The following is a 56392-nucleotide window of genomic DNA, read 5'->3' on the forward strand; positions in this document are numbered from 1 at the left end:
GGGTTCCCGTGTGAAAGTAGGTCATCGTCAGGCTCTTACAGCCCAGTCTGCCCCCGCTTGTTTATTCAAGCGGGGGCTTTCTGCTTTCTGGGAAGCAAATTTTCTTCGGAAATCAACGTCCGATACCGCTCGAATTAAAGGTTGGATACGCGCCCATCGTGATCCCGCCGCGCCGCGCCAGATGCCACCAAGTCTGCGAGCACCTCCTCCAGCAGCGCAGAAAGGCCCCGATCGCCAAAAAAGCGGCTCTGTATCATCCCAAAGTACGGCGTGTCCCTGCACCACTGCTGCCAGTTTTCCGCAGACAGCGCCTGCACTTCCAACAGCTTGAACTTCATCAATACCTTGAGTGCATGCCAGGCATGCTTGTGCGGCTGGCTCGCAAGCCCGTTCAGCCTGCGGCGTGCTGTCGCCAGCGCGTTGGCAACATCGGAAAAGATGCGTCCATGACCGGGGATCACGGTGCGTGGCGCCAGCGACTCGATCACGTCCAGCGTCGCCGCAACATCGTCGAATGATGGTTCGCCGACCAGTTCAGGAAACACCACGCCGAATCCGTTTTCCCACAAAGCATCGGCTGAAATCAGCGTGCCAGATGCCGGCTCGAACAGAATGATCGAATGAGGGTCGTGTCCGGGCGCACCATGCACCTGCCAGGCACGGTCGCCGAGCCATTGGTCGGAACCGGGTTGCAGGACGTGGTCGAATCGAAAACGCGGGCATTGCTGCCCTGTCACACGGAAGCTCAGCCTGTCTTCATCCCACTGTGCGACATGATCCGCTTCTCCTGCAGGGATGTAAGTTTGCAGCGCGGGGTAGTGTCGTTGGAGCGCGGCGTTGCCACCGCAGTGGTCACTGTGCAGGTGCGTGTTCACCACCCTGTCCAGGGGACGCCCTTCCAAGGCCTGCGTGACGAGCGCGATCGTTTGCGAAGCGTGGGACACATAGCCGGTATCGACCAGCACGCAGTGTTCACTGCCCTTGAACAGAACGCCGTTCGCCGACAACCAGCCGCGCTCGAACATGACGAGCTCGCCTGGCAAGGTCGCAGCCACGTCTGGCGGCGGCACCCCGGTATTCACACGGTGGCGCCAGGACGCAGCTTGCGCCGCAGGATCTTCCCGACGTTGGTCTTGGGCAAGGCGTCGCGGAACTCGATGTGCGAAGGGCGCTTGTAGCCGGTGAGCTTGTCGCTGCAATAACGCATGACGGCCTCTTCGGTCAGGGAGACGTCGCGGCGCACCACGAACACCTTGATGGCTTCGCCCTTGCGTTCATCGGGCACACCGACGGCAGCGCATTCCACCACGCCGGGACACAGCGAGATCACGTTCTCCAACTCATTGGGGAACACGTTGAAGCCGCTGACGAGAATCATGTCTTTCTTGCGGTCGACGATGCGGCTGTAGCCGTCTTCCTGCATCACGGCGATATCGCCGGTGCGCATGAAACCATCGGCCGTGAAGGCTGCTGCCGTCTCTTCCGGCTGCCGGTAGTAGTCGGTCATCACGTTGGGGCCCTTGATGCACAACTCACCGGCCTCTCCATCGGGCAGCGTGCGGCCATCGTCGTCCTTGATCGCGATTTCGATGCCGGGCAACGGCAAGCCGATGGTGCCCGTGAACGCCGTGTTGAGCACCGGGTTGTTGGTGCCGATCGCACAGGTCTCACTCATTCCCCAGCCCTCGATCATGGGTGAGCCGGTGGCCTCGAACCAGCGCCTGGCCGTGCCTTCCGAGGCCGCCATGCCGCCAGCCTGGGACACGCAAAGGTGAGAAAAATCGATCGTCTTGAAATCCGGATGCACGAGCAGCGCGTTGAACAGCGTATTCACCGCCGGCAGTATGTGGAAGGGACGCTTCCTGAGCACCTTGATGAACTTGCCGATGTCCCGTGGATTGGGGATCAGCGTCATGTGCGAACCCTGCCGGATGGCCAGCAGGCACAGCGTGAGCGCGAAGATGTGATACAGCGGGAGCGCGGCAATACCGTTGACATTGCTGCTGTCGCCCGCCTTGGTCAGCGCCGGGGTGAACCAAGCGTCGGCCTGCAGGGTGGCCGCGACGATGTTGCGGTGCGTGAGGGTCGCGCCCTTGGAGAGCCCCGTGGTGCCCCCCGTGTACTGCAGGAAAGCGATCGAATCGAGCGTGGCGCGTTCGGTGTCCAGCGTGCGGCCGGCGCCGGCGGCCAGCGCATCGGGCAGCGTCGTGACGGTGCGCCCTTCGGAGCGCGGCAGCTTGAAGGCCGGCACCATCTTGGCGAGGTGGCGAACTGCCAGCGTGATCCAGGTGCCGTAGACACCGCCGAGCAGATCGCCCATCGCGGTCACCACGACATGCTGGATGTCGGTGCTGTCGATCACCGTCTCGAGCGTCGAGGCGAAGTTCTCCAGGATCACGATGGCGGTCGCGCCGGAATCCTTGAGCTGGTGCTCCAGTTCGCGGGCCGTGTAGAGCGGATTGACGTTCACGCACGCATAGCCTGCGCGCAGCACGGCACACATCGTGACGGCGAACTGAGGCACGTTGGGCAGCATGATGGCCACACGTGCGTCGGTGTCCAGTCCGAGCGACTGCAGCCAGGCGCCCAGGGCCCGGGACTGCCGGTCGAGTTCGCCATAGGACATCCACCGCTCCATGCACACCGAGAACGGCCGGTCGGCATGACGGGCAAAGGACTCGTCGAACAGATGGCCGAGCGAGCGGTACTGCGATGTGTCGACGTCGTGCGGGACGCCGGCCGGATAGCTCTTCAACACGGAGGCTTGCATGCGGTTTCCTTTACGCGCATTGTGCGAAGCCCCTCGTGCGGCACACCAGCGGGCTTGTCCTAGGAAAGGTGCTCCAGTGTCGCCTGCGCGATAGGCATGCGCGAACGAGGGCGAGGACGATGCGCGCGATGCGTGCCCACAACGCTTTCTGAGGATAAGCACCCAAAAGTACTCACTTTCCCATCAGGTGAAAACGAACACTTGTGGCGCTAGGGATAACCCTTATATTCGACACATCATGCATCCCGCCAAGGCTTTTCTCCGTGCTGCCCTGGGCATCGGTTCCGTTTTCAAGGCGCCGATGGTCGATGCGCAGCCGCGTGCTGCAACGCCGTCTCCGCTGCTGGTGCCGATCCGATCCATCGGTCCTCGTGAGCGCTCGCGCATCGCTCGCCACCTGCTCGACCTGAGCGCGCACGACCGTTACCTGCGCTTTGGCTATGCCGCCTCGGACGAACAGGTGCAGCGCTACGTCGACAGCCTCGATTTCGCACGCGACGAAATGTTCGGCATCTACAACCGCCGGCTCGACCTGATCGCCATGGCGCACGTCGCGTTCGCGCCGCCCGACCAGTACAGCGACTGCGCCGAATTCGGCGTGTCGGTGTCCGAGCGTGCGCGCGGCCGTGGGTACGGCGCGCGGCTGTTCGAGCGCGCCGTCGTGGTGGCGCGCAACGAAGGTGTCGGCATGCTCTTCATCCACGCACTCAGCGAGAACGCAGCCATGCTGAAGATCGCGCGCCGTGCGGGCGCCACCGTCGTGCGCAGTGGGTCTGAATCCGAGGCCCACCTGCAGTTGCCGATGGCCACGCTCGACAGCCGAATGAGCGAGATCGCGCTGGAGCATTACGCCCAGGTCGACTTCCAACTCAAGGCGCGCGCCAAGCAGTTCTGGTCGCTGCTCGCGAGCCTGCAGGAAGTGCGCAGCGGCATGCGTGCTGCGCGTCGCAAGTCGGCTTCCTGACCCTGCGCGGGAAGTCGGTCCGCGCAATCCGTTATCCTTGTCGTTCTTCAACTTCGCCCTCCCGCAGTGGCCGACCCTCACCCTGACCGCCTGCCCGTTGAACGGGAAGACAAACGCAGCTTCTTGCAAAAACTCGCCGAGTTCATCCATCCCGGACCGGATTCGCGCGACGAGCTGATCGAAACCCTCGCCGACGCCGAAGACAACGACGTCATCGGCCCCGAATCGCGCGTCATGCTCGAAGGGGTCTTGCGGATGGCCGACATGAGCGCCGGCGACGTGATGGTGGCCGCGCCACGCGTCGACGCGATCAACATCGACTGGCCCTACGACACGCTCCTGCATGCGGTGATCGACACGGCGCATTCGCGTTTTCCGGTGTACGAGGGCGAGAAGGAAAACATCATCGGCATCCTCCTGGCCAAGGATCTGCTGAAGCTGCAGCGTGCACCTGAACTCAACATTCGGGCGTTGCTGCGGCCGGCCACCTTCGTGCCCGAGAGCAAGGGCTTGAACGACCTGCTGCGCGACTTTCGCGGCAACCGAAACCATCTGGCGGTCGTGATCGACGAATTCGGCCGAGTGGCCGGACTGATCACCATCGAGGACGTGCTCGAGCAGATCGTTGGCGAAATCGAAGACGAATTCGACATCGGCGAAGACGAGGGCGACATCTTCGGGCTGGCCGACCACACCTACCGTGTGTCGGGCGACACGCCGATCGAGCGCGTGGCCGAAGCCTTTGGCATCACCTTCGACGCCGACGCGCTGAGCGAGGATTTCGACACCATTGGCGGCCTGATCGCGCACGAGATGGGCCATGTGCCGAAAAAGGGCGAGCACCACGCATTGGGCGGCTTCGACTTCGTCGTGCTGCACACCAAGGGTGGCGCCGTGCGCTGGTTCCGCGTATCGCCCGCACGCGGCAGCGACGCCGCCGATTGACACCTGCCATGGGAGCCGCCGGCGGCGCTGGGCCGCGCTCAGGGGTAACGCTTCGCCTGCTCGGCTTCGGCCTGGCGGGTCTGGCACAGGCATTGTCCATGGCCGCTCCCTGGAACGGACAGGCACTCTGGTGGCTCCAGATGCTGTCGCTTGCGGCGCTGGTCTGGCAGCTCGATGCCTTGCGCGGCAGCGCCGTGCGCCCCGTGCCATGGCGCGGGGCCTTCCTCTATGGCTGGTTGTTTTCGACCGCCTGGCTGAGCGGCACCTTCTGGTGGCTGTTCATCTCGATGCACACCTATGGCGGGCTGCCCGCTGCGCTGGCGGCGATGGCCGTGCTTGCCCTGGCGGCGGCGCTCGCGCTCTACTACGCGCTGGCCTGCGGACTGTTCGTGGTGCTGGCTGCGCGCGGTGTCGCTACCGCGGCCGTGGTCTTCGCCGCGCTCTGGACGCTGGGCGAACTCCTGCGTGGGAGCTGGTTCACAGGCTTCCCGTGGGGCGCCGGCGGTTATGCCCACGTCGACGGCCCGCTGAACGCCTACATCCCCTGGCTGGGTGTCTACGGCGTGGGCATGGTGAGCGCTTTCGTCGGCGCGCTGGTGGTCCTGGCCGGACGCCGCCTGCCCGGCGCACGGCGGCGCGCCGTGCCGCTCGGTATGGCGCTGCTCCTGATGGTCGTGCCTGCGGCATGGCTCGCCCTCAGCCAGCCGGCGGTCGGCACGGTGCAGGATGCGAGCGCCTCGCGTGGAAAGATCACGGTCGAACTGCTCCAGGGCAACATTCCCCAGGACGAGAAATTCGTGCCCGGCGGGGGGGTGGCCACTGCACTGCGCTGGTATGGCGAGCAACTGCTCAATGCCCACGCGTCGCTGGTGATCACGCCTGAAACGGCACTGCCGCTGCTGCCTTCCCAGCTGCCACCCGGCTACCTCGGCGCCATCAGCGCGCGCTTTGCGACGGGCACGCAGGCCGCGATCATCGGCATGCCCGTGGGCGGCGCGGGCGTGGGCGATACGGGTGCGGCCGACACGTCGCCCGGCTACCGCAATTCGGTGATCGGCCTGCGTCCCGGCAGCGAGCCTTATCGCTACGACAAGCACCACCTCGTGCCTTTCGGCGAATTCATCCCGCGCATGTTCCGCTGGTTCACCGAGATGATGAACATCCCCCTGGGCGACTTCCGCAGCGGTGGCCTCGCGCAGGCACCTTTGCTCTGGCAAGGCCAGCGCATCGCACCGAACATCTGCTACGAGGATCTGTTCGGCGACGAAATCGGTGCGAACTTCCGCGATGCGGCCACGGCGCCGACCATCCTGCTCAACGTCAGCAACATCGCGTGGTTCGGCGACTCGGTGGCCATCGACCAGCATCTGCTGATCTCGCGCATGCGGTCGCTGGAATTCGCGCGACCGATGGTGCGAGCGACCAACACCGGCGCCACCGTCGTCATCGACCACCAGGGGCGGGTGACGCATGCGCTGCCGCGGCTCACGCGGGATGTGCTGGTCGCCGAGGTCGAAGGGCGCAGTGGCCTCACGCCCTTCGCCTGGTGGGTCTCGCGGTTCGGACTGTGGCCGCTGTGGGTCCTGTGCCTGGCGGTGGTCGCCGTGGCAGCCACCGCCGTCGTTCGGCAGCGGCGACGCTGATCTGCCTGGGCAGCGCGATCAGCGGCCCTGTGGCAGGTAAGCGGTCGCCTCGACTTCGATCAGCAGGGCGTCGCCCGGCAGGAAGCGCGACACCTCCACCACGGTGCTGACCGGCGGCTCGCCCGGATAGAACAGCCCGCGCACCCGGTTGTAGGGCGCGTAGTGGCGCAGGTCGCGAAAGTACTGCACCAATTTCACCACGTCGGCCATGCTGCCACCGTGCTCGGCGGCGAGCTGGCGGATACGTTCCAGCACGAACCAGCTCTGCGCGACGATGGGCGCTTCGTACACGTCGACCGACATCTGGCCTGTGACATAGCCCAGCGGCCGCAGCGCGGCGCGGGCCGCCTCGGGAATGTCGTCGTAGGAGGCGACGGCCAGGCGCCGTGCCGGGTCGACCGCCACCACGCCGCTCATGAAGACGAAATCGCCGACGCGCCGCGCTGCTGCATAGTTCGCCATCGGCGCGCCCATGCCAGGTGCTGCGGTTGAGCTCATGCCGGGCGCACCGGCCAGTCGCGCAGTTTGCCCGGGTTGAGCAGCCCCAGCGGATCGAAGCGGTGCTTCACCGCGAGGATCTCCGGTGGCAGTGCGCCGCCGGCCTTGCCGTCTTCCACGATGAAGGTGTGCGGGTTGTTGATGCGCACGCCGCGTTCGCGGTGGATGGCGATGATCTCGTTGAGCCGCTCCTCGGTCGTGAAGCGCACCAGCTGCAGCGCGCTGCAGGTCAGGAGGCCGTCCATGTTGCGCAGGAACTCGGCGTGCATCATCACTTCGCCGGCCAGCAGCGCTTCCATCTCGGTGATCTGCTGGATGTACTGGCCGGGCGTGAAGCTGCTCTGCAGGTAGGTCAGCGACTTGTCGATGCGCAGCGCATGCAGCGTCGTGTGGTTCCAGGTGAACTCCATCAGCGTGCGGTTGCTCTTGGCCACCTCGGCGGCATCGCGCCGGTAGGTCACGGTGCCGCCGTGCGCGGCGACCAGGTCCTTCAACGCATCCTCCGCCGGCGCGTCGACCAGCGAGAGCACCGCATGGCAACCCTTCGGCAGGTACTCGGCGAGCTGGCCCAGGTGGTCGGGCACCGGGCTGCCGAAGAAGGCGACCTCGCGCTTGTCGATGCCTGGCGCGCGCGCCAGCGCATCGGCGAAGGCCAGGGCGGTGTCGAAGCGCTCGAAGGTGACCAGCGTCTCCAGCCACGGCCGCGCCGGTGCCAGCGCCACTTCGACCTCCAGCACCAGGCCGTTGGTGCCCCACAGGTGGTGCATGCGCAGCGCCTCGGCACCGCGCAGCTCGACGATCTGCGGTTCGGGTTCGATCGTCATCGCGCGGATGCCCAGCACGTTGCCCGGCGCGCCGAGCGGCCCGTAGTTGATCGAGCCGACACCACCGAAGCCACCGCCGAACAGCCCGCCCAGCGTGGCGCTGCGGAAGGTCGACGGGATGCAGCGGAACTCGTGGCCAGTGGGCCGCGTCGCCTTCTCGATGTCACCCAGCCGGATGCCGGCCTGCGCGCGGGCCGTGCCGCCGCGCACCCAGCACATCGCGTTGTAGCCGGTCATGTCGAGCACCACGCCGCCGGCGAGCGGCGTGGTCTGGCCGTAGTTGCCGGTGCCGCTGCCGCGGATGGTGATCGGCAGCTTGCGGCGCGCGCAGGCGCCGACCAGGCGGCGGATCTCGTCCTCGGTGCGCGGACGCACCACCGTGTCGGCGCGCTTGTCTTCCAGCTGGCGCTTGAGCACCGGGCTGAACCAGGCGAAGTCCTGCGACAGGCGGGCGACGCGGCCCGGGTCGTTGATCCAGTCGAGGTCGGGGAGTTCGAGCTGCAGTTGCTCGATGGCGGAGACGGGAGCGTTCATGGCAAGGGTCGTGTCAGTCGTTGGATAACTCGCTGGCGTGCCAGGAGCCGAGGGCGAGCTTCGACAGCCACGCCATCAGCACGAACAGGCCCACGCCGGTCAGCGAGATGAGCAGCAGGGCCGCGAACATGCGCGGGATGTTGAGCTGGAAGCCGGCCTGCAGGATCTGGTAGGCCAGGCCCGCGCCCGAGCCGCCGGTGCCGGCGACGAATTCCGCCACCACCGCGCCGATCAGCGCAAGGCCGCTGGAGATGCGCAGCCCGCCGAAGAAGTACGGCAGCGCGCTCGGGATGCGGAGGCGCACCAGTTGTTGCCAGCGTGTCGCGCGGTTGAGCTTGAAGTAGCTCTGCAGGTCGGGGTCGATGCTACGCAGGCCGAGCGTGGTGTTGGCGATGATCGGGAACAGCGCCACGAGCGCCGCGCACACCGTCATCGCGGCGACCGGGTTCTTGACCCAGATGATGATCAGCGGCGCGACCGCCACGATGGGCGTCACCTGCAGCAGCACCGCGTACGGGAACAGGGCCGTCTCGATGCGCTTGCTCTGCACGAACAGGAAGGAGATCAGCACGCCCGCGACCGTCGCCAGCACGAAGGACAGCAGCGTGATCTTCAGCGTGACCAGCAGCGCGTTGCCCAGCGGCACCCAGTCCTTGATGAGCGTTTCCATCATGAGGTAGGGCGAGGGCACGAGGTAAGGCGGCAGTTCCATGCCGATGACCAAGCCCTGCCAGATCGCGACCAGCACGACGCCGACCAGCAGCGGATAGAACACGCGCTGCACGCGTGGCTGCTTGAGGAAGGGCACGCGCACGGCAGGGCGCGTGCGGGGCGCGCCGGATGTGACAGCGCTCATCGGCTCGCCTCCTCGTGGGCACCGCTCGCTCGCAGCAGGCTGTCCTGCAGCTGCTTGGCATAGCGGCTGAACTGCGGTGACACCATGAAGTCGGGCGTGCGCGGGTAGGGCTCGTCGATGGCGAACTGCTCCACCACGCGGCCGGGCCGCGCGGCCATCATGATCACGCGGCTCGACAGAAAGACGGCCTCGTGGATCGAGTGCGTCACGAAGATCACCGTGAGCCTCTTCTTGCGCCACAGGTCGAGCAGGTCGGCGTCGAGCCGGTGGCGCGTGATCTCGTCGAGCGCGCCGAAGGGCTCGTCCATCAGCAGCAGGTCGGGCTGCGTGACCAGGCCGCGTGCGATCGACACGCGCATCTGCATGCCGCCCGACAGCGCGCGCGGCAGGGCGCCGGCGAACTTGTCCAGCCCGACGAGTTCCAGCGCCTCGGCTACGCGCGCGTCGGCAACCTTCCGCGGCACGCCGGCCAGGTCGAGCGGCAGGCGCACGTTGGTCTGCACGCTGGCCCAGGGCATGAGCGTGGGCGACTGGAACACGAAGGCCATCTTGCGGCCGCTCTCGTCGATCTGCTGCACCGGCTTGCGCCACACCAGCAGGCGTCCGTCGGTGGGCTCCAGCATGCCGGCCACCATCTTGAGCAGTGTGCTCTTGCCGCAGCCCGAGGGGCCGAGCAAGGTGATGAACTCGCCCTCGGCGATCTTCAGGTCCACCGGCAGCAGGGCCTGCGTGCCGTTCGGGTAGGTCTTCTCGGCGGACAGGATTTCCACCGCCGGCGTGGCGTGTGCCAGGTCCGACGGCGGTGCGAGGGTGTCGGGTTCGACGCGGTTCATTCAAGAGCCTTTCGAGGGGGCCGTGCCATGTGCGGCTGGCCCCTGGGTTTCAGGGCGTGGGCAGGGAGCGCTCAGGGCGCGCTCAGGGCAGGACCTTGGCGTCCTTGATGAACTCCGTGGTGTAGGTCTTGGCCAGGTCGACCTTGGCCGGGTCCAGCAGCTTCGCCGTGACCAGGAAGTCGTAGCTCGCCTTGGCCCGTGCGTCGGTGATCACGCCGATGCCCAGCTTGGCCGCGTCGCCGCCGGTGATCATCCCCATCTCCTTGAGCTTGGCGACGCTGTAGGCCAGCTGGTCGTCGGTCATGTTGGGGTTGTCCTTCTTGATCAGCGCATTGGCTGGCGCCGGGTTCGCCAGGTAGCTCTTCCAGCCTTCGGCCGAGGCCTTGACGAAGGCGGCGACCTGCTTGCTGCGGTCCTTCACGGTCTTGTCCATGCACGACACCGTGGTCGCATAGGCGGGGAAGCCGTGGTCGCTGAACATCAGCACGTTGGCCTTCACGCCGGCCTTCTGGATGGCGTACGGCTCCGACGTCAGGTAGCCCTGCTGCGCCGAATTCTTGTCGGCGACGAAGGGCTGGATGTTGAAGGTGTAGGGGCGGGTCTGCTCGTCGGTGAAGCCGAACTTGGCCTTGAGCCACGGCCAGTAGCCGCGCTGCGCCTGCGCGCCGATCAGCAGCGTCTTGCCCTTGAGTTGCTCGAACTTCGTGACGTCCTCGTGCGCGATCAGCACCTGCGGGTCCTTCTGGAAGTACGCCGCCACGGTGACAACCGGCACGCCGCCTTCGCGCACCTGCATCATCTGGATGTCGCTCGAACCCATGATGCAGTCGGCCTGGCCGGCCGCCATCATCTGCGTGATGTTGACCTGCGGGCCGCCCATCTTGATGGTCACGTCCAGGCCGTATTTCTTGTAGATGCCTTCGGCCAGCGCCTGGTAGAAGCCGCCGTGCTCGGCTTGCGCGTACCAGTTGGTCATGTAGGTGAACTGGTCTTGCGCCTGGGCAGGCGCTGCCGCGGCGAAGGCCAGCGCGGCGGCGCTGGCGAGGGAGGCGAGACGGAAGACGGAAGGTTGGCGCATGGGGTGGACCTCTCGAAGTGCGGGGGTGAAGAAATGCGTGGGGAAGACGAAGGAGCAATGCAAGGAGCGCGCCTCAGGCGGGCTGGCTCTGGGTCGGCAGCCCCTCGGCGGTCTGGATGAAGCCGGTCTCGTGGCCGCGGCCCCAGGTGGGCTCGTCGCGCACGATCCAGCGCAGGGCGTACAGCTCGGTCAGCGCCTGCACCCAGCTGTCGGACAGCGTGTCGAGGATCTCCAGGCCCTGCGCGCGGGTGGCGCTGGTCGGGTCGCCGATCACGCCGCTCGGGCCGAAGTCGCGCGCCGTCCAGGCGCAGGCCGGGCGGCCGTCGGGTGACAGCAGCTTGATGGGGAAGGGCGGTGGGAAGTTGGCAGCGGCGCGCTCCATGTGCACCGTCTCGGGCGCCAGCGCCAGCATCAGCGCCGTCTCCGAATGGCCGGCGTGCATGGCGAGCTTCTTCTCCTGCTCGCTGACCTGCTGGCTCGCGGCGCTGGGCAGGCGCGACACGCCGTGCGGCACGACCACGAAGTCGCCGTGGCGCAGGCGCAGTTCGCGCGCCGCCATCTCCAGCACCTGTGGCTGGCCGCCGTGGCCGTTGGCGAAGAGCAGCTTGCGAAAGCCCGAGCGGTAGACGGATTCGCCGATCTCGATGACGGTCGAGAGCAGCGTGGTGCCGGTCAGTGTCATGGTGCCGGGGAAGTGCAGATGCTCCTCCGACTTGCCGTAGGTGATGGTCGGCAGCGCGAAGGCGCGCACTTCGGCGGGCAGCTTCTCGAGCGCCTTGCCCATCACGCCGGAACTGATCACGCTGTCGACCGAGCAGGGCAGGTGCGGGCCGTGCTGTTCGATGGCGCCGCAGGGCAGCACGATGACGGTGTTCTCGCGGTCGGGCAGCGCGTCGATCTCGGTCCAGCTCAGGTAGGGCAGGAAGCGGTGCGGGGGGATGTAGCCGTGGAGCATGGGTGTCCTTGTCGTGTCTGATCGCTATCGGGGAAGGAAGGGCGCGGCGTCGCCTTGTGTCACGCGGCCGTCGCGCAGCACCAGGCGCCTCGCGCTGCGCGAGGGCCAGCCGTGGCGGTCGGCGTCGGTGAAGAGCACCAGGTCGGCCGGCGCGCCGACCAGCGTCGGGCGGGCGGTGGGCGCGCGCTGCAGCCAGTCGCTGCGGCACAGCGCTTCCGACCAGGTGTCGAAGGGCTCGTCGAGCTGGGCGACGAGCGCGGCCGTGCCCATCGCCTCGATCGGATCGAAGCTGCCGAGCCGGCAAAAAGGGTCCTGCACGTTGTCGCTCGCGAACAGCAGCGGGATGCCGCGCTCGCGCGCCTCTTTCACCAGCGTGATGCCGCGCAGGCGCGGTGTGCGGCCGGTGACGGCGTCCTGCAGCAGCAGGTTGGTGGCGGGCAGCGAGACGATGGTGATCGGCGCACGCGCCACCGCGTCGAGCGTGGCCAGCGCCTGCGCCTCGGGCTGCGCCGCCAGCGCGCAGACGTGGCCGCAGACCACGCGGCCTTCGTAGCCGATCTCGCGCAGCAGGCGGGCGGTGGTCTGCAGGCCTACGGACGCGGCGTTGAGTTCCTCGTCGACATGCAGGTCGATGTCGAGTTCGCAGGCCTGGGCTGCCACCAGCAGGTTGCGCAGCGCGGCCTCGCTCCAGTTGGTGGAATGCACGAAGCCGCCCAGCAACGCGTGCGGGCCCGTCGCCTTCACCTGTTTCGCCAGGCGCAGTGCCTGGTCGGCATCCTCGAACAGCGGCAGTTTGATCAGGCTGACCTGTTCGAGTCGGACCCTGCCCGCCCATTCCTGCGCCAGCTCGGCCATCACGGGCCAGGCCATCGGCGTCGCGTCGGGTTCCCACCAGTCGACGTGCGTGCGCAGGTGCGTGGTGCCGCATTCCCAGGCCCATTGCAGGCCGCGCGCCGCTCGCTCGCGCACGTCGGCGGGCGTCCAGTTCACGCGGTCGTTGAGCATCGCGTCGATGGCGCCGAGCAGACCGGGCTGCACCTGTTTCATGCGCGGCAGCGTGAAGGCCTTGTCGAGGTGCGTGTGGGCGTCGACGAAGCCGGGCAGGGCCAGCATGCCGGCGGCGTCCCAGGTCGCAGCCGATCGCGCCGGTGCCTGCTTGGCCGGCTGCACCGCATGCACGCGGCCGGCCTCGATCGCCAGGCGCGCCAGCGCCGGCACGCCATCGGGCTGCGGCCAGTCCGACGGCAGCAGCCAGCGCGGCAGCCGCAGGTTGTCGATCACGGTTGGCACGGTGGGTGTGTGCATCGGGTGATCAGGCGAATCGCGCCATCGCCTGGCCCACGCGCGCCTTGAAGCGGGTGAGCTGCGGCTCGGTCGCGATGTTCATGTGGTAGTGCGCGTGGTAGTCGACCCGCGCAGCCTGGCCGGTGAGCCTTTTCATGTAGCGCGTGACGATCTTGCGTGGCGGGTCGCCCATGTACCAAGCGACCCAGCGCGGGCGGCCGTAGGTCACGACGGCCGAAATGCGCTTGATGTGCGTGAGCATCGGCTTCACGTTGGCCGGGTCGCTGATGTCGAAGGCCACGCCCGGCATGAAGAGCCGGTCGAAGAAGCCCTTGAGCATGGCCGGCAGCCCGAAGCACCAGGTCGGGAAGCAGAAGACGATGGCCTCGGCCCAGTTCAGCCGGTCGATGTAGGGCTGCAGCGGAATGCGGTTGCTCGGCACCTCGTGGTAGCCCAGGCGCTCCTCGCGGGAAAGCACCGGATTGAAGCCTTCGGCGTACAGGTCGCAATCGTCCACCTCGTGCCCGGCGGCACGCAGGTTGGCCAGCACCTCCTGGTGCAGGGCGGAAGCGAAGCTGGTTTCGACCGGATGGCAGTAGACGACGAGCACGCGCATGGTGTTTGACCACTTAATCAGAGCAAGTGGTCAGATTCATGCAAAGGGCGTGCCAGCGCCCATGCCTCGGCTTGGTGCGTGCGACGGACCGGCAGCGCGTGCGCGCTGGCCGTGGCGGATCAGCCGCTCAATCCTTGATGCCGCAGCCGGCGAGCACGAAGGCGGTCAGTTCGCGGGCCACCTGCTCGCGGTCGATGGGCGTGTCGGGCGGCGCGCCCATCATGACGCGGGCCTGCAGCGCGTAGTCGGCGTGGTACTGGGTCATGGCCCAGATGTGCTGCAGCAGGAGACGGGCGTCGAGCGGGCGCATCAGGCCGCGCGCGATCCAGCCGTTGATGATGTCGATCTTCTTCTGCGTCCAGGCCTGCGAGTTGGGCCAGTAGCCCTCGAGGTTCTTGCCGCCGTCGAGCACCTCGCGCGTGAAGATGCGCGACATCTCGGGCGCATCGAAGGCGTGGTCGAGCTTCTTGCGGATGTAGTCGCTGAGCACCGCGGCCGGGCCACTGGCCGCCTGGTCGAAGGAGAACACCACCTTCCATGCATGCAGCACCTGCATGAGCAGCTCCTCGTAGAGCTCCTCCTTGCCGGCGATGTAGTAGTGCAGCTGTGGCTTGGTCAGGCCGGCGCGCGCGGCGATCGCCTGGGTGGATGTGCCCTTGAGGCCATGCAGGCTGAATTCCTCGATGGCCGCGGTGCGGATGGCCGCCATGATGCGCTCGCGCCCGGGGCGCGCGCGCGACAGCGGGCCATCCGGCAGGGGCATGTCGGCGGCTGCGGTTGCAGGGGAAGAGGGGGGCGTGTGTTCCACGATGACAGCAGGGGGGAGGTTGGCTGGGACGGAACGTGCCACGAAAGGTGCAGGGGGAATATTACTGCCAGACGCCGTGCCGCCCTTGTTGCATCCCGTGCATGACGAAATGCCACCTTGGCATGGCGATGGGTGCCTGCGGGCACGCGTCTTGTATCCCAATAGCGGCTCTCGTGTTTTCACATTCTCTGTTCCACCCCTTCAAGAAGGAAGCATCCCCATGTACTGCTCTTCCCGTTTGCGCGCGTTTGCCGCTGCAGCGACGCTCCTGGCCGCTGCGGCCATTGCGCACGCCCAGGCCGCGCTGCCCAACGTCGTGATCCTAGCCACCGGCGGCACCATTGCCGGCGCGGGCGCATCGGCCATCAACAGTGCGACCTACGCGGCCGCCAAGGTCGGCGTCGACAAGCTGATCGCCGGGCTGCCGGAACTCTCCAAGGTTGCGAATGTCAAGGGCGAGCAGGTGTTCCAGGTGGCCTCCGAAAGCCTGACCAACGACAACCTGCTGACGCTGGCCAAGCGCGTCTCGGCGCTTGCCAAGCAGCCGGACGTCGACGGCATCGTCATCACGCACGGCACCGACACGGTGGAAGAAACCGCGTACTTCCTGACGCTCACCGTGCACACCAACAAGCCGATCGTGATGGTCGCCTCGATGCGTCCGGGCACCGCCCTGTCGGCCGACGGCGCACTCAACCTGTACGACGCCGTCAGCGTTGCCGGCAGCAAGGATGCCATGGGCAAGGGCGTGCTGCTGACCATGAACGACAGCATCGAAAGCGGTCGTGATGTCAGCAAGAACTTCAACATCAAGCCCAGCGCTTTCGTGAGCCAGTGGGGTTCGCTCGGCATGGTGGTGGAGGGCCGCAACTACTGGTTCCGCGCGCCGGTCAAGCGTCACACCATGAATTCTGAATTCGACATCGACACCATCACGTCGCTGCCGCCGGTGGAGATCGCCATGGGTTACGAAGGCGTGGCCTCGACGGCCATCGATGCGCTGGGCAAGAGCGGCATCAAGGCGCTGATCCATGGCGGCCCTGGCAACGGTTCGGTGGCCGACCGCATCGTGCCGAGCCTGCAGAAGCTGCGCGCCGATGGCATCGTGGTGATCCGCTCCTCGCGCGTGCCCGATGGCTTCGTGATCCGCAACGCCGAGCAGCCCGACGACAAGTACGACTGGGTGGTGGCGCACGACCTGCGTCCGCAGAAGGCCCGCATCCTGGCCATGGTCGCACTGACCAAGACCAGCGACACGAAAGAACTGCAGCGCATCTTCTGGGAATATTGATCGTCCCGGCGATCAGCGGCGGCGGCGGGTGTAGCGGTGCTGGGCGTATTCGATGCTCAGCACGCACACCGTCACCCACGCAAAGCCGGAGACCAGGCCGGCGGCCACGTCGCTGGCAAAGTGCACCTGCAGGAAGATGCGGCTGAAGGCGATGGTGAGCAGGGCAGCGATGGCCGCCATCACCGCCGGTGCATGCCAGCGCGGCGGCAGCGTGCGCACGGCAAGGTAGATCAGCATGCCGTAGGTGACCATGGCGCCCGACGTGTGGCCGCTCGGAAAGCTGAAGCTGGTCTCGTGCGCCAGCCTGAGGTCATGCACCGGCCGCGCGCGCTCGAAGATGTGCTTGAGCATCGGGTTGAGCAACCCGTTGCCGCACAGCGCCAGCACCCAGCCCAGCGCCAGGCTGCGGTGTGCGTGGCGCCACAGCCATCCCGCCACGCCCAGGCAGATCACCGCCACGGTCTCGACGTCGCCCAGGTGGGTGAGCCAGCTGAAGGCGACGCGCACGTTCCACGCCACATGTTGGCCAATCGCATCGGACAGCGCCTGGTCGGCCTGCCCCAGCACGCGGCCGTCGCCCAGATGCTCGGCGATCAGCGCAAACAGCGCCGCCGAGACGCCGATCAGCGCAAAGCCGGTCACCAGGCCTGCCAGCAGGCGTGGCGGCTGGTCGTTGTCCGCCACCGGTGCACCGGTCTGGCGTCGCCGCCTGCGATCGGCCATCAGGCAAGCCAGGCCGCCGATCAGCACGCAGGTGATCAGGGTCAGGAGAAACCAGGCCAGCGCGTGTTCGCCCAGCTTCTGGGCGAAAAGAACGAGTGGGTGGAGCGAAGCGGCCGCAAGGGAGGCGGAGGTGTCGGTCGACATGGACGCAATGGAGTCAGGGCAGGAGCGCCAGTGGCAGGTGCAGCGATTCGGCGCAGACGAAGGCACCTTCCAGGGCCGAGTGGTCCCAGCGCTCGACCGTGCAGGTGCGCGCCTGGCCGCAGGCAGTCATCTGGGGGCGCACGATGTTCACCGAGTTCGGCTTGCCTGCGCGCACGCGCGAGGAAACGGCCGTGCCGGCCTGCACGGCCCACAGCGGGCGGATGCACGTCGCCGGCTCCTCCCGCTCCTCGTGCAGAGGGCGCACGAAAGGCAGGTGGATATGACCGCCAAGGATCAGGTCGGCGCCGGCCTCTGACCAGCGGGCGATGGCGGCCTGCCGGCCGTGCAACCGATTGGCGTGGTCTTCCGGGCGCGTGACGCTCACGGGTTGATGGGTGACCACCACGCGCAGCTGGCGCGGGGTGGCCGATTGCAGCTGCGCGGCAACGCGGGCGATCTGTGCCTCGGACACCTCGCCGTCCGAATGCCGGTACCAGCGCGTCGTGTTGACGGTGATCACCAGCCAGTCGGGCGAAGCGAACACGGGTTCGAGGTCGGTACCGAAGGCCTCGCTGTAACGGGCGTAAGGCGACAGCAGCCGGGCACCGATGTGGAACAGCGGTATGTCGTGGTTGCCCGGAATGGCGAGCATGGCCGGCGCATTCAGCCGATCGACGAAGGCCCGTGCCGCGGCGAATTGCGCCCGCGTGGCGCGTTGCGTGATGTCGCCCGAAAGCAGCACCAGATCAGGGGCCACCGAGCGCGACAGCCGCTCCAGTGCGGCGACCACGCCGGGCTGCTCGGTGCCGAAGTGGGCGTCGGAGATCTGCAGCAGTCCGCTCATTCCTTGGCCGCTTCCAGCTCGGGCGCGACCTCGGGGCGAATCAGCCACAGCGGCTCGGGCGACACGCGAAACAGCAGGGGCATGTCCATCCAGCCGATCTCGCCGTCGGTGGCGACCTTGAGCCGGCGCGCCCCGCGGGTGCGCGCCGCCTTCACCGTCATCGACTCGAAAGGAAAGCTCAGCACCTGGTCGGCCTGGCCCAGCCGGCCCATGGCACCCCGAACCAGCAGGCCGAGCATCGCGAGCGGACCGGTTTCCTTCAGCGCGATGGCGGCGAGCTGGCCGTTCTCGAGCGCTTCGGCCTCCGCAATGCCGACCTGCTGCATCTGAAGGGCGTTGTTGCCCACGAACAGCGTCGGCGTGCGGATGTCGCGCTCCTGGCCATGCCAGGCCATGCGCAGGCGCCAGGTCTGGTGGCCGCGCATGACCGTCAGCAGTCCGGCAAAAAAGGCGATGAGGCGGCTGCGGCCATAGCGCGACTTGTAGGTTTCGCGCTCCTCCAGCAGTTCGGCATACAGCCCCAGGCTGGCATTCACGAGGAACACGCGGTCGTTGACCAGGCCAACCTGCACCGGCCGGGGCTGCTCGGTCAGCAGGTTCTTCATGGCTTCGGCGGTGTCGCGCGGAATGCCGTGGGTGCGGCTGAAATAGTTGAAGGTCCCTTGAGGCAGCACGCCGAAGGCGCAGCCGCTGCCCAGTGTGGCCTGCGCCACCGCATTGATGGTGCCGTCGCCGCCGGCCACCACCACCACACCGCCGGCTGCACGTGCGCGCTCGACCGCCTCGCGCGCCAGCGGCTTGATCCGGTCCGGACCATCGATCAGGAAGATCCGAAAGCGCCGGCCCGCCTGCGTGCAGGCAGCCTCAATGGCCTGGCGGGCCTCGTCGGCGTTGTCGCGCCCCGAGCCGGCATTGAGCACGATGAAGAGCGGCGCGTCGGGGCCGGCGGGGGGCGGTTGCATCATGGCGGGGAGGCGACGGGGCAGTGGGGGAGGCGTGGAGGTCGTGAACATGCGACGGTGTATGTTTATCGGCGCATGGGGAAGTTCCGTCGACCAGCCTACATCCCGGGCGCATGTGGGAGAGTTGCTCTCCGAACGTAAAATCGCTGGCTTCGCGGGTCTGGCCCGCGCGACCGTCCAACGCCCGGCCCTGCCGGCAGCCTCATGTTGACCTTCCAGCAAATCATTCTCAAACTGCAGTCTTACTGGGCCGACCAGGGCTGTGCACTGCTCCAGCCCTACGACATGGAGGTCGGTGCCGGCACCTCGCACACCGCCACCTTCCTGCGCGCCCTCGGCCCGGAGCCGTGGAAGGCCGCCTACGTGCAGCCCAGCCGCCGCCCCAAGGACGGCCGTTACGGCGAGAACCCGAACCGTCTGCAGCACTACTACCAGTACCAGGTGGTGCTCAAGCCTGCGCCGTCGAACATCCTGGAGCTATACCTCGGCTCGCTCGAGGCGCTGGGCTTCGACCTGAAGAAGAACGACATCCGCTTCGTCGAGGACGACTGGGAGAACCCCACGCTCGGCGCCTGGGGCCTGGGCTGGGAGGTGTGGCTCAACGGTATGGAGGTGACGCAGTTCACCTACTTCCAGCAGGTCGGCGGCATCGACTGCAAGCCGATCACCGGCGAGATCACCTACGGGCTGGAGCGGCTGGCGATGTACCTGCAGCAGAAGGAAAGCATCTACGAACTGCAATGGGCGCCTGGCGTCACCTACGGCGACGTGTACCACCAGAACGAGGTCGAACAGTCGACCTACAACTTCGAGCACTCCGACGCCGACTTCCTCTTCACCGCGTTCAACGCGCACGAGAAGCAGGCCAAGCACCTGATGACCGAACAGCTGGCGCTGCCCGCCTACGAGCAGGTGCTCAAGGCGGCGCACAGCTTCAACCTGCTGGACGCGCGCGGCGCCATCAGCGTGACCGAACGCGCCGCCTACATCGGCCGCATCCGCAACCTCGCGCGCAGTGTGGCGCAGAGTTACTACGAGAGCCGTGAACGGCTCGGTTTCCCGATGGCCCCGCGCGAGTGGGTCGCCCAGATGACGCCGACGGCCAAGAAGGCGGCCTGATCCCATGACTACGAATTCCAAGAACCTGCTCGTCGAACTGTTCGTCGAGGAACTCCCGCCCAAGGCGCTGAAGAAGCTGGGCGACGCCTTCGCCAGCGTGCTGCGCGACCAGCTCGTCGCGCTCGGCCTGGCCGATGCCGGCACGGTGCTCACGTCCTATGCCTCGCCGCGCCGCCTGGGTGCGCACCTGACGAATGTGGTGGCGCAGGCTGCCGACAAGGCCGTCTCGCAGAAGCTGATGCCGGTGGCGGTCGGTCTTGACGCGGCGGGCAACGCCACGCCGGCGCTGCTCAAGCGCCTGGGCGCGCTCGGCGCCGACGCGTCGGCCGTGCCCACGCTCAAGCGCGCGCCGGACGGCAAGGCCGAGGCGCTGTTCTACGAGAGCACCGCCAAGGGCGCGACGCTGGCCGAAGGCCTGCAGAAGGCGCTGGCCGAAGCCATCGCCAAGCTGCCGATCCCGAAGGTCATGAGCTACCAGCTCGAGAACGGCGAGCTGCCCGGCTGGACCAGCGTGAGCTTCGTGCGCCCGGCGCACGGCCTGGTCGCGCTGCACGGCGGCGACGTGGTGCCGGTCGAGGCGCTGGGCCTCAAAGCCGGCCGCGAGACGCACGGCCACCGTTTCGAAGCCAAGGTCGACCCGGTGGTGCTGCGCGACGCCAGCAGCTACGCGCTGCAGCTGGAGGAAGAAGGCGCCGTCATCGCCGGCTTCGAGGCCCGCCGCACCGAAATCGCACGGCAGCTCGCGGCCGCCGCCCTGAAGGTCGGCGGTGGCGCCAAACCCATCGACGACGATGCGCTGCTCGACGAAGTCACTGCGCTGGTCGAGCGCCCGAACGTGCTGGTCTGCAGCTTCGAGCGCGAGTTTCTGGAGGTGCCGCAGGAATGCCTCATCCTCACGATGAAGGCCAACCAGAAGTATTTCCCGCTGCTCGACGCGGCCGACAAGCTGACGAACCAGTTCCTGGTCGTGAGCAACATCAGCCCCGACGATGCGAGTGCCGTGGTCGGCGGCAACGAGCGCGTGGTGCGCCCGCGCCTGGCCGACGCCAAGTTCTTCTTCGACCAGGACCGCAAGAAGTCGCTGGCCTCGCGCGTCGAGTCGCTGGGCAAGGTGGTCTATCACAACAAGCTGGGCACGCAGGGCGAACGCGTCACGCGCGTGATGCACATCGCGCGCACCATCGCCGAGCAATTGGGCGACGGCACGCTCGCCGCGCAGGCGACCCAGGCCGCGCAGCTGGCCAAGGCCGACCTGGTGACCGACATGGTCGGCGAGTTCCCCGAGCTGCAGGGCACGATGGGCCGCTACTACGCGCTGCACGACGGCCTGGCCGCCGACGTGGCCGACGCCATCGAAGACCACTACAAGCCGCGCTTCGCCGGCGACACGCTGCCGCGCGGCGAGGTCGGCGTGGTGGTGGCGCTGGCCGACAAGCTCGAGACGCTGGTCGGCATGTTCGGCATCGGCAACCTGCCCACCGGCGACCGCGACCCGTTCGCGCTGCGCCGCCATGCGCTGGGTGTGGTGCGGATGCTGATCGAGAAGGACCTGACGCTCGACCTGAAGGCGTTGCTGACCGGCACCGCCGCCGTGTTCCAGGGCATCGATGGCTTCGACCGGAATCGCGCCGTGGTCGACCTGGAAGGCTTCATCCTCGACCGCCTCGCCGGCAGCCTGCGCGAGCAGGGCGCCAGCGCACAGGAAGTCGACGCCGTGCTGGCGCCCCAGCCACAGCGCCTGGGCGACGTGCCCAAGCTGCTGGCCGCCGTCCGCGCCTTTGCCGCGCTGCCCGAAGCCCCGGCCCTGGCCGCCGCGAACAAACGCATCGGCAACATCCTGAAGAAGTCGCCTGAGGCCGACGCCCACGTCAGTCCGCTGCTGCTGCAGGAGCCTGCCGAAAAGTCGCTGCACGAGGCGATGGAGCGCATCGTGCCCGCGGCCGACGCGCAGTTCGACGCCGGCGACTACACCGCATCGTTGCAGATGCTGGCCGCCCTGCGCGCGCCCGTCGACGCCTTCTTCGACGGCGTGATGGTCAATGCCGAACAGGTCGACCTGCGGCTGAACCGCCTGGGCCTTCTCAAGCTGCTGCACGCCGCGATGAACCGCGTGGCACTGCTCGAACGCCTGGCGGGTTGATCCGCCACGCCATGCAAAGCAAAGCAAGACGCTCGCGCCCATTCCCATGAAACTCGTCATCCTCGACCGCAACGGCAGCATCAACCTGCACCGCGACGACTTCGTCAAGACCGACGTCGAATGGACGCCCTTGCCGCGTTCGCTGGAGGCGATCGCCAAGCTCAACCATGCGGGCTGGCACGTGGTGATCGCCTCGAACCAGTCGGGCCTGGGGCGCGGGCTGTTCGACGTGGCCTCGCTCAACGCGATGCATGCCAAGATGCACAAGATGCTCGCCGCCGTCGGCGGCAAGGTCGATGCGATCTTCTACTGCCCGCACAGTCCCGACGAAGACTGCGCCTGCCGCAAGCCCAAGCCCGGCCTGTTCGTCCAGATCGGCGAGCGCTTTGGGGTCGACCTGGCCAGCGTGCCGACGGCGGGCGACAGCCTGCGCGACGTGCTCGCCGGTGCGGCTGCGGGCTGCGAGCCCCACCTCCTGCTCACCGGCAAGGGCGAGGCCTGCCGTGGCGCGCCGCTGCCGCCCGAATTCCCGGCAGGCACGCAGGTCCACGAAGACCTCAGCGCCTTTGCCGACTTTCTCATTGCACGCGAACAGATGCAGGCCGCCCTGCAGGTGGCTGTCTGATGCCCATGGCTTTTCTGCGTTCAGTCGTCCACATGCTGTGGATGCTCGTCACCGTGATTCCCTGGGGGATCATCATGGTCGTCGCCTCGCTCTGGCGGCGCGGCGAGCCGCTGTACTGGATGGCCGAGCGCTGGCTCGGCTGGGCCATCGGCGGCGCGCGCCTGATCCTGGGCATCCGCACCCGCGTCACCGGCATGGAACACCTTCCGCAGGACAAGCGTGCGGGCGCCATCCTGCTGGTCAAGCACCAGTCCACGCTCGAGACCTTCCTCATGCCCACGCTGATGCCGCATCCGCTGGCCTACGTGTTCAAGAAGGAACTGATCTACGTGCCCTTCTTCGGCTGGGCGATGGCGCGGCTGGACATGATCCACATCGATCGCACGCAGAAGGCCCGTGCGTTCAACAAGGTCGTGGCGCAGGGCAAGGAACTGCTCGCGCAGGGCATCTGGATCATCATGTTCCCGGAGGGCACCCGCATTCCGCGCGGGCAGAAGGGCACCTACAAGACGGGCGGCTCGCGCCTGGCCATCGACACCGGTGCACCGGTGATCCCGATCGCTGTCACCTCGGCCAAGGTCTGGCCGCGCAAGGCCTTCATCAAGCGGCCGGGCACCGTCGACGTGTCGATCGGCCCGGCCATCTCCAGCGTGGGGCGCAAGCCCGACGAGTTGATGCGCGAGGTCGAGGCCTGGATCGAGGCGGAGATGCGCCGGCTCGACCCCGACGCGTACCGATGACCCCGGCCCCGGCTTTGCGGATGCGCTGATGCAAGGTTTGTTGCAGTTCACGCTGGACCTGTTCGACGCGGCCGAGCTGCCGCCGCCGACCGCGCCGGCATCTGTGGCGCCTGCTTCGCCGGTGCAGCCACCCCGGCGTGCCGGCCCCGACCTGCCGGCAATCCCGCTGGGCGACGCCATGACGCCCGCGCGCTTCGTGCATCCGCGTGCGACGCGCGAGGCCCGCATCGGCGATGCGCGCGTTGCCTACGAACTCACGCGCGGCAAGCGCCGCACCATCGGCTTCGTGGTCGGTGCCGAGGGCCTGTCGGTGCGCGCGCCGCGCTGGGTGGCGCTGCGCGACGTCGATGCCGCGGTGCAGGAGAAGGCCGACTGGATCGTGCGCAAGCTGATCGAAACGCAGCAACGCCATGCCCAGGTCGAAGCCACGCGCATCGAGTGGCGCGACGGCGTGAGCTTCCCGTTTCTCGGCGAGCCGGTGGTCGTGCGGCTCGATCCGCGGCACGGCTTCGACGGCGTGGGTGCCGTGCTCGACGACGCGTCGCCAGTGGCGCCGGGCGAGGTGGCCTCGCCGCGGGTGTTGCGCATCGCGCTGGCCCAGAACGCCAGCGCCACGCAGATCCGCGATGCGGTGCAGGCGTGGCTGTCGCGTCAGGCGCGACGCATCTTCCAGGAGCGCCTGGACCATTTCGCGCCGCTTTTGGGCGTGCGCTGGAAGAAGCTGTCGCTGTCGAACGCAACCACGCGCTGGGGCAGCGCCAGCTCCGACGGTGCCATCCGCCTGCACTGGCGCCTGGTGCATTTCCGCCTGCAGGTCATCGACTATGTGGTCGCGCATGAACTGAGCCATCTGCGCGTGATGGACCACAGCCCGCGCTTCTGGGAAACGGTCGAGAGTGTGCTGCCCGACTACGGCACGCTGCGCCAGCAGCTCAAGGACGAGCCGATTCCGCGTTGGTGAGATTCGCCAGGGCGGGGGCAATCAAACGCAACTAGATTGCGCTTGATTCTATAATGCAATTCAGTTGCGATTTGCATCGACCTACCGTTCCTCCATGAAACGCCTTCCCGTCACCGTGCTCTCCGGCTTCCTGGGCGCCGGCAAGACCACCCTGCTCAACCACATCCTGAACAACCGCGACGGCCGGCGCGTGGCGGTCATCGTCAACGACATGAGCGAAGTCAACATCGACGCGGCGCTTGTGCGCGATGGCGGTGCCGCGCTGTCGCGCACCGAGGAAACACTGGTCGAGATGAGCAACGGCTGCATCTGCTGCACGCTGCGCGAAGACCTGCTGCTGGAGGTGGCGCGGCTCGCCAGGACGGGGCGCTTCGACCAGTTGCTGATCGAATCGACGGGCATCTCGGAGCCGTTGCCGGTGGCCGAGACCTTCACCTTCGCAGACGAGAGCGGGCGCAGCCTGGCCGACGTGGCGCGCCTGGACACGATGGTCACCGTGGTCGATGCCTTCAGCTTCTTGCACGACTACGCCAGCGCCGACAGCCTGGCCTTGCGCGGTGAGGCACTGGGCGACGCTGACATGCGCACGGTGGTCGATCTGCTGATCGAACAGGTCGAGTTCTGTGACGTGATCGTCATCAACAAGACCGACCGCGTGACCGCAGACGAACTGGCGCAGTTGCAGGCCATCCTGCGCGGGCTGAATCCGCGTGCGCGCATCGAGCTGGCGCACTTCGGTCGCGTGGCACCCGAGCGCCTGCTCGACACCGGCCTGTTCGACTTCGAGCGCGCAGCGGACGCGCCGGGCTGGCTGGCCACGTTGCGCGGTGAGTCTCTGCCTGAGAGCGAGACCTACGGCATCGGCAGCTTCGTCTTTAGGGCGCGCCGGCCCTTCCACCCAGGACGTTTCTGGGCGCTGGCTCAAAGGGAATGGCCGGGCGTGCTGCGCTCCAAGGGCTTCTTCTGGTTGGCCACGCGTGTGCGGCATGCCGGCCAGTGGTCGCAGGCCGGCGGCGCCTGCCACCACGGCCTGGCCGGCCTCTGGTGGGCCGCCGTGCCGCAGGAACAGTGGCCGCAGGATGCCGATTCGCAGGCGAACATCCGCAGGCATTGGGACGATGCGGTGGGCGACGCGCGGCAGGAACTGGTGATCATCGGCATCGACATGGACGAACCCGCGCTGCGCCTGCTGCTCGAGGCATGCCTGCTCGACGATGCAGAGATGCGCAGCGGCGTGAATGCGTGGCGGCGGCTGGACGATCCGTTTCCGCTTTGGAACGAGGCCGATCTGGCGGCTTGACACGTCAGTCAGGGCGCTGCCGGCATTCCGAGGCGTCTCAGCGCACATTGCACGCGCCGCAGATGCCGTGCAGCGTGACCGCCGTACAGTCGGGATCGATGCCCTTTGCGCGCAGGGCCTGGCCCAGCCGGCCGATCACCTTGGGCAATTCGGGATCGGCGGGCAGCGCGAGCTGCGTGTGGCAATGGTCACATTCGAACACGTGGCCCGAAGGTGCATCCACCACCTGCGAGAAGCGTGTGACCCGGTCATCCCCCACACGACGCTGGCACAGGCGGCTTTCCACCAGCCGGTCGAGCACGCGGTACAGCGTGACGCGGTCGACTGACTCGCCGGTTGCCGCTGCAAAGGCAGCGCCGATTTCCTCGTGCGTGAGGGGGTGCGTGGCCTGGCGCAGGAGGTTCATCACCGTCACGCTGGCACGCGTCACGCGCAGGCCCTTGGCGCGCAGCAGTGCCGGTGTTTCGGATGGGTCGGAGGCGAAGGGTTTTGCGCTGGCGGTCATGTTGCGGTACCGCCATTGTGTTGCATTCGGCGCACCTCGTGGTCAGAGGGGCCGTTCGGGGGTCAGCGGCCGCTGTGGATCACCCCGCCATCGACCACCAGCGTCGAGCCCATCACATAGTCGCCCGCGCGCGAGGCCAGGAAGATGGCGGCGCCGGCCATGTCTTCCGGCTCGCCGATGCGGCCGGCCGGAATGCGGCCCTTGACCTCGTCGCCGTGGTCGCGCGCCTCCTTGTTCATGTCGGAGGCGAACGCGCCGGGCGCGATGGCGGTCACGGCGATGCGGTCCTGCGCCAGGCGCAGCGCCATGCGGCGGGTCAGATGGATCAGGCCGGCCTTGCTGGCGGCGTACGAATAGGTTTCCAGCGGATTGACCGAAATGCCGTCGATCGAGGCGATGTTGATCACCTTGGCCAGGTGGTCGGTGGCCGCCTTCTTGAGCATGGGCGTGAGTGCCTGGGTCAGGAAGAAGGGCGCCTTCAGGTTCAGGTCGACCACCTTGTCCCAGCCGCTTTCCGGAAAGTCGTCGTAGGGCGCGCCCCAGGCGGCCCCGGCGTTGTTCACCAGGATGTCCAGGCGGTCTTCGTGCCTGGCATAGGCTTCGACCAGCGCGTGGGCGCCCTCGACGGTCGACACGTCCGCCGGCAGCGACACACACGTACCGAAGGCCGACAGTTCCTTGGCCGCCTGGTCGCAGGCGGCGGCCTTGCGCGCCGAGATGTAGACGCGCGCGCCTTGCGCCAGAAAGCCTTCGGCGATCATGCGGCCGATGCCGCGCGAGCCGCCGGTGATGAGCGCGCTGCGGCCCTGGAGCGAAAAGAGGCGGGAGGTGTCCATGGTTGTCTCCTGGATGGGTATGGTTGGGTGTGCGGCGGATGCCTGGCGCCGCAGCTTAGGGGCGCGGGCGCGGCGATGCCGTCGCCAAGGCGCCAGCCCCCGCAGATCGCTCAGGCGGCCTGCAGCAGTTGCGCATGAACCTGTGCCATCGACGGGCGTGCGGCCGGATCGTCGGCCAGGCAGTGCGCCTGCAGGCGGGTCATCGTCGACCTTGCGGCATCTGCGGCAGCATCGTTGCCTGCATCGCAGCGTTCGAGGAGTTCCTCGAGCAGGCAGCCGAAGGCGCGCACCTCGGTGCGCGTGGCATCGGCCGGTTGCCGCACGTCGAAGAAGGAGGCCGCGCCGAAGTCGCCGAGCAGTGCGTCGCCCGTGTCGTTCCAGAGGATGTTGTGCGCGTACAGGTCGCCGTGCAGGATGCCGCGCGCATGCAGGTGTGCCGCGGCCGCGGCAATGCCGGTGGCCAGGCGCAGCGCGACGCCAGGCGTGAAGCGGGTGGTGCCGGCGTAGACGTCGCGCGTGCACGAGGCGAACGACGGCGGGCCGGCCAGCACGCGGAAAGAGGGGTCGATCAACCGCATCACGAGGCCCTGCGTGCCTTCGGGATGCCCGGTGATGCGCCCGCGCACGCCGATGAGGTTGGGGTGCGTGCCCGCCGCGATGCAGGCGGCCATTTCGCTGTCAGGTCGGCCATCGCTGGTGATGGCGCCCTTGAACAATTTCACGGCCACCGTGGCGGGTGCCACGCCGGGGGCACTATGGTGCGCACGGTAGATCCGGCCGGAGGCCCCTTCGCCGAGCAGCGCATCGAGTTCGATCTGCGACCAGTCGACCGCGGGAATCGGATGCACGGCCAGTGCCTGCGCTTCGGCCGCTGCGTTGAACGGGTTGCCCGAGCACGCGAGCCAGGACAGCCGCGGCATCGCCGGCAACCAGGACGGCAGCACCTCGAAGCCATTGGCAGCGATGCGCAGCAGTTCGAGGCTGGTGCAGGCGGCCAGCGTGCCGGGCAGCGCGGTGAGCCGGTTGCCCGCCAGCATGAGCTTTTGCAGCCGCGGTCGGGCGCCGAGCGCGTCGGGCAACTCGGCAATGTCGTTGTCGGTGAGGATCAGCCAGCGCAGTGCGGGAGGCAGCGCCTGCGCGGCCACATGGCGGATGCGGTTGGCCTTGAAACCGATCATCTCCAACCGCTCGCAGGCGCCCAGCGCGACCGGCAGTTCGGTGAACGGGTTGTCGGAGCAGAAGATCACGCGCAGGCGATGCAGCCGGTGCAGGTCGTCGGGCAGGCTGCGCAGGGCGTTGCCCGAGAGGTTCAGGATCTCAAGCGAATCGGCCAGCGAGAAGATTTCCGGCGGGAACTCGGTGAGTCCGCAGGACAGGTCGAGCCGCCGGGTGCCGGCGAGCGCACCCGAACGCAATTGGCTGAGTGGGCTGGCGGGGCTGGAAGAGGAAGGAGTGTGCATGCGCCCGCGAGCATCGCACACCGCGCGGTCACTGCGCTGACTGGCCTTCGGTGGTGCTGAAGCGGTAGACGCCGTCGGCGCCGTGCGCACGGCGCAGCTGGCCTTCGAACCACAGCAGGTGCAGGTGGGCCAGTGTTTCGCCCATGGCGAAGGTCATCTGGTGCAGGTCGAGTTCGCGCTTGAACATCAATGGCAACGCTTCGGCCGCGCTCAGCGGTCGCTCGGCGCAGCCCGCCAGCATTTCGGCCAGGCGGTCGCGGTGGTGCGCCTGCAATTGCGCGACGCGCCGGTGCACCCCCTTGAACGGCTTGCCGTGCGAGGGCAGCGCGAGCACGTCGGCCGGCAGCGCCGTGTATTTCACGATGCTGTCGAGGAACAGCCGCAGCGAATTGGCCTCGGGCTCGTCGGCATGCACGCTCACGTTGGTGGAAATGCGCGGCAGCATCATGTCGCCGCCGATCAGCACATTGGTTTCCTCGCAGTACAGCGCCATGTGTTCCGGCGCGTGGCCATAGCCGTCGATGCAGCGCCAGGCCCGCCCGCCGACCTGCACGGTGGCGCCGTCGAGCAGGCGCACGAACGTGCCCGGCAGCGCGGGCACCATGCTGCGGTAGTAGTGCGTGCGCGCGCGGATCTTGTCGAGCGAGTCCGGGTCGGTCAGGCCGTGCGCGGCGAAAAAATCGGCCGCAACCACCCCACCCGCGCCGTTGTCGGCGGCGCCGGGTTGCGTGAGGTGGCGCGCGACGTAGTAGTCGGTGGAGCTGATCCACATCGGCGCGTTCCACCGGGCGCACAGCCAGTGGGCCAGGCCGATATGGTCGGGGTGCATGTGGGTGACGATGACGCGAAGGATCGGCAGGCCCTGCAGCTCGTTCTCGAAGATCTGCTCCCACTGGGCGCGCGACGCTTCGTGATCGATGCAGCAGTCGACCACCGTCCAGCCCTCGACACCGCGCACGGTGTCGCGCAGCAGCCAGAGGTTGATGTGGTTGAGTGCAAAGGGCAGCCCCATGCGGATCCAGCGCACCCCGGGGGCGACCTCGATCGTGCGGCCGGTGTCGGGCAGCGTGTCGCCCAGCGGGTAGTGGAGTTCGCGTTCGAGATCGTTCATGTAAGATTGACGTTGACGTAAACGTCATGGTGGAAGCGTTCATTGTAGGCACGACGCAGTCAGGCTGCTGTCGCGCCGGCTACGCACCTTTCTCCCGTGGCGCTTTCTGGTCTTCCCCTTCTTCGTTTTCTCTCCTTCGCGTTCCTGTCCTGGACCTCCCAGACGCCATGCCGACCCAGACCTTCACGATCCGCGAGCTGGCCCGCGAGTTCGATCTCACCACGCGTGCGATCCGCTTCTACGAGGACAAGGGCCTGCTGGCACCGGCGCGCACGGGCACGAGCGGGCTGCAGCGTGTCTACACAGCGCGCGACCGGGCGCGCCTGACGCTCACGTTGCGTGCCAAGCGGCTCGGGCTGAGCCTGAGCGAGGCCAAGGACATCCTGGACCTGTACGACAGCCCGCGCGACACAGCCGCGCAGCTCGAGAAGTTTCTGGGCGTGCTGGGCGCGCACCGGGCGCAGCTGGAGGCGCAACTGGCCGAACTCGAAGCCAACCTGGCCGAAGTACGCGCGCAGGAGAAGCAGGCGCGCGCCATGCTCGCCCGCACCCCGTCCCAGGCCGCACTGGCCGTAACGGCCTCCCCCGTGCGCAAACGCAGGCCCGCCTGACAAGCACTGCCCCCTCGCTGACAATACCGCCATGCCACATTCACTCGACGATCTCTTCGCCCACAACCGTGCCTGGTCTTCCCAGATGGAACGCGAGCGCCCCGGCTTCTTCACCAACCTGGTCAAGCAGCAGACGCCCAAGTACATGTGGATCGGTTGTTCCGACAGCCGCGTGCCGGCCAACCAGATCACGGGCCTGGAGCCGGGTGAAGTGTTCGTGCACCGCAACGTGGCGAACATCGTGGTGCATTCCGACCTCAACGCGCTGTCGGCCATCCAGTTCGCGGTCGAACGCCTGAAGGTCGAGCACATCATGGTGGTCGGCCACTACGGCTGCTCGGGCGTGCAGGCCGCGCTCGAAGGTGCACGCATCGGCCTGGCCGACAACTGGCTGCGCCACATCCAGGATGTGCGCGACCGGCATCGCGTGATGCTCGACACGCTGCCGCCCGAGGCGCGTGCCAACGCGCTGTGCGAGCTCAACGTGGCCGAGCAGGTGATCAACGTGGCGGTCAGCACCGTGATGGTCGATGCCTGGAGCCGCGACCAGAAGGTCACGATCCACGGCTGGGCCTTCGGCGTGCACGACGGCCTGATCCAGGACCTCGCGCTGACCGTCGACGGCACCAAGCCATTGGAGAACCTGTATCGCGCGGCTGTTCAGCGCATCCGCTACAAGTGGGGCAAGCCGCCGGAGCCAGCGGCCGCGGCGGCCATCGAGGCGGTCAAGGAAGCCAGGGACGCCAAGGAAGCCGGGGAAGCCGCCAACGGCTCGTAGGCGCCATGTTTCCGCAACGCCTGGACTCCCCGCTGGCCTACGACATCGCGAAGGCGCTGATCGACGGCTTCAACCGGCACTACCGGTTGTTTCGTGCGGAGTCTGCGCGTGCCAAGCACCGCTTCGAGACCGCCGACTGGCACGGACAGCAGCGCGGACAGCGCGAGCGCATCGAGTTCTACGACCTGCGGGTGGGCGAGGCCGTGGCGCGCCTGGAAAAGGAGTTCAAGGCGGGTGAACAGCCCATGGACGTCTGGCACCAGGTCAAGCTGCATTTCATCGGGCTCATGGTCAATCACCACCAGCCCGAACTCGGCGAGAGTTTCTTCAACTCCGTGACGACCAAGATCCTGCACCGCGCGTACTTCCAGAACGACTTCATCTTCGTGCGGCCCGCCATCAGCACGGAATACATCGAGTCGCGCGATGCACCTACCTACCGCGCCTATTACCCGCAGCCCGAGACGCTGCCCGCGACCATCGAGCGGCTGCTCGCGGACTACGCGCTGCAGGGCCGCTTCGCCGATGCCCCGCGTGACGCCACGCGCATCGCGCAGGCGGTGATGGCGCGCCTGCAGCACGTCAAGCTGCGCGCCAATTTCCAGCTGCAGGTGCTCGCCAGCCTGTTCTTTCGCAACAAGGGCGCGTACGTGGTGGGCAAGGTCATCAACGGCTACACCGAACTGCCCTTTGCGCTGCCGATCCTGCACGATGCGCAGCGGCGCTTCCATGTCGACGCCATGCTGTTCGGCGAAGACGACCTGCAGATCCTCTTCAGCTTTGCGCGCGCCTATTTCATGGTCGACATGGAGGTGCCGTCGGCCTACGTGCAGTTCCTGCGTTCGCTCATGCCGCGCAAGCCGCGCGCCGAGATCTACAACGCGCTGGGGCTGGCCAAGCAGGGCAAGACGCTGTTCTACCGCGACTTCCTCTCGCACCTGAACTACAGCAGCGACCGCTTTCGCATCGCGCCCGGCATCAAGGGCATGGTCATGCTGGTGTTCGACCTGCCATCGTTTCCGTACGTGTTCAAGGTCATCAAGGACTTCTATCCGCCGCAGAAGGAGACGACGCGCGAGCAGATCAAGGGCAAGTACCTGCTGGTCAAGCAGCATGACCGCGTAGGCCGCATGGCCGATACGCTGGAGTACAGCGACGTGGGCTTTCCGCTGGACCGTTTCGACCCCGCACTGGTCGAGGAAATCCGCACCTTCGCGCCCAGCCAGATGGAGATCGGCGACCGCGACGGCAACGGGGAGATGGAGCTGGTGCTCAGGCACGTGTACATCGAGCGCCGCATGATCCCGCTGAACATCTACCTGAAGGAAGCCTTCGACATCCTGGCCGAGCCCGAGAGTCCGGCGCAGGCCGAGCGCGCGCAGGCGCAACTGGCACAGGCGGTCATCGAGTACGGCAACGCGATCAAGGACATGGTGGCGGCGAACATCTTTCCGGGCGACATGCTCTGGAAGAACTTCGGTGTCACGCGCAATGGCAAGGTCGTTTTCTACGACTACGACGAGATCGAGTATCTGACCGACTGCAACTTCCGCAAGGTGCCTGAACCACGCAACGAAGAGGAAGAGATGAGCGGCGAGGTCTGGTACGCGGTCGGACCGAAGGACGTGTTCCCCGAAACCTTCGCGCCGTTCCTGCTGGGCAACGAACGGGTGCGCGAAGCCTTCATGGCCCACCACGCCGATCTGCTCGACCCCGCCTTCTGGCAGCGCCACAAGCAGCGCATCCAGGCCGGACAGATGCTCGATGTGTTCCCCTACGACGACGCGCAGCGCTTCGCGCATGAAGACCGAGACTGCACGACGTCGCCCTGACACCATTTCAGTTTGCTTTCAAATTCAAAAGGAGACCTCACCATGTCCGAATCCATCGTCATCATCGGCGCCGCGCGCACCCCCATGGGCGGCTTTCAGGGCGACTTCAGCGCGCTCGCGGCCCACGATCTGGGCGGCGTCGCCATCCAGGCCGCCATCGCGCGTGCGGGCATCCGGCCTGACACCGTGGGCGAAGTGCTTTTCGGCAACTGCCTGATGGCCGGCCAGGGCCAGGCGCCCGCGCGCCAGGCGGCCTACAAGGGCGGGCTGCCCGACAGCGCCGGCGCCGTCACGCTCAGCAAGATGTGCGGCTCGGCCATGAAGGCCGCAATGCTCGCGCACGACATGCTGCTGGCCGGCACGCACGACGTGATGGTGGCCGGCGGCATGGAGAGCATGACCAACGCGCCCTACCTGATGCTCAAGGGCCGCGGCGGTTACCGCATGGGCCACGACCGGCTGTTCGACCACATGATGCTCGACGGCCTGGAAGACGCCTACCAGCCGGGCCGCTCGATGGGCACCTTCGGCGAGGACTGCGCGGCCAAGTACCAGTTCACGCGCGAGCAGCAGGACGCCTTCGCCATTGCCAGCGTCGAACGTGCGCGTGCCGCCACCGAGTCGGGCGCGTTCAAGGAAGAGATTGCGCCGGTCACCGTCAAGGGCCGCGCGGGCGACACCGTGATCTCGGTGGACGAAGGTCCGGGCAAGGTCAAGCTCGACAAGATCCGCACGCTCAAGACCGCCTTCAAGAAAGAGGGCGGTACCATCACGGCGGCGTCGAGTTCGTCGATCAACGACGGCGCAGCTGCGCTGGTGATGACCACCGCGCGGCATGCGCAGAAGGTCGGCGCCACGCCCATCGCACGCATCGTCGGCCATGCCACGCACGCGCAACAGCCCGAATGGTTCTCGACCGCGCCGGTCGGTGCCGTGCACAAGCTGTTCGAGAAGACCGGCTGGAGCGTCAAGGACGTCGATCTGTGGGAAGTCAACGAAGCCTTTGCCGTGGTGCCGATGGCGCTCATGCACGAGCTGGGCGTCTCGCATGACATCGTGAACGTGAATGGCGGTGCGTGCGCGCTGGGCCATCCGATCGGTGCCAGCGGTGCGCGCATCATCGTGACTCTCATCCATGCGCTCAAGGCGCGTGGCAAGCGGCGTGGCGTGGCCACGCTGTGCATCGGCGGCGGTGAAGGCACTGCCGTCGCCATCGAATTGATCTGAAATGAATCGTCGAACCGGAGTCTTCATGCCCTTGTCTTTTCACCGTTCCCTGATCGCGACCCTGATGGGTGCGGCGCTGCTCGCCCCTGCGGCCTGGGCGCAGAAGCGCGACAACGTGCTCTTCGAGGCGGCCACCAACGAACAGCCCGCCGTGCTCAAGACGCTGGAGCAACTGGTCAACATCGAAACCGGCACCGGCAATGCCGAGGGCATGGAAAGCGCCGGCAAGTACTTCGAGGCCGAACTCAAGTCGCTCGGCTTCACGGTCACACGCCACAAGGCCGCGGGCCTGGCCGTCGGCGACAACATCGTGGGCAAGCTCAAGGGGCGCGGCGGCAAGAACCTGCTGCTGATGTCGCACATGGACACCGTCTACCTGAAGGGCACGCTCGCCAAGGCGCCGTTTCGCGTGGAAGGCAACAAGGCGTATGGCCCCGGCATCGCCGACGACAAGGGTGGCAACGCGGTCATCCTGCACACGCTCAGGCTGCTCAAGACCTATGGCTTTCGAGAATTCGGCTCCATCACCGTGCTCTTCAACACCGATGAGGAAAAGGGTTCTTTCGGTTCGCGCGACCTGATCCAGGAGGAGGCGAAGCTGGCGGACTACGTGCTGTCCTTCGAGCCGACCGCGGCCGAACGCGAGAGCCTGTCGATGGGCACCTCGGGCATTGCCTACGTGCAGGCCAACATCAAGGGCAAGGCGTCCCATGCCGGCGCGGCGCCCGAGCTCGGCGTCAATGCCGTGGTGGAAGCCTCCGACCTGGTGCTGCGCACGATGGACCTCGACGACAAGGCCAAGGGGCTGCGCTTCAACTGGACCATCATCAAGGGCGGTGCGGTCAACAACATCATTCCCGACAGCGCCACCGTGAACGCCGACGTGCGCTACGCACGCAACGAGGATTTCGAGGTCGCCATGAAGACGCTGGAGGAGCGCGCGCAGGCCAAGAAGGTGCCGGGTGCCGAAGTCGCCATCGTCGTCACCCGTGGGCGTCCGGCCTTCAACGCGGGCGAGGGCGGCCGCGCGCTCATCGACAAGGCGGTTGGCTTCTACAAGGAAGCCGGCGGCACGCTTGCCATCGACGAGCGCACGGGCGGTGGCACCGACGCGGCCTATGCGGCGCTGGCCGGCAAGCCGGTGATCGAGAGCCTGGGCCTGCCGGGCTTCGGCTACCACAGCGACAAGGCCGAGTACGTGATGATCGATGCGATTCCCCGTCGCCTGTACCTGGCCACGCGCATGATCATGGACCTCGGCGCCGGCAAGTAAGCTGGTACCGGCCCGGCGGATTGCGACCCACAAGAACGATGAACGAGACAAAGGACGCCTCATGCTGCTGACACCCGACCAGGAAGCCATTCGCGATGCGGTGCGTGACTTCGCCCAGGCGGAGCTCTGGCCGCACGCGCCGGCCTGGGACCGCGAGCACGCGTTCCCGAAGGCCGCACACCAGGGCTTGGCCGCGCTGGGTGCCTACGGCATCTGCGTGCCCGAGGAGGACGGAGGCGCTGGCCTTGACTACCTCACGCTCGCGCTGGTGCTCGAGGAGATCGCGGCCGGTGACGGCGGCACCAGCACGGCCATCAGCGTGACCAACTGCCCGGTCAACGCCATCCTCATGCGCTACGGCAGCGCGCAGCAGAAAAAGCAGTGGCTGCAGCCGCTTGCGCAGGGAAAGATGCTGGGCGCCTTCTGCCTGACCGAGCCGCAGGCCGGCAGCGACGCGTCGAGCCTGCGCACGACGGCCAGGAAGACGGCTGACGGCTACGTGATCGACGGCGTCAAGCAGTTCATCACCAGCGGCAAGAATGGGCAGGTGGCCATCGTCATCGCCATGACCGACAAGGCAGCCGGCAAGAAGGGCATGAGCGCGTTCCTGGTGCCGACCGACGCACCGGGCTACACGGTCGCGCGGCTGGAGGACAAACTGGGCCAGCACAGCAGCGACACCGCGCAGATCAACTTCGACGCCTGCCGCATTCCTGCCGAAAACCTGATCGGTCAGGAGGGCGAGGGCTACAAGATCGCGCTGGGCGCGCTGGAAGGAGGCCGCATCGGCATCGCCGCGCAGAGCGTAGGCATGGCGCGCAGCGCGTTCGACGTGGCGCTGGCCTATGCCAAGGAACGCCAGGCCTTCGGTGGCGCCATCTTCGACCAGCAGGCCGTCGGCTTCCGGCTGGCCGATTGCGCCACGCAGCTGGAGGCCGCACGCCAGCTCATCTGGCATGCCGCGAGCCTGCGCGACGCCGGCCGGCCGTGCCTCAAGGAAGCGGCCATGGCCAAGCTGTTCGCCAGCGAAATGGCCGAGCGCGTGTGCAGCGCCGCCATCCAGACGCTGGGCGGTTACGGCTATGTCAACGACTTTCCGCTGGAACGCATCTACCGGGACGTGCGGGTCTGCCAGATCTATGAAGGCACCTCGGACATCCAGAAGCTGCTGATCCAGCGTGCGCTGGCCTGAGCCCTGCGTGGTGCCTTTGGTGTTCCAATGGAGCCCGTCATGAGCAGCAGCCCCATCCCCTCCTCCGCCGGTCCTTGTCCTTGTGGTCGCACCGACCGGCGCGACAAGCCGATTGCCTATGCGCTGTGCTGCGGCCGCTACCTCGACGATTTCGATGCCGTGCCAGCGCCCGATGCGGAATCGCTGATGCGCTCGCGCTACACCGCGTTCGTGCGCGAGCGCGCCGATTACCTGCTCGCCACCTGGGAAGCGGAGCATCGTCCGGCGGTCGTCGAGTTCGAGCCCGGCGTGAAGTGGCTCGGGCTGGACGTGCGCTCACGCTCGGTGCTCGACGCCGACCATGCCGAAGTCGAATTCGTCGCGCGCCAGCGCAGCCTGGCCGGCGTGGCGACACGCCTGCACGAACGCAGCCGTTTCGTGCGAGCAGGAGAGCGTTGGTACTACATCGACGGCGATCGGCGTTGATCGCGGCGCGATTGTGTCTGCCCTAACAACGCTGTAGTTACTTTCGGCGTATTCCTCCACGTGTCCTGAGCCCTCACACTCGCGCCATGACCGTTCGCATTCGCTTTCATCCGCCGCATCTCTGGCCGCTTGCTGCTGCAAGGGCGTGGTTGCTGGCGGGCGCCGCGCTGTGGGGGGCCTTCGCAGCGCCAGCCGCCTTGGCGCAGGACGCCAACCGGCTCGTACCGTTCTCGAACGCGCAGGGCGCTCAGCCGCCGGCACCCTGGCGCTTCACCACCTTGCCGCACAAGGCACCGACCCGTTTCGACGTGACGACGCAGCCGGACGGCCAGCATGTGTTGAGGGTGGAGGCCGATCAGTCCTACGGCAACCTGGTGCATCCCACACAGGTGGTGCTCGGCCCTGGCACGTCGCTGGCCTGGCGCTGGCGCGTCGACGAGTTCGTACAGGGCGCCGACCTGCGCACCCGCGCGGGCGACGATGGTGCCGCCAAGCTCTGCGTGTTCTTCGACCTGGCGGTCGAGCGCCTGTCGTTCGGTGAGCGCGCCCGGCTGGCACTGGCCCGCAGCAGCACCGGTGAAGACATTCCCAGCGAGGTCCTGTGCTATGTCTGGGACAACCGGGAGGCCAAGGACACCCTGCTGGTCAACGCCTTCACCCAGCGCATGCGCATGCTGGTCCTTGAATCGGGCGCGACGCCCGGCGGCTGGTTGTCCGAGCGCCGCAGCGTGCTGGCGGACTACCGCAGGGCCTTCGGGACCGAGGCGGGTGACACGCTGCCCGACGTAGTGGCCGTCGCCGTCTCGGCCGACGCCGACAACACGCATGGCCACGGCCTGGCCTATTTCTCGGACATCGACCTGCGGGGTCCATGGGCCGTTCATCCCCCGGTGGTCGGGCCTGCAGGCGCCGCCCCGGGCACTGCGCCGTGAACGATCTGCTCGCACTGCTTGCCGGGCACGGCATTGCCGTGGTGTTTCTCGTGACGCTGGCCGCGCGGATCGGTGCGCCCGTGCCGGCCGTTCCGTTCCTGATCGTGGCTGGCGGACTGTCCTTCGGCGGGCAGGTGTCTTGGGTCGCCGTGGCACTGGCTGCCGTGTTCGCCAACATCCTTGGCGATGGGGTGTGGTTCCTGGCCGGGCGGCGTTGGGGTTACCGCGTCATGCGCCTGCTGTGCCGCATTTCGCTGTCGGCCGACTCCTGCGTCAAGCGCAGCGAATCCATTCTCGGGCGCTGGGGCGGCCTGTCGCTGATTGCGGCCAAGTTCGTGCCAGGCGTCTCGGTCGTCGCCCCGCCAATGGCCGGTGCGCTGGGCATGTCGATGCGGCGCTTCCTGGTCTACGAAACAGTGGGCGCGCTGATCTGGACGCTGGGCTTGCTGCTGGTCGGACGGTTGTTCCACTCGACGATCAACGATGTGCTGGCGGTGCTGTCGAATATCGGATTGGGTGCGCTCGTGGTACTGGCTGTGGCGCTGGCGGCCTTCCTGGCCTGGCGCTATCACCAGCGCCGCCTCGCACGGCGCGTCGACGACATCGACCTCATCGCTGTCGACGAACTGCGCCTTGCACTGGCCGGCGCAGGGGCGCCGGTGGTGGTGGACGTGCGCACGACGCAGTCCCGCGCGATCGATCCGCGTGCCATTCCCGGCGCGCTGCACATCGACTTCGGGCATCTGCCTGACCAGGTCGGGCAGCTTTCGAACGGACGTGCTGTGGTGGTGTTCTGTGACTGCCCCGCCGATGCGTCGGCGATCGCCGCTGCACGTGTGCTGATGGCCGGTGGCCTGCCGCGCGTCCGCGTGCTTGCCGGCGGACTCGACGCCTGGGTCGCGAGCGACGAACCACCGCACACCGAGACCGATCCGCGTCCGGCTGCAGCCGCGTGGATGACCTGAAGCTGGGTATGTGGAAGGAGCGGCGCCTTGGTTGACCTGCCATTCAACGAGTTCAACGACCCGGTCTGGGCGATCCTCGACGTGCTTCCCACGATGCTGTCTTACTGGGACAGCGAGTTGCAGTGCCGCTTTGCCAACCGCGCCTACGAGCAGTGGTTCGGCGTGAAGGCCTCGCATCTGTTCGGCAGTTCGCTGCGCGACCTGTTGGGCCCCGAGAACTTCGCACGGACCGAGCCGTACATCCGTGGTGTGCTGAGCGGCGTGCCGCAGGAGTTCGACCGGATGATGTCGGACCCCCAGCACCCTGGCCGCGCCGGGCTGGTGAACTACCTGCCGCACATCGTCAACGGCAAGGTGCTGGGTTTCGTCGTACAGGTCACCGACGTGAGCAGGCTCCACGACATTCAGGCGCAGTTGCGCGTGCAGGTCGAGGAAACCGAGCAGGCGCGACAGCTGTTGCAGAAGAGTGAGGCGAACCTGCGGCAGGCGCAGGGTGTCGGGCGTATCGGCAGCTGGGAATACGACGTGGAGAACGACGTCACCACCTGGTCGCACCAGCTCTACGCGATCTACGGCCTTCCGCCCGACCAGCCGCCACCCGGGTTCCCTGCACATGCGAGCCTGTACACGCCCGAGAGCTGGCTGCGGCTGGTCGTGGTGGTAGACCGCGCCATCCGGTTGGGTGAGCCGTACGCGCTCGAGCTCGAGTTCATCGATTCACGTGGTCGCCGTGGCTGGCTCGACGCGCGCGGCCGGGCGGACAGGGACAGGAGTGGGCGCATCGTCTCCCTGCACGGCACGGCGCAGGAGATCAGCGTGAACCGCCATCTGGCCGGGGCCGAGAGGGCGGTCATGGCGGCGGACCCCGCGCACGACCGGGTGGCCGCGCTGGCGCAGGCGCTGGATCAGGCGCGGGCGCGCATTGCCGAACTGGAGGCGCAATTGGCAGCGCGCTCGCCGCCGCACTGGACGCCCGAGCCCCCGGCGGCCTAGAATTGGCCCGCTCCGGGGCGCACGTACAGTCGTGCTGAGATGGCGAAATCGATCGCCGAACCCGCGAACTTGAACCGGTTAATACCGGCGGAAGAAGAGCTGCAACTGTTGCGTGCCCCAGGCCAATCCACGGCCTCGCGGCGCGTGACGGGCGAATGCGGAGCACCCTTTTCAAACCGAAGGAGTGCCCACATGAATGCCCCGGACAAGTTCGTTTCCCTTCTCACGCTGACGCGCGAGCCTTTTCCCGCCTCCTGCAAGGGTGCCATCGTCGGCAGCCGGCCCGACCTGCGCGTTCCGGTGCGCGACGTGTCGCTGACCAACGGCGAGGTCATCTCGCTCTACGACACCTCCGGCCCCTACACCGACCCGATGGCCGAGATCGACGTGCGCCGCGGCCTGCCCGATGTGCGTAGCGCCTGGATCGCCGAGCGCAGCGACACCGAAAGCTACGAAGGCCGTCTGCGCGCCGTGCTCGACGATGGCGTGAAGAACGGCGAACGCATGTCCAGCGCCGAGGACGCGCGCATTGCCAGCCTGCGCGCGCAAGCCGCTGCGCTGCAGCGCACCCCGCGCCGCGCGAAGTCGGGCGCCAACGTGACGCAGATGCACTACGCGCGCCGCGGCATCGTCACGCCCGAGATGGAATATGTGGCGTTGCGTGAAAACGGCCGGCGCGAGTGGATGGCCGAGTACCAGGCCGATGCCACCCGCGAAGCCCGGCTGCGCGGCAATCCGATGGGTGCTTCGATCCCGAAGATCATCACGCCCGAGTTCGTTCGCGACGAGGTGGCGCGCGGCCGCGCGATCATCCCGGCCAACATCAACCACCCCGAGGTGGAGCCGATGGCCATCGGCCGCAACTTCAAGGTCAAGATCAACGCCAACATCGGCAATTCGGCCGTGACTTCCAGCATCGAGGAAGAGGTCGACAAGCTGGTCTGGGCGATCCGCTGGGGCGCCGACAACGTGATGGACCTGAGCACCGGCAAGAACATCCACACCACGCGCGACTGGATCGTGCGCAACTCGCCGGTACCCATCGGCACGGTGCCGATCTACCAGGCGCTCGAGAAGGTCGGCGGCGTGGCCGAAGACCTCACGTGGGCGCTCTACCGCGACACGCTGATCGAGCAGGCGGAGCAGGGCGTCGACTATTTCACCATCCACGCGGGGCTGCGGCTGCCCTTCATCCACCTCACGGCCAACCGCATGACGGGCATCGTCTCGCGCGGCGGCTCGATCATGGCCAAGTGGTGCATCGCACACCACCAGGAGAGCTTCCTCTACACGCACTTCGAGGAGATCTGCGAGATCATGAAGGCCTATGACGTGAGCTTCTCGCTCGGCGACGGTCTGCGCCCGGGCTGCGCGTCCGATGCCAACGACGAAGCCCAGTTCGCGGAGCTGCGCACGCTGGGCGAGCTCACGCAGATCGCCTGGAAGCACGATGTGCAGACCATGATCGAGGGCCCCGGCCATGTGCCAATGCACCTGATCCAGGCCAACATGGACGAGCAGCTCAAGCATTGCCACGAGGCGCCGTTCTACACGCTCGGCCCGCTGACCATCGACATCGCCCCGGGCTACGATCACATCGCCAGCGCCATCGGCGCGGCCATGATCGGCTGGGCCGGCACCGCGATGCTCTGCTACGTCACGCCCAAGGAGCACCTGGGCCTGCCCGACCGTGACGACGTCAAGCAGGGGATCATCGCGTACAAGATCGCTGCGCATGCGGCCGACATCGCCAAGGGGCATCCGGGCGCGCGTTCGCGTGACGACGCGCTGAGCAAGGCGCGCTTCGAGTTCCGCTGGCAGGACCAGTTCAACCTGGGCCTCGACCCGGACACCGCACGTGCGTTCCATGACGAGACGCTGCCCAAGGACGCGAGCAAGGTCGCGCACTTCTGTTCGATGTGCGGGCCGAAGTTCTGCTCCATGAAGATCACGCAGGAGGTGCGCGAGTACGCAGCGGCCGGCATGAGCGCGAAGTCCGACGAATTCAAGGCGGGTGGCGGCGAGATGTACATCCCGATCCAGCCGGCGGCACCGCAATCGCCGTGACGCGCTGAAAGCGTCTCAGGCTTTCAGCGCCTCGAGCACGGCGTCCAGCATCGCCTTGGCATCTCCGAACAGCATGCGGTTGTTCGCCTTGTAGAAAAGCGGGTTGTCGACGCCGGCGTAGCCAGAGGCCATGCTGCGCTTCATGACGATGCTGACCCTGGCTTTCCAGACTTCGAGGACGGGCATGCCGGCAATGGGGCTGCCGGGGTCGTCCTGGGCGGCGGGGTTGACGATGTCGTTGGCGCCGATGACCAGGGCCACATCGGTGTTCGGGAAGTCCTGGTTGAGTTCGTCCATCTCGAACACGATGTCATACGGAACCTTGGCTTCCGCGAGCAGCACATTCATGTGCCCCGGCATGCGCCCGGCCACCGGATGAATGCCAAAGCGCACGTTCACGCCCTTCTGGCGCAGGAGTTTGCTGATCTCGGACACCGTGTGCTGCGATTGTGCGGCGGCCATGCCGTAGCCCGGAACGATGATCACCGACTTGGCCGCACGCAGGAGTTCGGCGGTTTGCTGCGCAGTCACGGGCGTGATCTCGCCCTGAGGCTGTGCCGTGCCGGCGGCACCCGACGCGGGCTTGGGCGTGCTGCTGGTGCCGAAGCCTCCGGCAATGACACTGATGAAACTGCGGTTCATCGCCTTGCACATGATGGACGACAGGATGGCGCCGCTGGAGCCCACCAGCGCACCGACCACGATGAGCAGATCGTTGGACAGCATGAAGCCCGTCGCCGCTGCAGCCCAGCCGGAATAGCTGTTGAGCATCGACACCACCACCGGCATGTCCGCCCCGCCGATGGCCATGACCATGTGCACGCCGAACAACAGGGCCAGGAGCGTCATGCCAGCCAGCGGCCACAGGCCGGACCGGGTGTCGGGCGATTGCAGAAAGACGTACCCCAGGCAGATGACCAGCAACAGCGCGATCAGGTTGAGCGCATTGCGCCCCGGCAGCAGCACCGGACTGCCGCCGATGCGGCCGGACAACTTGCCAAACGCAATCACCGAGCCCGACAGGGTGACCGCGCCGATGAAGATGCCGATGTAGATCTCCAGCGCGTGGATGGTGTGGGCCGTGCTCGGTGCGACATCGCCGGCTGCCGGGTCCATGAAAGTGGCGAAGCCGACAAGCATGGCCGCCAGCCCCACCAAGCTGTGCATCAAGGCCACCAGTTCGGGCATTTGCGTCATCTTCACCGTGCGCGCGGCATACAGGCCGATGGTGCCGCCGATGAGCATCGCACCGGCAATCCAGGGCAGGCCCGCTGCCGTGACCTGCGGACCCAGCACGGTGGCCAGCACGGCGATCGTCATGCCGACCATGCCGTACAGGTTGCCGCGCAGCGCGGTCGCCTGGTTGGACAGACCGCTCAGGCTCAGGATGAAAAGAATGGTCGCGCCGATGTAGGCGACCGTGGCAAGGCTTGAAGACATGCAGCGCCTTTTGCTTATTTGCGGAACATGGCCAGCATGCGTCGCGTCACGGCGAAGCCGCCAAACATGTTGATGGCGGTCAGCACCACGGCCGCTGCGGCCACCCAGGTGATCAGGCCGCGAGATCCGCCCGCCGGGCTGTTGCCGGGCGATATCTGCACCAGCGCGCCGATGACGATGATGCTGCTGATGGCGTTGGTGACGCTCATCAAGGGCGTGTGCAATGCGGGCTTGACGTTCCAGACCACCATGTAGCCCACGAAGCAGGCCAGCACGAACACGGTGAAGTGCGACAGGAATTCCTCTGGCGCATGGGCCCCCACGAACCAGAACGCGACGGCTGCCAGAGCGAACACGAGGGCCAGCTTGCGGCCTGCCATGGACTCGCTCTGTGCGTCGTGCGTCGGCTGGGGTGGGGTCACGGCGGCCACGGGCCGGGCCGTGACAGCAGGTGCTGCGGACAGTTGGGGCGCGGGAGGCGGCCAGGTGATGTGGCCCTGGTGGATGACCGTCGCGCCCCGGATGACTTCGTCATCCATGTCAACGACGTAATGCCCGTTCCTGGCTTTGCACAGGTCTTCCGAGAAACGCCACAGGTTGGTGGCATACAGCGTGCTGGCCTGCTTGGGCAGACGACCCGGCAGATCGGTGTAGCCAATGAGGGTCACCCCGTGCCGCACCACCACCCGGCCTGGCTCGGTGAGTTCGCAGTTGCCGCCTTGCTCGGCCGCCATGTCCACGATCACGCTGCCGGGCTTCATCGACTGCACCATCTCGGCCGTGATGAGCTGGGGCGCAGGCTTGCCGGGGATGAGGGCGGTCGTGATGATGATGTCCACCTCGCGCGCCTGCTGGGCGAAAGCCGCTTTCTGCGCCTTCTGGAAGCCTTCACTCATGACCTTGGCGTAGCCGCCCACGCCTGAGCCTTCCTCGACATAGTCCACGGGCACGTACTCGCCGCCCAGCGAGGCAATCTGGTCGGCCACCTCGGGGCGGGTGTCGTTGGCCCGCACGATGGCGCCCAGGCCCGCGGCTGCACCGATGGCCGCCAGGCCCGCCACACCCGCGCCAATGACGAACACCTTGGCAGGCGGCACCTTTCCCGCAGCCGTGATCTGGCCAGTGAAGAAGCGGCCGAAATGATAGGCGGCCTCGATGACCGCCCGGTAGCCCGCCACGTTGGACATGGACGACAGGCCGTCGTTCTTCTGCGCGCGCGAGATGCGCGGCATGCTGTCGATCGCCAGCACCGTGGCTTGGCGGGCGGCCAGCAATTGCATCAGGTCCGGGTTCTGCGCTGGCCAGATGAAACTGACCAATGTCCCGCCTTGGCGCAGGAGGGCGACTTCATCGGGCGCCGGCGCGCGCACCTTGAACACGATGTCCGACATGGACCACAGCGCAGCGGCGCCCTGCACGATCTGCGCCCCTGCAGCGCGATAGGCCTCGTCGTCGAAATCGGCCTGTTCACCGGCGCCGGATTCCACCGCCACCTTGAAACCGAGCTTGATGAGCTTCTCCACGACCTCGGGCACGGTGGCCACGCGCTTCTCGCCGGGGAAGATTTCACGCGGAACACCGATGCGCTGGACATCCGCCTGCGGCAATTCGCCGGCAGGCACGAGCACTTCTTGCATGGGGGAAAACTCCTCGACCCGTCCAGCGGGAAGATCCGTCAGGATGGACGGCGCCGCTCGCAGATCAGGCGGCGCCTGGTGACATGGCAGCGGCCGCCGGTCTCAATACAGGCCGACTTTGGACTCGGCCATGCTGATGAAGATGTTCTTGCACTGCGAATAGTGGTCGAGCATCATCTTGTGGTTCTCCCGTCCGATGCCCGATTTCTTGTAGCCGCCGAACGGCGCATGCGCGGGCAGCTGGTTGTAGGTATTGATCCACATCCGGCCGGTCTCCACGCCCATGGCGACACGCAGTGCGCGGTTGAGGTCGCGTGTCCAGACGGCGCCTGCCAGCCCGTATTCGCTGTCGTTGGCCATGGAGATGACTTCGTCCACGTCGGTGAACTTCACCACGGTCGCCACCGGGCCGAAGATTTCCTCCTGCGAAAGGCGTGCCTTGTTGTTCTTCACCGCAATGAGGGTCGGGCGCATGAAGCATCCTTTAGCGAGCTCGCCGTCCGTCACCGCCGTGCCGCCGGCGAGCACCTCGCCTTCCTGGCGGCCGATGTCGACATACGACAGGATGCCGTCGAGTTGCTTGCGGTTGACCTGTGGTCCCATCTGCGTGGCATCGAGCCAGGGCAGACCCACATGGACGTTGTTGAAAGCCTGGACGGTTTCATCCACGAACCGGTTGTAGATGTCCGCATGGACGAAGAGGCGCGAGCCGGCGCAGCAGACCTGTCCCTGATTGAACAGAATGCCCAGCTGCACGCCCTCGATGGCTTTGTCCCAGGGCGCGTCGGGGAAGACGATGTTGGCGGACTTGCCGCCCAGTTCCAGCGTCGCAGGAATGAGCTTTTTGGCAGCGGCTTCAGCCACCGTGTAGCCGATTTCGGTGGAGCCGGTGAACGCCAGCTTGCGAAAGCCTTCATGCTGCAGCATGTAGTCGCCTGTCGTGGAGCCCTTGCCGGTGATCACGTTGACCACGCCTTTGGGCAGGATGTCGGCCATGATCTTGGCCAGTTCCAGCAGGCTCAGCGGCGTGTCGGAAGAGGGTTTGATCACGATGCAGTTGCCTGCAGCCAACGCGGGCGAGATCTTCCACGCCGCCATGAGCAGCGGGAAGTTCCACGGAATGATCTGCCCCACCACCCCCAGCGGCTCACGCATCACCAGGCTCAGCGTGTCCTTGTCGAGCAGCGTGGAGCTCCCTTCCTCGGTGCGAATCGCGGCAGCGAAGTAGCGGAAGTGGTCGATGGCAAGGGGCACATCCACCCCTGTCGTCTCCCGAATGGGCTTGCCGTTGTCCAGCGTCTCCACCATGGCCAGCTGCTGTGCCTTGGCCTCCATCGCATCGGCGATCCGTGTCAGGTAGGCCGCCCGCTGCGTGGGGCTGGTGTGCCGCCAGCTCGCAAAGGCCCCCCATGCCGCCCGAACGGCGGCGTCCACGTCCTCCTTATCGGCCGCGGCGCAACGGGCCAGCAACTCGCCGGTAGAGGGGCTGAAGGTATCGAAGGTCTTGCCCGACGCGCTTTCCACCCATTCCCCATTGATGAAGAGACGGTAGCTGCTGTCGATATGGTCGGAAACTTTCACTGCGTTCTCCTGGAATTGCACAGATTCATCAGTACGCGTCGTCGACGCGTTCACGAGGTCACTGTAGGTCGCAGGCCCAACCGCCTTGTTGACCGGGATCAAGGAAAGCGGTGCGGTCGTGAGGGGTCACAAATCTGGATACCATGAGGAGATGACGCTGACACTCCCCTTTGACGCCGTGCTCTTCGACTGCGATGGCGTGCTGGTCGACTCCGAACCCATCACCGCCCGTGTGCTCTCGCAGATGATGCGTGAGCTCGGCTGGGACATCACGCCCGAGGAGTCCTTGCGCGTCTTTCTCGGCAAGGCCGTCAAGGACGAAGCGGCCACCATCCTGGCGAAGACCGGCTTTGCGATCACCACCGAATGGCTGCACGGCTTCTGGCAGCGCCGCAACGAAGCCCTCGACCGTGAGCTGGTCGAGATTCCCGGCGCACCCTCGGCCGTGCGCGCGCTGTACGCGAAGCTCGACGGGCACATCGCCTGTGCATCGGGCGCCGACCGCCGCAAGATCGAACTGCAGCTCGACAAGATCGGGATCCGCGACGCGTTCGAAGGCCGCATCTTCAGCGGCCACGAGACGCCGCGCTCCAAGCCCTTTCCCGATGTGTATCTGGCCGCGGCCGAGGCGCTCGGCGTCGATGCGAAGCGCTGCGCGGTGATCGAGGACACCGTGACCGGCGCCACCGCCGGCGTGGCTGCCGGCGCGACCGTGTTCGGCTACTGCCCAGGCGGCCTGGGGCACAGCAGCGCCGAGGCGCTGCGCGCCGTCGGCGTGGCCCATCTCTTCACCGACATGGCCGCCTTGCCCGACGTGCTGGCGGCCTGGGATGCAAGCGCTGTAACCGATACAGCGACCTGAGCCGCTCCTGCGCGTCAGGCCTCGAAATGCGGCCCCGGCCCTGCGTGGGCCAGCGCATCTTCGGCATTGCGCAGCGGACAGGCCTTGAGCGACAGGCAGCCGCAGCCAATGCAGCCGTCGAGCTGGTCGCGCAACTGTGTGAGGCTCTGGATGCGCGCGTCGAGTTCGTCCTTCCAGCTGCGCGAAAGGCGGCGCCAATCGGCCGCGTTGGGCGTGCGTGCTGCCGGCAGCGCCTGCAGCGCGTCGGCGATCGACGCGAGCGGCATACCCACGCGCTGCGCCACCTTGATCACCGCCACGCGGCGCAGCACCGATCGCGGATAGCGTCGCTGGTTGCCCGCGCTGCGCAGCGACTGGATCAGGCCCTTCGATTCGTAGAAGTGCAGCGCCGAGATGGCCAGACCGCTGCGCGCAGCGACTTCGCCGACGCCGAGTTCGAGTTCGAGCGGCGTGTCGGCGATGTCGGCGATGTCGGAAGAGGCGTTCTGCGTGATGGAACGAGAAGGGGAACGAGCAGGCATGGTATTTCCTGAAAGTGCTTGACCTCAAGCAAAGTTGAGGTTTGATACTAAGGCTTTCCTCATGCATTCCTTCGCTGCCATGCCGCTCCCGTCCGTTTTCCCTGCTCCTCCTTCTGCCTCTGCACACCTGTTCATCAACCCATCCCGGCTCTACGATCCACGCGCCAACGGCTACTCGCACGTGGTGGTCGACCACAGCGAGGCGCGCCTGGCCGTGATGAGCGCTGCGTTGCGCGCCGTCTGGAGCGACGGGCTCGCGCCCGCCTGCACGTTGATTCCCGTGCCACGCCTGGCGCTCAACGGCATGCTGGTGGAGATCGACGCGACCGCCGTGGTGCCGCTTGCCGATGGGGTCTGCGCATGAGGCCGGTAGGCGTGCCTGCCGAGGCGCCTGCTGTTCTGGCCACCCATGCAAGCGCAACCGTCGACGCCACTGTGCAGGCGCCCGTCGCCTACCTGCGCACACCGGTGCTGTTGCTCATGGCCGTGGCCACGGGCCTGTGCGCGGGCAGCAACTACTTCAACCAGCCGCTGCTGCATTCGATCGCCGTCGGCCTGCGGGTGAGCGAGGCCGCTGCCGCGCTCACGGTCACGCTGGCACAGGTGGCCTATGCATTCGGGCTGCTCTTGCTCGTGCCGCTGGGCGACAAGCTGGAGCGACGTGCGCTGGCCGTCGGCCTGATGGTGTTGTCGGCGCTCGGGCTGCTGATCAGCGGCTACGCGCAGGGCTTCGGCATGCTGGTGGCGGGCACGGTGCTGACAGGACTGTTCTCGGTGGCCGCGCAGACGCTGGTGCCCATGGCGGCCACGCTGTCGGACCCGCGGCGCAGCGGCCAGGCGGTGGGTCTCGTGATGAGCGGGCTGCTCACGGGCATCCTGGTGGCGCGCAGCGTGGCCGGGTTGCTGTCGGGCGTGGGCGGCTGGAGCATGGTGTACCGCGCGGCAGCGGTCGCGATGCTGGTACTGGCCGCAGCGCTGTGGTTCGCGCTGCCGCGCTCGCGCAATCCGTCGCCAGCGAGCTACCTGCGGCTGCTGCGTTCGCTGGGCACGCTCTTCATGCGCCATCCGCGGTTGCGCAGCCGTGCCTTGCTGGGGGCGCTGAGCTTCGGCGCGGTCAGCGTGCTGTTCTCGACCATGGCGTTGTTGCTGGCCGGGCCGGGCTACCGCATGGGCGACGCGGCCATCGGGCTGGTCGGCCTCGTGGGCGTGGCCGGCGCGCTGACGGCCAGCGTCGCCGGCCGGCTGGCCGACCGCGGCTGGGGCCAGACCACCTCCACCGTGGGCGTGCTGATGCTGCTGGCGAGTTGGGGCCTCCTGTGGCTCGGCATCGACCATCTGGGCTGGTTCCTGCTGGGCATGCTGCTGATCGACATCGGACTGCCCAGCGTGCACATCAGCAACCAGAACGTCATCTACCAGCTGGCACCCGAGGCGCGGGCGCGCATCAACGCGGTCTACATGACGAGCTACTTCACGGGCGCTGCGTCCGGCTCTGCGCTGGGCGCATTCGCCTGGCGGCACGGCGGGTGGCAGACGACCTGCCTGTTCGGCGCGGCCGTGGCCTTGCTGGCCGGTGTGGCTCTGGTGTACGACCAAAGGCTGGCCCGCCGCAGCGCGGACTGAAGCGTCGGCAGGTTGGAAGCCCCGCGCACTCGGCATCCGACGCCCACCGGGGCTGCGCACCTACATGCGCTCGGGCACCGTGCCACGGAACCTTTGCCGGACCCGCGGCCCCAATAAGGCCTTCGTATCTGACTGGAGCCTGACTTGACCTCTTCCGAAACCCGGGCCATTGTGACCTTGAGCCTGCTGGCCGCCTTCGTGGACGGCGACAAGCACGAGCGCGAGCGCGCCGAGATCAAGCGCATCGCCGAGGGCCTTTCCGGTGACGATGGCTTGCACCTGCCCTCGCTGTACCAGGACGTCCTCATGAAGCGTGTGTCGCTGGCCTCGGTGGCGGGCGAGCTCCAGAGCGAAACGTCGCGCCAGCTGGCCTACGAAATGGCGGTGTGTGTCTGCGACGCCGACGGCACGCAGTCCGACGCCGAACGCCGGTTCCTGGGCGAGGTCCGCGAAAGCCTGAAGCTCGACGCTGGCGCTGCCGAACAGTTCTCCAGCACGGCCGAAGCCATGGCTGCGGTGCCCCTGAGCGGCAGTGCGGCCGCTGCGACCATCCCGGTGTCTTCCGCCCCAGCTGCGACCCCAGCGGCGGTGTCGGCGTTGTCGTCGGTCGACAGCAGCGAGCTCGACCGTGCGATCCTGAATGCTTCGATCGTCAATGGCGCGCTCGAACTGTTGCCAGAAACGCTGTCGACGATGGCAATCATTCCGCTTCAGATGAAGCTGGTGTATCGCATCGGCAAGGCCTACGGGTTCGAGCTCGACCGCGGCCACATCAAGGATTTCATTGCCACGCTGGGCGTTGGCCTGACCTCGCAGTACCTCGAGCAGGCCGGCCGCAAGCTGCTGGGCGGCCTGTTGGGCAAGGTCGGTGGCGGTTTGCTGCGCGGGGTGGGCAACCAGGCGGTGAGTTCAGGCATGAGCTTCGCGAGCACCTACGCGCTCGGCCACGTCGCCAAGCGCTATTACGCGGGTGGCCGCAAGCTGTCCACGCAAATGCTCAAGGACACCTATGCCAACGTGGTGCAGGAGGGCAAGGGCCTGCAGACGCAGTACCTCCCTGCGATCCAGGAAAAGGCGCGCACGCTGGACGCCGGCAAGGTGCTGGCCATGGTGCGCGGCGCTTGAGAACGGAGGCGCAAATGAACCTGCGCAACGCCTTCAGCCGCGAAGCGGCAAGGTGACTGTTGCCGCCAGCGGCACGCCTTCGAGCGTCTCGCCGCTGCCCACGATCACGGCTTGGGACGGCTTGGCGGCCCAGTGGGTCAGTGCCCTCCAAAGGCAACGGCGCGACGCGGCGTCCAGTCCGCCGGTGGGCTCGTCGATCAGCACCAGCGCACGGCCCGAGGCCAGCGCCGACGCCAGCCAGACCTTGCGCCGCGATCCGGTCGACAGCATGTACATGGGCTTGTCGATCTGCGGCGCGAGCGCAAAGCCTTCGACCAGTTCCTGCCAGAAAGCTTCGTCGAACGCGGGATCGTCCTCCCGCAGCCTGGCGGTACAGGCACGGCCGGTCACGGGGTCCAGGGCCGCATCGGTGTGGTCGCCAAAGAACACGTGGCGGCGGTAGGCTGCGGGGTCGCGCGCGAGGTCGACACCCGCCACCGTGAGCCGGCCGGCGTCCGCAGGCTGCATGCCGGCGAGTACCCGCAGCAGCGTCGATTTGCCAGCGCCCGTGTCGCCATGGACCCAGGTGACACCGGCCGCAATGCGGGTGGACCAGCCGTCGACGATGGGTGTTTGATGCGGATAGCCGACGCGCAACCGATGGATATCGAGCAGAGGGGGGAGGGCGGTCATGGACATGCCCGCAACGGTACCTCATGCGGACGCTCGCCTACGATGCGCCGATGTCCGACACCCGTGCTATTGCTGCCGTCATGGCCACGCAGGCGGCGGCGGGCTTCACTCGCTCTTGAGGATCGTCTCGCCCTGGAGCGGACCCATGTCCTGGATGTTCACGCGGTGCCGCTTCCAGCCGGCCATGGTGCGGCGCAGGTTCAGCAGCGAGACGAAGCAATACACGGCCTTGAACATCATCAGCGAGCCGCGGTAGGCCGGCCCCTGGCGCATGTCTGCCGCCAGCAACGACATCAGTCCTTGCTTGACCTTGAACATGTTCTGCGGATGCATGAACATGTCACGGATCGTCGGGTTGGTGACCCGGTAGATGAACCATGAATAGTCGCGCGGCCCGATGCGCATGCGCTTTTCCAGTGCGCGGCGCGCGGCAGGCAGTTCGGCTGGCCGTTCGAGTGCCTTCTCGACCAGTGTGGCGCCATCGAACGCGTTCTGCATCGCCAGGAACACGCCTGACGAGAACATCGGGTCGATGAAGGTGAAGGCGTCGCCCACCATCAGGTAACGGTCGCCGGTCGCATGCGTACTCGTGTAGGCGAAATTGCCGGTGGCGTGCACCGCGTCGTCCACCAGCGTCGCATCCTTGAGCCGGTCGTGCAGCTCGGGACACAGTGCGATGGTGTCGTAGAAATAGTCCTTCAGCGGCTTGTTGCGAGCCTTCAGGTAGTAGGCCCAGCACACGGCGCCCACGCTGGTCGTGCCATCGGCCAGCGGGATGAACCAGAACCAGCCATGTTCGAACCAGCAGATGCTGATGTTCCCCTCGCGCTTGCCTTGCAGCCGGCGCGCGTTGCGGAAGTGGCCGAACAGGGCCGTGCTGTTGTGGTTGGGGTTCTTCTTCTTGCTCTTGAGCTGGGTGGCCAGCACCGTGTCGCGGCCGCTCGCGTCGACCACGAAGCGCGCGCGCCAGGTGCGTTGCGCACCGTCGTCGAGCGTCGCCCGCACGGTGGCGCCCTGGTCGTCGAAGTCGACCTGCCGCACCCTGGCACCTTCGATCGTCACGGCACCTTCGTTGGCGGCATGGCGGAACAGCAGTTCGTCGAGTTCCGAACGCCGCACCTGCCAGGCCGAATCCTTGGTCGGGTCCCAGCCCTCGGCGAAGTCGACGTAGCTGCAGTAGTCGAGATCGGGCGGCACGAATTCGATGCCGAACTTGGGCATGCCGATCCGGGCGACCTGCTCTCGCACGCCCAGCTTCTCGAACAGTTCAACGTTGCCCGGCAGCAGCGATTCGCCGATGTGAAAGCGCGGATGGTGTTCCTTTTCCAGCATCACGACCTTCCGGCCCTGCCGCGCCAACAACGTGGCCATTGTCGAGCCCGCCGGTCCGCCGCCGATCACGAGCACCTCACAGTCCTGGGTTGCTTGCATGGGTCTGCCTCTCCTGCGAATGGAATTGAAACGCGGTCCGATTGTGCCGGGTCGAGGCGGGCCAAGGCGGGCCGTTACGGCAGCCGGGTCGGTGAGGCCAGCGCGCGGAATTCGCCGGGCGTGTGGCCGGTCCATCCCTTGAATGCACGGGAAAAGCTCTTCTCGTTGCGAAAGCCCGCTGCCAGCGCCACCTGCTTGATCGGCCGGTCGGTGCGGCGCAACTGCTCGACGGCCTGTGCATGTCGCACCTCGTCCTTGAGCGCCTGCAAGGTGATGCCTTCGTCGCGCAACTGGCGGTGCAGCGTGCGGCTGGACATGTGGAGCAAGGCCGCCAGGGCGTCGGCCGTGCTGGTGTCTTCGGCACGTGCGTGCAGCAGTTCGCGCACCCGCTGGCCCAGCAGCCGGTCGCGCCGGTACTGAAGCACCGTGAGTGGCAGCGCGCGCCGAAGCATGACGCGCAGGGCGCCCTCGTCGCGCTGCAGCGGCAGCGCCAGGTAGCGTTCGTCAAAGCTGTAGCTGGCGCGCGCCGCGCCGAATTCGAGCGCACCGTTGAACATCAACGGGTAGGCATCGCGGTGCGGCGGCGCTGCGAACGGAAAGCGCGCGCTGCGCAGAGAAATGCGCGAGTCGATCGCCCATGAGGCGTAGCCGTGCAGGAAGCGCAGGCCCGAAACCAGCGCGAATTCGCGGAACTCCCCCAGGTCGCGGCGTTCGGTGATCGACACCGTGGCGACGCCACCGGCCACCCGCAGGTCGAGCACGATGTCGTCGGTGAGCAGCCGGTGGTGGCGGCACCAGCGCTTGATGGCCACGCCCAGGTCGGGCGATCCGAGCGAGGCGCGGCACAGCAGGCCGTAGGTGCCCCAGGGCAGCTTGCGCGAGAACCAGCCGAGCGCCTCGTCGTCGAGTTCCTGCATCGCATGGGCATTGAGCGCCTCGAACTGCGCGGCCGTCACCCGCCCGGCGGGCTCTTGCAGCGCGTGCGGCGTGATCTGTGCCTGCGCCAGCGCCGTGGCCGGATCGATGCCGTAGCGTTCGTAGCCCAACACGATCGTTCGCACGAAGGCCATCGGCGTGGCGGCGCGCGCAGGACGGAGGAAGGCAGGCGAGGGCATCTGTCCGTGGGAAATGAGTGGCGTGATCTGCAACCATTGTGGCGCCAAATGCGCCCCGTGCAGGCGTAAGCTGGCATTTTGGCCAGCGTGCGCCGTACGCCGGTCATCCCTTGAGACGATGTGAGGAGACACCCATGCACGATCCCGGCCTGAACTTCGACCTGGGCGACACCATCGATGCGCTGCGCGATGCGATCCAGGACTTCTGCGCCCACGAAATCACGCCGCGCGCCGCAGAGATCGACCGCGACAACCTGTTCCCGCATGACCTCTGGGCCAAGCTCGGCGAACTGGGCCTGCATGGCATGACGGTGGACGCGCAGTACGGCGGCACCGAACTCGGCTACCTCGCGCACATCGTCGCGATGGAAGAGGTGTCGCGCGCCTCGGCCTCGGTCGGCCTGTCGTACGGCGCGCATTCCAACCTGTGCGTCAACCAGATCCATCGCAACGGCACCGAGGCGCAGAAGGCGAAGTACCTGCCCCGGCTGGTCAGCGGCGAGCACGTCGGTGCACTGGCCATGAGCGAGCCCAACGCTGGCTCCGACGTCGTGAGCATGAAGCTCAAGGCCGAGAAGAAGGACGGCTATTACGTCCTCAATGGCGGCAAGATGTGGATCACCAACGGCGGCGATGCCGACACGCTGGTCATCTACGGCAAGAGCGAGCCGGAGATGGGTGCGCGCGGCATGACCGCCTTCATCGTCGAGAAGGGCTTCAAGGGCTTCAGCGCCGGCACCAAGCTCGACAAGCTGGGCATGCGCGGCAGCAACACCTACCCGCTGTTCTTCGACAACTGCGAAGTGCCCGAAGAGAACGTGCTCGGCGGCGAGGGCATGGGCGCCAAGGTCCTGATGAGCGGCCTCGATTACGAGCGCGCGGTGCTGTCGGGCGGCCCGCTGGGCATCATGGCCGCATGCATGGACGCCGTGCTGCCCTACATCCACGAGCGCAAACAGTTCGGCCAGAGCATCGGGGAATTCCAGCTGATGCAGGGCAAGCTGGCCGACATGTATTCGACCTGGCAGGCCACGCGCGCTTACGTGTACGCGGTCGGCAAGGCCTGCGACCGCAACGACCATGCACGCACCTTCCGCAAGGACGCCGCGGGCGCCATCCTGTATGCGGCCGAGAAAGCCACCTGGATGGCTGGCGAGGCGATCCAGACGCTGGGCGGCGTGGGCTACACCAAGGACTTCCCGGTCGAGCGGCTCTGGCGCGACGCCAAGCTGTATGAGATCGGTGCCGGCACGAGCGAGATCCGCCGGATGCTGATCGGCCGCGAACTGTTCAACGAAACCGTCTGAGGCCGGGCCATGGCAGCGAACCCCAGCTACGCACAGGGCGCCACCGACATCCCGCTGATCGAGCAGACGCTCGGCGCCTTCTTCGACGACATGGTGGGCAAGCAGCCGGACCACGAGGCACTGGTGAGCCGCCATGAAGGCCAGCGTTTTACCTACCGTGAACTGCAGGCCGCTGCCAACCGGCTCGCCAGCGCGCTGCTGAACACCGGCCTGCAGCCCGGCGACCGTGTCGGCATCTGGTCGCACAACAACGCGCCGTGGATCCTGATGCAGATCGCGACCGCCAAGGTCGGTCTGGTGCTGGTCAACATCAACCCGGCCTACCGCACCTCGGAGGTCGAGTACGCGCTCAACAAGGTCGGCTGCAAGCTGCTCGTGACCATGGCGCAGTTCAAGACGAGCGACTACCTCGTGATGCTGCGCGAGCTGGGCTCGAAGCGGCTACCGCTGCTGCAGCGCACCGTGTGGATCGACAAGGCCGGTGATGCAGACCAGCCCGGCATGCAGCGCTTTTCGGAACTGCTCGCCAGTGGCGACCCGCAGGACGCGCGCGTCGCGGCGGTCGGCGCCACGCTGGAGGCGACGGACCCGATCAACATCCAGTTCACCAGTGGCACCACGGGCTTCCCCAAGGGCGCGACGCTGACGCACCGCAACATTCTGAACAACGGCTTCTTCGTGGGCGAGTGCATGCGCCTCTCGCCGGCCGACCGGCTCTGCATCCCGGTGCCGATGTACCACTGCTTCGGCATGGTGCTGGGCGTGCTGGCCTGCCTCACGCACGGCAGCACCATCGTGTTCCCGAACGACGGTTTCGATGCATTGAGCGTGCTGGAGACGGTGCAGGCGGAGCAGTGCACGGCGCTGCACGGCGTGCCGACCATGTTCATCGCCGAGCTCGACCATCCGCGCTTCGCCGAGTTCGACCTGTCGACACTGCGCACCGGCATCATGGCCGGCACCGCCTGCCCGATCGAGGTGATGAAGCGCGTGGTCGACCGCATGCACCTGGGTGAGATCACCATCGCCTACGGCATGACCGAGACCAGCCCCGTCAGTTGCCAGAGCGCGGCCGACACGCCGCTCGACAAGCGCGTGGCCACGGTCGGCAAGGTGCAGCCGCACCTGGAGGTGAAGATCGTCGACCCCGAGACTGGCGCGACCGTGCCGCGCGGCCAGTCCGGCGAGCTGTGCACCCGTGGCTATTCGGTGATGCACGGCTACTGGGACGACGAGCCCCGCACGCGCGAAGCCATCGATGCCGAGCACTGGATGCACACCGGCGACCTCGCCACCATGGACGACGAGGGCTACGTCAACATCGTCGGCCGCATCAAGGACCTGGTGATCCGCGGCGGCGAGAACATCTACCCG

52 protein-coding genes and 1 riboswitch (1 of these 53 cut by a window edge) are annotated in these 56392 nt (G+C 67.0%); of the genes, 27 read left to right on the forward strand and 25 right to left on the reverse strand.

The window, feature by feature from the left end; translation table 11 throughout:
- Positions 1–134: 134 nt before the first annotated feature.
- Positions 135–1025 carry an MBL fold metallo-hydrolase gene (locus J2W36_RS02170; protein ID WP_307688033.1) on the reverse strand — a complete coding sequence of 297 codons (891 nt, stop codon included), beginning with the start codon at positions 1023–1025 and terminating at the stop codon, positions 135–137.
- A 53-nt stretch (positions 1026–1078) separates the two neighbouring features.
- Positions 1079–2770 carry an AMP-binding protein gene (locus J2W36_RS02175; protein WP_307688034.1) on the reverse strand — a complete coding sequence of 564 codons (1692 nt, stop codon included), beginning with the start codon at positions 2768–2770 and terminating at the stop codon, positions 1079–1081.
- Positions 2771–3008: 238 nt separating this feature from the next.
- Here J2W36_RS02175 and J2W36_RS02180 point away from each other — a divergent pair, with 238 nt between their 5' ends.
- The 3 genes from J2W36_RS02180 (at position 3009) to lnt (ending at position 6322) form a co-directional block, all read left to right on the forward strand.
- Entirely contained in the window at positions 3009–3734 is a 726-nt protein-coding gene (locus J2W36_RS02180; RefSeq protein ID WP_307688035.1) for a GNAT family N-acetyltransferase, read from the forward strand.
- 66 nt (positions 3735–3800) lie between these two features.
- The gene (locus tag J2W36_RS02185) at positions 3801–4679 is read left to right on the forward strand and encodes a CorC family transporter (protein WP_307688036.1); all 879 of its coding nucleotides are present in this window, start codon (positions 3801–3803) and stop codon (positions 4677–4679) included.
- An 8-nt stretch (positions 4680–4687) separates the two neighbouring features.
- The gene (gene lnt, locus J2W36_RS02190; protein WP_370869240.1) at positions 4688–6322 is read left to right on the forward strand and encodes an apolipoprotein N-acyltransferase; all 1635 of its coding nucleotides are present in this window, start codon (positions 4688–4690) and stop codon (positions 6320–6322) included.
- An 18-nt stretch (positions 6323–6340) separates the two neighbouring features.
- Here the strand turns inward: lnt and J2W36_RS02195 are convergent, their stop codons facing one another.
- The 9 genes from J2W36_RS02195 to J2W36_RS02235 form a co-directional block, all read right to left on the reverse strand.
- Positions 6341–6820, reverse strand: a complete 480-nt coding sequence (locus tag J2W36_RS02195) for a RidA family protein (RefSeq protein WP_307688038.1) — start codon at positions 6818–6820, stop codon at positions 6341–6343.
- A complete protein-coding gene (locus tag J2W36_RS02200) occupies positions 6817–8178 on the reverse strand; it encodes an FAD-binding oxidoreductase (RefSeq protein ID WP_307688039.1) in 1362 nt (453 codons plus the stop codon). Before J2W36_RS02200 ends, J2W36_RS02195 begins: the two co-directional genes overlap by 4 nt.
- Positions 8179–8191: 13 nt before the next feature.
- Entirely contained in the window at positions 8192–9034 is an 843-nt protein-coding gene (locus J2W36_RS02205) for an ABC transporter permease (RefSeq protein ID WP_307688040.1), read from the reverse strand.
- Positions 9031–9867: an ABC transporter ATP-binding protein gene (locus J2W36_RS02210; RefSeq protein ID WP_307688041.1), complete on the reverse strand. Its 837-nt coding sequence runs from the start codon at positions 9865–9867 to the stop codon at positions 9031–9033. The genes J2W36_RS02205 and J2W36_RS02210 overlap by 4 nt, the downstream gene beginning before the upstream one ends.
- Positions 9868–9949: 82 nt before the next feature.
- Positions 9950–10945, reverse strand: coding sequence for an ABC transporter substrate-binding protein (locus tag J2W36_RS02215; RefSeq protein WP_307688042.1), 996 nt, complete (start codon positions 10943–10945; stop codon positions 9950–9952).
- Between the two features lie 73 nt (positions 10946–11018).
- Positions 11019–11900: a creatininase family protein gene (locus tag J2W36_RS02220; protein WP_307688043.1), complete on the reverse strand. Its 882-nt coding sequence runs from the start codon at positions 11898–11900 to the stop codon at positions 11019–11021.
- A gap of 24 nt (positions 11901–11924) precedes the next feature.
- Positions 11925–13205 carry an amidohydrolase family protein gene (locus J2W36_RS02225; protein ID WP_307688044.1) on the reverse strand — a complete coding sequence of 427 codons (1281 nt, stop codon included), beginning with the start codon at positions 13203–13205 and terminating at the stop codon, positions 11925–11927.
- Positions 13206–13212: 7 nt separating this feature from the next.
- Positions 13213–13800: an NAD(P)H-dependent oxidoreductase gene (locus J2W36_RS02230; RefSeq protein WP_307688045.1), complete on the reverse strand. Its 588-nt coding sequence runs from the start codon at positions 13798–13800 to the stop codon at positions 13213–13215.
- A gap of 127 nt (positions 13801–13927) precedes the next feature.
- A complete protein-coding gene (locus J2W36_RS02235; RefSeq protein WP_307688046.1) occupies positions 13928–14563 on the reverse strand; it encodes a TetR family transcriptional regulator C-terminal domain-containing protein in 636 nt (211 codons plus the stop codon).
- A gap of 265 nt (positions 14564–14828) precedes the next feature.
- Between J2W36_RS02235 and J2W36_RS02240 the strand changes: the two genes are divergently transcribed.
- Positions 14829–15899, forward strand: coding sequence for an asparaginase (locus tag J2W36_RS02240; protein WP_307688047.1), 1071 nt, complete (start codon positions 14829–14831; stop codon positions 15897–15899).
- Positions 15900–15911: 12 nt separating this feature from the next.
- On the opposite strand, the gene J2W36_RS02245 is transcribed toward J2W36_RS02240, so the two are convergent.
- Genes J2W36_RS02245 through J2W36_RS02255 form a run of 3 tightly spaced genes read right to left on the reverse strand, consistent with a single transcriptional unit; the run spans position 15912 to position 18572 of the window.
- Positions 15912–16766, reverse strand: a complete 855-nt coding sequence (locus J2W36_RS02245) for a phosphatase PAP2 family protein (RefSeq protein ID WP_307688048.1) — start codon at positions 16764–16766, stop codon at positions 15912–15914.
- A gap of 13 nt (positions 16767–16779) precedes the next feature.
- Positions 16780–17610 carry a metallophosphoesterase family protein gene (locus tag J2W36_RS02250; protein ID WP_307688049.1) on the reverse strand — a complete coding sequence of 277 codons (831 nt, stop codon included), beginning with the start codon at positions 17608–17610 and terminating at the stop codon, positions 16780–16782.
- Entirely contained in the window at positions 17607–18572 is a 966-nt protein-coding gene (locus J2W36_RS02255) for a diacylglycerol/lipid kinase family protein (protein ID WP_307688419.1), read from the reverse strand. The genes J2W36_RS02250 and J2W36_RS02255 overlap by 4 nt, the downstream gene beginning before the upstream one ends.
- Positions 18573–18776: 204 nt before the next feature.
- Here J2W36_RS02255 and glyQ point away from each other — a divergent pair, with 204 nt between their 5' ends.
- The 6 genes from glyQ to zigA all read left to right on the forward strand — a co-directional run bounded on the left by glyQ (position 18777) and on the right by zigA (position 25457).
- Positions 18777–19691 (forward strand): glycine--tRNA ligase subunit alpha, encoded by a 915-nt coding sequence (glyQ, locus tag J2W36_RS02260; protein ID WP_307688050.1) that lies wholly within the window; start codon positions 18777–18779, stop codon positions 19689–19691.
- A gap of 4 nt (positions 19692–19695) precedes the next feature.
- Positions 19696–21831, forward strand: a complete 2136-nt coding sequence (gene glyS / locus J2W36_RS02265) for a glycine--tRNA ligase subunit beta (protein ID WP_307688051.1) — start codon at positions 19696–19698, stop codon at positions 21829–21831.
- A 46-nt stretch (positions 21832–21877) separates the two neighbouring features.
- A complete protein-coding gene (gene gmhB, locus J2W36_RS02270) occupies positions 21878–22456 on the forward strand; it encodes a D-glycero-beta-D-manno-heptose 1,7-bisphosphate 7-phosphatase (protein WP_307688052.1) in 579 nt (192 codons plus the stop codon).
- Between the two features lie 5 nt (positions 22457–22461).
- Positions 22462–23196 carry a lysophospholipid acyltransferase family protein gene (locus J2W36_RS02275; protein ID WP_307688420.1) on the forward strand — a complete coding sequence of 245 codons (735 nt, stop codon included), beginning with the start codon at positions 22462–22464 and terminating at the stop codon, positions 23194–23196.
- A 28-nt stretch (positions 23197–23224) separates the two neighbouring features.
- Positions 23225–24157, forward strand: a complete 933-nt coding sequence (locus J2W36_RS02280) for a M48 family metallopeptidase (protein ID WP_307688053.1) — start codon at positions 23225–23227, stop codon at positions 24155–24157.
- Between the two features lie 94 nt (positions 24158–24251).
- Positions 24252–25457, forward strand: coding sequence for a zinc metallochaperone GTPase ZigA (gene zigA / locus J2W36_RS02285; protein WP_307688054.1), 1206 nt, complete (start codon positions 24252–24254; stop codon positions 25455–25457).
- Positions 25458–25494: 37 nt separating this feature from the next.
- Here zigA and J2W36_RS02290 read toward each other — a convergent pair whose 3' ends face one another.
- From J2W36_RS02290 to J2W36_RS02305, 4 genes are all read right to left on the reverse strand, one after another.
- Entirely contained in the window at positions 25495–25962 is a 468-nt protein-coding gene (locus J2W36_RS02290) for a Fur family transcriptional regulator (protein ID WP_307688055.1), read from the reverse strand.
- 62 nt (positions 25963–26024) lie between these two features.
- On the reverse strand, positions 26025–26798 hold the full coding sequence (locus J2W36_RS02295) for an SDR family oxidoreductase (RefSeq protein ID WP_307688056.1): 774 nt from the start codon (positions 26796–26798) through the stop codon (positions 26025–26027).
- 110 nt (positions 26799–26908) lie between these two features.
- On the reverse strand, positions 26909–28258 hold the full coding sequence (locus J2W36_RS02300; RefSeq protein WP_307688057.1) for a leucine-rich repeat-containing protein kinase family protein: 1350 nt from the start codon (positions 28256–28258) through the stop codon (positions 26909–26911).
- Positions 28259–28286: 28 nt separating this feature from the next.
- Positions 28287–29369 carry an MBL fold metallo-hydrolase gene (locus J2W36_RS02305; RefSeq protein ID WP_307688058.1) on the reverse strand — a complete coding sequence of 361 codons (1083 nt, stop codon included), beginning with the start codon at positions 29367–29369 and terminating at the stop codon, positions 28287–28289.
- Between the two features lie 167 nt (positions 29370–29536).
- On the opposite strand from J2W36_RS02305, the gene J2W36_RS02310 reads away from it, so the two are divergent.
- The 11 genes from J2W36_RS02310 to thiC all read left to right on the forward strand — a co-directional run bounded on the left by J2W36_RS02310 (position 29537) and on the right by thiC (position 41704).
- Entirely contained in the window at positions 29537–29980 is a 444-nt protein-coding gene (locus J2W36_RS02310; RefSeq protein ID WP_307688059.1) for a MerR family transcriptional regulator, read from the forward strand.
- A 31-nt stretch (positions 29981–30011) separates the two neighbouring features.
- Positions 30012–30758, forward strand: a complete 747-nt coding sequence (gene can, locus J2W36_RS02315; RefSeq protein ID WP_307688060.1) for a carbonate dehydratase — start codon at positions 30012–30014, stop codon at positions 30756–30758.
- 5 nt (positions 30759–30763) lie between these two features.
- Positions 30764–32590, forward strand: a complete 1827-nt coding sequence (gene aceK, locus J2W36_RS02320; RefSeq protein ID WP_307688061.1) for a bifunctional isocitrate dehydrogenase kinase/phosphatase — start codon at positions 30764–30766, stop codon at positions 32588–32590.
- Between the two features lie 42 nt (positions 32591–32632).
- Positions 32633–33817 carry an acetyl-CoA C-acyltransferase gene (locus tag J2W36_RS02325; protein ID WP_307688062.1) on the forward strand — a complete coding sequence of 395 codons (1185 nt, stop codon included), beginning with the start codon at positions 32633–32635 and terminating at the stop codon, positions 33815–33817.
- 25 nt (positions 33818–33842) lie between these two features.
- Positions 33843–35090, forward strand: a complete 1248-nt coding sequence (locus J2W36_RS02330; protein ID WP_307688063.1) for a glutamate carboxypeptidase — start codon at positions 33843–33845, stop codon at positions 35088–35090.
- A gap of 61 nt (positions 35091–35151) precedes the next feature.
- Entirely contained in the window at positions 35152–36282 is a 1131-nt protein-coding gene (locus J2W36_RS02335) for an acyl-CoA dehydrogenase family protein (protein ID WP_307688064.1), read from the forward strand.
- A 39-nt stretch (positions 36283–36321) separates the two neighbouring features.
- Positions 36322–36747, forward strand: a complete 426-nt coding sequence (locus tag J2W36_RS02340; protein ID WP_307688065.1) for a YchJ family protein — start codon at positions 36322–36324, stop codon at positions 36745–36747.
- Positions 36748–36833: 86 nt separating this feature from the next.
- Positions 36834–37679 carry a DUF3047 domain-containing protein gene (locus J2W36_RS02345; protein WP_307688066.1) on the forward strand — a complete coding sequence of 282 codons (846 nt, stop codon included), beginning with the start codon at positions 36834–36836 and terminating at the stop codon, positions 37677–37679.
- Positions 37676–38644 (forward strand): VTT domain-containing protein, encoded by a 969-nt coding sequence (locus J2W36_RS02350; RefSeq protein ID WP_307688067.1) that lies wholly within the window; start codon positions 37676–37678, stop codon positions 38642–38644. Before J2W36_RS02345 ends, J2W36_RS02350 begins: the two co-directional genes overlap by 4 nt.
- A gap of 27 nt (positions 38645–38671) precedes the next feature.
- Positions 38672–39637: a PAS domain-containing protein gene (locus tag J2W36_RS02355; RefSeq protein WP_307688068.1), complete on the forward strand. Its 966-nt coding sequence runs from the start codon at positions 38672–38674 to the stop codon at positions 39635–39637.
- Between the two features lie 3 nt (positions 39638–39640).
- Positions 39641–39750: riboswitch (TPP riboswitch) on the forward strand.
- A 79-nt stretch (positions 39751–39829) separates the two neighbouring features.
- A complete protein-coding gene (thiC, locus tag J2W36_RS02360; RefSeq protein ID WP_307688069.1) occupies positions 39830–41704 on the forward strand; it encodes a phosphomethylpyrimidine synthase ThiC in 1875 nt (624 codons plus the stop codon).
- Between the two features lie 15 nt (positions 41705–41719).
- Here the strand turns inward: thiC and pntB are convergent, their stop codons facing one another.
- The 3 genes from pntB to J2W36_RS02375 all read right to left on the reverse strand — a co-directional run bounded on the left by pntB (position 41720) and on the right by J2W36_RS02375 (position 46362).
- Entirely contained in the window at positions 41720–43144 is a 1425-nt protein-coding gene (pntB, locus tag J2W36_RS02365) for a Re/Si-specific NAD(P)(+) transhydrogenase subunit beta (RefSeq protein ID WP_307688070.1), read from the reverse strand.
- Positions 43145–43158: 14 nt separating this feature from the next.
- On the reverse strand, positions 43159–44781 hold the full coding sequence (locus tag J2W36_RS02370; protein WP_307688071.1) for a Re/Si-specific NAD(P)(+) transhydrogenase subunit alpha: 1623 nt from the start codon (positions 44779–44781) through the stop codon (positions 43159–43161).
- Positions 44782–44883: 102 nt separating this feature from the next.
- Complete coding sequence (locus tag J2W36_RS02375) at positions 44884–46362, reverse strand: aldehyde dehydrogenase family protein (RefSeq protein WP_307688072.1); 1479 nt, start codon at positions 46360–46362, stop codon at positions 44884–44886.
- 151 nt (positions 46363–46513) lie between these two features.
- Here J2W36_RS02375 and J2W36_RS02380 point away from each other — a divergent pair, with 151 nt between their 5' ends.
- Positions 46514–47224, forward strand: coding sequence for an HAD family hydrolase (locus tag J2W36_RS02380; RefSeq protein WP_307688073.1), 711 nt, complete (start codon positions 46514–46516; stop codon positions 47222–47224).
- Between the two features lie 14 nt (positions 47225–47238).
- Here the strand turns inward: J2W36_RS02380 and soxR are convergent, their stop codons facing one another.
- Positions 47239–47745, reverse strand: a complete 507-nt coding sequence (gene soxR, locus J2W36_RS02385; protein WP_307688074.1) for a redox-sensitive transcriptional activator SoxR — start codon at positions 47743–47745, stop codon at positions 47239–47241.
- 61 nt (positions 47746–47806) lie between these two features.
- Between soxR and J2W36_RS02390 the strand changes: the two genes are divergently transcribed.
- From J2W36_RS02390 to J2W36_RS02400, 3 genes are all read left to right on the forward strand, one after another.
- Entirely contained in the window at positions 47807–48109 is a 303-nt protein-coding gene (locus J2W36_RS02390; protein ID WP_370869241.1) for a hypothetical protein, read from the forward strand.
- Positions 48106–49368: an MFS transporter gene (locus J2W36_RS02395; protein WP_370869242.1), complete on the forward strand. Its 1263-nt coding sequence runs from the start codon at positions 48106–48108 to the stop codon at positions 49366–49368. The genes J2W36_RS02390 and J2W36_RS02395 overlap by 4 nt, the downstream gene beginning before the upstream one ends.
- A 144-nt stretch (positions 49369–49512) precedes the next feature.
- Complete coding sequence (locus J2W36_RS02400) at positions 49513–50493, forward strand: YcjF family protein (protein ID WP_307688075.1); 981 nt, start codon at positions 49513–49515, stop codon at positions 50491–50493.
- Between the two features lie 33 nt (positions 50494–50526).
- On the opposite strand, the gene J2W36_RS02405 is transcribed toward J2W36_RS02400, so the two are convergent.
- The 3 genes from J2W36_RS02405 to J2W36_RS02415 all read right to left on the reverse strand — a co-directional run bounded on the left by J2W36_RS02405 (position 50527) and on the right by J2W36_RS02415 (position 53711).
- Positions 50527–51165: an ABC transporter ATP-binding protein gene (locus J2W36_RS02405; RefSeq protein WP_307688076.1), complete on the reverse strand. Its 639-nt coding sequence runs from the start codon at positions 51163–51165 to the stop codon at positions 50527–50529.
- Between the two features lie 105 nt (positions 51166–51270).
- Positions 51271–52596, reverse strand: coding sequence for an NAD(P)/FAD-dependent oxidoreductase (locus tag J2W36_RS02410; protein WP_307688077.1), 1326 nt, complete (start codon positions 52594–52596; stop codon positions 51271–51273).
- A gap of 74 nt (positions 52597–52670) precedes the next feature.
- A complete protein-coding gene (locus tag J2W36_RS02415; protein WP_307688078.1) occupies positions 52671–53711 on the reverse strand; it encodes an AraC family transcriptional regulator in 1041 nt (346 codons plus the stop codon).
- A 134-nt stretch (positions 53712–53845) separates the two neighbouring features.
- Between J2W36_RS02415 and J2W36_RS02420 the strand changes: the two genes are divergently transcribed.
- Both J2W36_RS02420 and J2W36_RS02425 read left to right on the forward strand, forming a co-directional pair.
- A complete protein-coding gene (locus tag J2W36_RS02420; protein ID WP_307688080.1) occupies positions 53846–55018 on the forward strand; it encodes an isovaleryl-CoA dehydrogenase in 1173 nt (390 codons plus the stop codon).
- A 9-nt stretch (positions 55019–55027) separates the two neighbouring features.
- Positions 55028–56392, forward strand: the 5' portion of a protein-coding gene (locus tag J2W36_RS02425; RefSeq protein ID WP_307688081.1) for an AMP-binding protein. The gene runs 300 nt beyond the window's last position; the window shows 1365 of its 1665 coding nt (coding positions 1–1365); the start codon lies at positions 55028–55030; its stop codon lies beyond the right edge, outside the window.

Source organism: Variovorax ginsengisoli, assembly GCF_030811835.1.
Classification (GTDB): Bacteria; Pseudomonadota; Gammaproteobacteria; order Burkholderiales; family Burkholderiaceae_C; genus Variovorax; species Variovorax ginsengisoli_C.

Coding starts and splice junctions, on each gene's coding strand:
- J2W36_RS02170 (WP_307688033.1), bottom strand. CDS start 1,025: ATGTTCGAGCGCGGCTGGTTGTCGGCGAACGGCGTTCTGTTCAAGGGC.
- J2W36_RS02175 (WP_307688034.1), bottom strand. CDS start 2,770: ATGCAAGCCTCCGTGTTGAAGAGCTATCCGGCCGGCGTCCCGCACGAC.
- J2W36_RS02180 (WP_307688035.1), top strand. CDS start 3,009: ATGCATCCCGCCAAGGCTTTTCTCCGTGCTGCCCTGGGCATCGGTTCC.
- lnt (WP_370869240.1), top strand. CDS start 4,688: ATGGGAGCCGCCGGCGGCGCTGGGCCGCGCTCAGGGGTAACGCTTCGC.
- J2W36_RS02195 (WP_307688038.1), bottom strand. CDS start 6,820: ATGAGCTCAACCGCAGCACCTGGCATGGGCGCGCCGATGGCGAACTAT.
- J2W36_RS02200 (WP_307688039.1), bottom strand. CDS start 8,178: ATGAACGCTCCCGTCTCCGCCATCGAGCAACTGCAGCTCGAACTCCCC.
- J2W36_RS02205 (WP_307688040.1), bottom strand. CDS start 9,034: ATGAGCGCTGTCACATCCGGCGCGCCCCGCACGCGCCCTGCCGTGCGC.
- J2W36_RS02210 (WP_307688041.1), bottom strand. CDS start 9,867: ATGAACCGCGTCGAACCCGACACCCTCGCACCGCCGTCGGACCTGGCA.
- J2W36_RS02215 (WP_307688042.1), bottom strand. CDS start 10,945: ATGCGCCAACCTTCCGTCTTCCGTCTCGCCTCCCTCGCCAGCGCCGCC.
- J2W36_RS02220 (WP_307688043.1), bottom strand. CDS start 11,900: ATGCTCCACGGCTACATCCCCCCGCACCGCTTCCTGCCCTACCTGAGC.
- J2W36_RS02225 (WP_307688044.1), bottom strand. CDS start 13,205: ATGCACACACCCACCGTGCCAACCGTGATCGACAACCTGCGGCTGCCG.
- J2W36_RS02230 (WP_307688045.1), bottom strand. CDS start 13,800: ATGCGCGTGCTCGTCGTCTACTGCCATCCGGTCGAAACCAGCTTCGCT.
- J2W36_RS02235 (WP_307688046.1), bottom strand. CDS start 14,563: ATGCCCCTGCCGGATGGCCCGCTGTCGCGCGCGCGCCCCGGGCGCGAG.
- J2W36_RS02240 (WP_307688047.1), top strand. CDS start 14,829: ATGTACTGCTCTTCCCGTTTGCGCGCGTTTGCCGCTGCAGCGACGCTC.
- J2W36_RS02245 (WP_307688048.1), bottom strand. CDS start 16,766: ATGTCGACCGACACCTCCGCCTCCCTTGCGGCCGCTTCGCTCCACCCA.
- J2W36_RS02250 (WP_307688049.1), bottom strand. CDS start 17,610: ATGAGCGGACTGCTGCAGATCTCCGACGCCCACTTCGGCACCGAGCAG.
- J2W36_RS02255 (WP_307688419.1), bottom strand. CDS start 18,572: ATGCAACCGCCCCCCGCCGGCCCCGACGCGCCGCTCTTCATCGTGCTC.
- glyQ (WP_307688050.1), top strand. CDS start 18,777: ATGTTGACCTTCCAGCAAATCATTCTCAAACTGCAGTCTTACTGGGCC.
- glyS (WP_307688051.1), top strand. CDS start 19,696: ATGACTACGAATTCCAAGAACCTGCTCGTCGAACTGTTCGTCGAGGAA.
- gmhB (WP_307688052.1), top strand. CDS start 21,878: ATGAAACTCGTCATCCTCGACCGCAACGGCAGCATCAACCTGCACCGC.
- J2W36_RS02275 (WP_307688420.1), top strand. CDS start 22,462: ATGGCTTTTCTGCGTTCAGTCGTCCACATGCTGTGGATGCTCGTCACC.
- J2W36_RS02280 (WP_307688053.1), top strand. CDS start 23,225: ATGCAAGGTTTGTTGCAGTTCACGCTGGACCTGTTCGACGCGGCCGAG.
- zigA (WP_307688054.1), top strand. CDS start 24,252: ATGAAACGCCTTCCCGTCACCGTGCTCTCCGGCTTCCTGGGCGCCGGC.
- J2W36_RS02290 (WP_307688055.1), bottom strand. CDS start 25,962: ATGACCGCCAGCGCAAAACCCTTCGCCTCCGACCCATCCGAAACACCG.
- J2W36_RS02295 (WP_307688056.1), bottom strand. CDS start 26,798: ATGGACACCTCCCGCCTCTTTTCGCTCCAGGGCCGCAGCGCGCTCATC.
- J2W36_RS02300 (WP_307688057.1), bottom strand. CDS start 28,258: ATGCACACTCCTTCCTCTTCCAGCCCCGCCAGCCCACTCAGCCAATTG.
- J2W36_RS02305 (WP_307688058.1), bottom strand. CDS start 29,369: ATGAACGATCTCGAACGCGAACTCCACTACCCGCTGGGCGACACGCTG.
- J2W36_RS02310 (WP_307688059.1), top strand. CDS start 29,537: ATGCCGACCCAGACCTTCACGATCCGCGAGCTGGCCCGCGAGTTCGAT.
- can (WP_307688060.1), top strand. CDS start 30,012: ATGCCACATTCACTCGACGATCTCTTCGCCCACAACCGTGCCTGGTCT.
- aceK (WP_307688061.1), top strand. CDS start 30,764: ATGTTTCCGCAACGCCTGGACTCCCCGCTGGCCTACGACATCGCGAAG.
- J2W36_RS02325 (WP_307688062.1), top strand. CDS start 32,633: ATGTCCGAATCCATCGTCATCATCGGCGCCGCGCGCACCCCCATGGGC.
- J2W36_RS02330 (WP_307688063.1), top strand. CDS start 33,843: ATGCCCTTGTCTTTTCACCGTTCCCTGATCGCGACCCTGATGGGTGCG.
- J2W36_RS02335 (WP_307688064.1), top strand. CDS start 35,152: ATGCTGCTGACACCCGACCAGGAAGCCATTCGCGATGCGGTGCGTGAC.
- J2W36_RS02340 (WP_307688065.1), top strand. CDS start 36,322: ATGAGCAGCAGCCCCATCCCCTCCTCCGCCGGTCCTTGTCCTTGTGGT.
- J2W36_RS02345 (WP_307688066.1), top strand. CDS start 36,834: ATGACCGTTCGCATTCGCTTTCATCCGCCGCATCTCTGGCCGCTTGCT.
- thiC (WP_307688069.1), top strand. CDS start 39,830: ATGAATGCCCCGGACAAGTTCGTTTCCCTTCTCACGCTGACGCGCGAG.
- pntB (WP_307688070.1), bottom strand. CDS start 43,144: ATGTCTTCAAGCCTTGCCACGGTCGCCTACATCGGCGCGACCATTCTT.
- J2W36_RS02370 (WP_307688071.1), bottom strand. CDS start 44,781: ATGCAAGAAGTGCTCGTGCCTGCCGGCGAATTGCCGCAGGCGGATGTC.
- J2W36_RS02380 (WP_307688073.1), top strand. CDS start 46,514: ATGACGCTGACACTCCCCTTTGACGCCGTGCTCTTCGACTGCGATGGC.
- soxR (WP_307688074.1), bottom strand. CDS start 47,745: ATGCCTGCTCGTTCCCCTTCTCGTTCCATCACGCAGAACGCCTCTTCC.
- J2W36_RS02390 (WP_370869241.1), top strand. CDS start 47,807: ATGCATTCCTTCGCTGCCATGCCGCTCCCGTCCGTTTTCCCTGCTCCT.
- J2W36_RS02395 (WP_370869242.1), top strand. CDS start 48,106: ATGAGGCCGGTAGGCGTGCCTGCCGAGGCGCCTGCTGTTCTGGCCACC.
- J2W36_RS02405 (WP_307688076.1), bottom strand. CDS start 51,165: ATGACCGCCCTCCCCCCTCTGCTCGATATCCATCGGTTGCGCGTCGGC.
- J2W36_RS02410 (WP_307688077.1), bottom strand. CDS start 52,596: ATGCAAGCAACCCAGGACTGTGAGGTGCTCGTGATCGGCGGCGGACCG.
- J2W36_RS02415 (WP_307688078.1), bottom strand. CDS start 53,711: ATGCCCTCGCCTGCCTTCCTCCGTCCTGCGCGCGCCGCCACGCCGATG.
- J2W36_RS02420 (WP_307688080.1), top strand. CDS start 53,846: ATGCACGATCCCGGCCTGAACTTCGACCTGGGCGACACCATCGATGCG.